This window comes from Paenibacillus sp. FSL R10-2748 (assembly GCF_038005565.1).
GTDB lineage: Bacteria > Bacillota > Bacilli > Paenibacillales > Paenibacillaceae > Paenibacillus > Paenibacillus polymyxa_B.
The window spans coordinates 115,344-173,014 of the sequence record NZ_JBBOTK010000005.1 but is presented as its reverse complement, the minus strand read 5'-3'; the positions used below and the strand labels follow the sequence as shown (position 1 = coordinate 173,014).

Below are 57,671 nucleotides of genomic sequence, written 5' to 3'. Positions count from 1 at the left end.
ACATTTTTTAATTCAGCTTATATAACGGGCGGATTAGGAGGTACGGTGGCAACAGCGGCGGCGCAATAATAGGCCATATCACCTGTTACCTTTTCACCGATTCGCGGCAGGACACCCGCAAAACGCCCCCCGATCACGAATATGCCTGTCAGCACATAGCCGTGAAATAGCCCTTCCTCGGTCTGTACCTCTGCGCTCTGCATCGGCCACAGCCGCTGATAAATCTTAGGCTGTCCCTCGTAATAAGCGGCAATATGTGCGGCTTCCTCCTGCTCAGGCGTTCGTGGACCATCAGCTTGGTGAAGCAGATCAGGGTTGTCAGTCTGCGCAGGTTCAACCTCTCCCAAAGCACCTTTCAGCATCTTTTCGGATTGAGGATGTTCAATCAAGTGCGTCCCTTTACCCTCCCGCCCCCATATACCTTTGGCCACATAAGGCTCTTTATTTTGCATAAACACCGAGGGTTCAAAATACGTAGGTAGCAGGTAGGTTCGTATCACCTCCAGCTCGCGATCGTCAAACAAACGAAAACCACAAAACTCTGGTGTCTGCTCATTGCGCTCATATAGCGACCACACGGTTGCGGTGAACCCTTTGCTCTGGGTAATGATATGCTGCGGCGGGTTGATTAATCCTATTTTCCCGTCTGCCACCATATCCATTAGCGCCTGCCCCACCTCAAGCCCCGTATCCTCCTCCCGGTCATCAATTAGATATTCCAGCGGATACAGGCGATAGAGAATGTGGATCTGCTCTCCCCGGTGATACAATCCTTCATTCGGGATAATCTCCAGTTCTTCCAAAGGCGCATAAACCACTTCAAACCCGGCTTGTTCACATAAATGCATGATATACTTGGTGTTCGTCTGATCCTCGATGTGCCAGTCATAGCAAGTGAAATACACCTTTATTCCTAATCCCTTATTGCTATAAAAATGAATGAACTCCGTCAAGGCAGACTGAATCGCCTCGTCCATTCCAGATGAGGGTCCATGTAATGCATTGTCATCCGCCGATATTCCATCCCTACTCAGCACCTCCAGCAGCTTTCCTTCGAGATAAGCCACCTCGGGAATCCCGGTTGGGGTATCGGTGTTATTCTCTATGCACTTGATACCCGCTTCCCCCACAATCCAGTCCTGGCGGGTTATCCCATCCGGCTCGGCCTCCATTCGTGCAGCACGCAGCAAGCCTGGATGAATCCCCAACCGTTCCACCAGGTATTCATCCGGCATATAGCGCTGGACGAATTGCTGAACCTTGCGATAAATACGATGTACCGCCTCAGAAGCAGTCTGAAGCTCTGCCAGCTCGCTTTCCCGATATACCGTTAAGGCTGGCACGCAATAGGATTTACCATACATGCGATGATACGGAATTCTACGGCTGATTTCACCCTTAAAAAGCTCATCATGTTCATAAGGCAATTGCCGAATCGTACGCATGCTCATCTTAACCCCCAGAGAAAAAGCCGCTGCGTGAGCCGCTGCTGCCAAAACCGCTGTGTGAGCTGGAAGATGAGGATGAGCTTTTGCGGTAAGAACTGGAAGATGAACGACTACTATGGTATGAGGAACCTCCACTATAATATGTCGATCCACCATAGTAATACCCGCTGCTGCCTGAATCCCGACACGCCGTTTGTTCCGATACAGGAAGCTCATCGCAGTCATAATACTCGTCGTCACCGCAACCCGTCAGAGCGGCCGGGACAGCCAACATCAGGGCAAAGGCCGCCATCCGTGTACGAGAGCCGGGCTTGGATTTCATTTTTTCCCAAGAATGCTCCATCACAGATCGACCTCCTTCACAAACAGATGTACCTTTTTCAGCTGAGGGTCCAGTACCGAATATATAAATTCATATGTTTTGCCACCCAGTACTGTATAGTGATCTAATAGTCGTTGGGCCAACTCCAAAGTAAATACTGAACCTTCCCGCTGATCCATACTACGGAATGCAGGTTCATGCCATATCCAGTACATTGCACTGAATGTGGAAGTGTAACCTCCCTCACTGGCAAGCACGAGGTCTGTGATGGAGGCACCGTAAGGCTTTGCACGTTCCCCTGTAAATTCAGTCACATAGACGGAATGATCCGTATGTTCCTCACTTTCATTCGATATATGCGACCATAGTTTGTCATGGAGACGCGTAGCGTCTACAAGCTTGCGTAGAAACAGCTCATCTCCCGATACGGATTCCCGTGTCAGGCTGCGCAGTTCCTTTTGAGTGTCTTCCGACCATTCGCGATACGTTAATGAATAATAAATGATGATTCCCTTCCCTTCCTGTACGCTTCTGTCATGAGGTTTGCAACAAATCAAAGCGCTTCTGTCGTCGTTCACTATACGAGATTCTACCTTGAAAAGGTTCAATTTGGAAGAAAAACACGACAAAAAGCCGCAATCCCTAGGATTACGGCTTGATTTTAGCTGCTACAGCTTGATATTGTTCTCGTCGAAATATTCCTCCAGCGTCATCCCCTGCTTGGCTACATCCTCCGCAATGTCTATTCCCACATAACGGATATGCCAAGGCTCGTACACATAGCCGGTTACATCTTCCTTACCCTTCATATAACGAATAATAAATCCGTATTCCGGTGCATGTTTTTCCAGCCATTCGCCTTCCTTGGAAGCTCCGAAGGATTGCTCCAGCACATTACCTACGCTTGGGCTGGATACATCAATGGACAATCCTGTCTGATGCTCACTCGTACCCGGTACAGCGCTAACTTTAGAGGCATATTCCTGCCCCTTTGTCTTTACATTGTTGTTGAAAATAGATACCTGACGCTTATAGGAACGGTATCCCGATACCGCACGCAGCTCAATGCCGGCTTTTTCCGCACCGTCGAACAGCTTCTCCAGTGCCTCTGCCGCTTCCTTACGCAAATGCCGCTTTTCATGCGGTCCCTCGAAGGAAAATGGCACCTGCGGCTCCACCAGGTCATCGGGGACATAGCCTACAGGCAAGCTGCGCTTTTTGTTCACAACGACTGTATCAGAAGTCGCATTAGTGACGATCGCGGTTCCATCCTCTTGCTTAACCGTGGCTTGCAGCGCACTCTGGCTCCGCAACGCCATCACAGGGTCGGCTTGTCCACTTTCTGTACCTGCAGAGGCTTGTCCAGCGCTAGTGCTGCCATTGCCCGTATCCGGCTGGGCGGAAGGCTGTACATTCTCCTGTACCGCTGTAGATGACTTCAACGGCTCGCTTTCCTGTCCACCTGATCCTCCCTGCTGGCAGGCTGCCAGTAATAGCCCTGGCAGGATCAGCCCTGGAATGAGTGCTTTGGTCCAGCGCTTAGATGCTCGCGTCTGTTGTATATGTCGTTTCATGCTGGTATCTCCTCCAATATTGCAATTGATGCATGACTTGCCGTCACTTTTCCGTTTCCCCATTGTAACTGAACTTTTGGCACTCTTCGAAGCCATTATCCCGTTCGATGAAGGCGAATAGACTCGAAAAAGGAAGTATATACCCGAATTGTTACGGAGTATGACGTTTTTGCGGGATTGCAGCTCGGGCCCGCTCAGCTACCCGTTCACGTATGAGTTTCAATGCCTCTTCCGCACGGGGTAAACCCGGCAGCAAAGCCGTAATATCCGCTTCCTTCTTAGGAGCAAGCTTCTGCGGCAGACGAATCTCAATCGCGTGAAAGCTCGCACCGGGACGATGCAATGCTCCTTCTGCCGCAGACTCTGCAATCCATTCGCTAATCGCTGCCGATCCGCTACGTCCGCCCTCTGGCCGTGAGGTAGACTCAAGCGCGGGGGATGTCCCCTGCACATGGGATAACTCTCCGGCCCAAGCACTAAATACGTACTCCAGCAGCTCTTCCCGCGACATTCCGATCAGTTCCAGACAGGTCTGCGGCTCGCTTTCCAGACCGGCTTGAAGAGCTTTCTTCACATCGTCGACTACACCCACGCCATCCTCCATGCTAGAAGTGGCTGTCTCAGCTGCTAGCTGAACGATCTCATCCAGCGATAGACAGGTTTCCCCTTGCAAAAAATGGTAGATATCCAAAGGATCTGCTTTTAGCTGCTCCAGCCATGCCTTCCTCTGTTCGGGGTTCAGTACAGGCGCTGGGCCAGTCCATTGGACAGCATGTGTGGAAGGTACACCCGTTGATTCGCCTTTCAACCCATTTCCGTCTAATTCCGCTATCCATTGACCGTCAGTTACTTTTAGCTTCACTTGCGGCCTCGTCATCGCCTTCATCCTTTCTCTGCTCACTCAATCCATACATCATTTTGCAACGCAATCAGACCGCGCAATTCATCATCAGACATTTCGGTGAGCCAATGTTCACCGGAGCCGACAACCTGCTCGGAAAGTGCCTTTTTGCTCTCAATCAGCTCGTCGATCCGCTCCTCCAGCGTACCTTGGCAAATTAGCTTGTGCACTTGTACATTGCGGCTTTGACCAATACGGAATACGCGGTCCGTCGCCTGGTTTTCCACTGCAGGATTCCACCAGCGGTCATAGTGAATGACATGGCTGGCGCGTGTCAGGTTCAGGCCCACGCCACCTGCACGCAGGGAAAGTACGAATATATTTGGTCCTTCTCCCTGCTGGAAGTTGTGAACAATTTCATCACGTCTGGTTTTCGCCAGTCCTCCGTGCAGAAAATACGGCTCTTCCCCGAAGATTTTGGCCAAACGAGAGACCAGCAATTCTCCCATCGACACATATTGGGTGAATATCAGCGCCGATTCGCCGTTCTCGCGAATCGTCTCTACCAATTCCAGCAGTCGCTCCATTTTGCCCGAGTTTTCAGTTTTACCACTATCAGCCCGGCCCGGAATGATCAGACCCGGATGGTCACAAATCTGCTTCAACTTGGTCAGCGAAGATAGAACAAGCCCTTTGCGAGCCATACCGATCTGCCCATCCAGTGTTCCCAATAATTGATCCACCACGCCCCGATACAATCCGGCCTGCTCTGGTGTCAGTACACAGTAGGATTTCAACTCCAGCTTCTCTGGCAAATCCTTGCGTATATCTGGGTCGCTTTTGAGACGACGCAGCATGAACGGGGAGACGAGGCGATGAAGCTCACGCAACGCGGACCCCCGCTCCTCTCCTGCCAGACTGTAACGCTGGCGGAATGAAGAAGCCGTACCGAGGTAACCTGGATTCAGAAATTGAAAAATAGACCACAGCTCGCTCAGCCGATTCTCTACCGGGGTACCCGTCATGGCGATCCGATGTGGAGCAGACAGCTTCATGACGCTTTGTGCTTGCTTTGTTCGTGCATTTTTTATATATTGCGCCTCATCCAACACGATGGACGACCAGTATACCGCAGATAAATCGCTGCCGTCCCGGCCCGCCAAATGATAGGTAGTGAGGACGATATCATACTCACGTACACTTTCCTGAAACAGCTCGCCGTGGAGTCGCTGGTTGCCATGGTGAATATACAGTGACAAATCCGGTGAAAAGCGCTTCAACTCGCGCTGCCAGTTGCCAAGCAAGGACGTCGGACAGATGATCAACGCCGGACGTTGATCATCTGCGCCGATGCCACCGTCGAGCAGGCAGGTGATGACTTGAATCGTTTTACCAAGTCCCATGTCGTCCGCAAGGCAGACGCCAAAGCCCAATCCACGCATCGCAGCCAGCCATTGAAAGCCGCGCTCTTGATAGGGCCGTAATGCGCCATGCAGCGTCTCCGGCACAGGCCGTGGCTCTACCGAACGGAGTACGCCGCCCTCAGCCAAGGACGCAAGCAATCCGGCGGATTCCGCGCCAAAGATGGACAAGCCCTTCCATGAGGCCTCGCCTGCACTTTCATTTTCTGCAGCTAGATGCATCCATTCGGACAAGCTCATCTCACCGTTTTCCCCGCGCTTGATAAAGCGCAGCACCTGACGGATTTCCTTGGGATCGACCTCGATCCATTCCCCTCCGAGACGTACATACGGCAAATTGGCCGCGACGATGCTTTCCAGTTCCTCCATCGTCAAAATCGTATCACCCAGCACAGCCTCGGCATCAAACGAAATCATGCGGTTAATGCCGACAGACGATGTATCGGCAATCACACCATCTGGCTTGGCACCCTGCTCTGTCGAACGCATTTTGAGCCGCAAGCCTGCACGTCTTCGGCCCTCCCGGCTCCAGCGTGAAGGCATTTGCACGGTGATACCGTTCTTTTGTAGTGCAGGAACGGCTTCCGTCAGGAAGCGGAAGAACAACTCTGGCTCCAGTGTCAGCCCCTCGGGATAAGGACGGTTCAACGCTTCCTGCAATATAGGTGCCGCTTCAGCCGCCTGTCCGAGCCTCATTAACAGTTGCGCCTGCACTTGACGATATACAATTCCGCCTCGAACCAGATCACGTTCAGGATGCGCCCACAGTGCCAGAGCAGGCAGTCGCAACCCCGGCTCAGCATCGCTTTCTGCCCAAAAGGTAATGCGCCATTCCTGCACACTCTCTTCCAGCGAAGGCTCCAAACGAAGGCACAACCGCAGTTGCCCTTCTATCGGCTCCTTGTCTTCCCGTTCCGTAACAGGCATTGCGCTTCCCTCAAGAGAGGACGCTTGAAGCACCAGCTCCTCCATCTCCGCGGGCGTTCCCTGAATCGCCACCGGGCGGGAACCTGTCAGCAGACTGTTCCACCACAGCTCTGCCAGCGGCGATCCTCCGCGCCGATACTCTGCGCGATATCGGCCCAGCTCACGGTCTGAGGCTGCCAGCACCGCGGTCGTTTCCGCATGGATGACCGCACACAAGAAGGAGTACAGCACGATTCCTGCTGCATCCTCACGTGTTTCAGGCTCCTTGCCCGCAAAAACAGCCGGAGCCGCCATACAAACAGCCGGCATTGCAGCAGCCAGCTCATAAAAGCGGCGTATGTCCTCCTCTTGACACAGTCGAGGAATCCACACCCCGATAGCCGCTTCCGGACCACGACGGCGCGGTCCCGATGGACGCGCCTCTGTAAGCGATGGCGCAATTTCGCCCCGCTGCATCAGCTCTAGCGCGAAATAAGCAGCTTTTTGCCAATATTGCATTTCCTCGCCCAGCGTAATGCCCGATGCCGCACAGCCCTTCTCGTCCATGCGGGTCAACAGTGCCATCGTCTCGCGCGGTTCCAGCGCCAAACCCTCCAATGTACGCCCCAGCATGGAACGTCTTTTGCCACCTCTGCCCGCGGTTTCCACACGAGCAGTGTTCGGTATCCGTACCTCAGCAAGACGCAACGCAGCCTGCCGAAACGGCCGAAGGTCTCCCTTTAGCGTCAGCCTGCGGATTACACTGCTCCACGCATCGATACGTGGTTCCGACGTCTCACCAGAAAAGCAAAAAAACACATCTCCGAGCCATATTCCATAAAGCGGTTGATTCATATCTGTCTCCCGTCCAGCCTTTTGAATTATTACTCTTCATCATATACGAAAACGGGCTCTTTTCAAAACTTTATCACAAAAATAAATGGAAAGTCATAAGTTAATAACCTTAAATATTCATGTGGTTAACTATAAATAAGAGAATCAATTTACAGGATTAATTGTCTTTTTCTTCATCATCCGCTTTTGCATCCTTCAGATAAGGGTTCAGGCTGTCTTGCAGCAATTCCTTGACCCTCATCCGCAGTTCTTTCGGATATATGACCTCGGCCTCTGGCCCGTATTTTAGCAAAAGTCGGGACACATATCTAAACTCTTCGACCGGAATATATCCCTGCCATTCCTGACCCTGCCCTTCTTGATGGGAGACACTTTGGAAGAGAGCATCTGATCCGGCCAGCCTGGCACCCAATGCGGTAAATTTTATTTTGGTTGGAATTCCTATACGGGAATCCTCCGAAGCCAACCATTCCTGAAGTGTGGGAAGGCTGTCCAAGGTTTCCTCCAGCATCGTTATTGTGATCACCCGATCTGAACGGTACAGAATGATGCGATCTCTGCTGTGCGCTGGCATATACCAATATCCGTGATCAAAATACAGTCCAATCGGATATACTTCGGTCCACTTTTCACCGGAAACCGAGCGGTAATGCATGTTCACCCGGCGCTTATTCAGCGCAGCCTCCAAAATGATTGAGGTGTAGGGTGACTCTGCGTGAGTCGGCAGCATACGAAAAGAAATGTACTCCTTTAATTGATCGATACTGTCCTGCACATCCTGTGGAAGCTCGGCATAATAATGCTCGGATAAATGTCCACGAACCGAGCCAAAAGGGATATCTGGAATGTTCTCCAACAGTTGCAGCATGAGGAAAAGACCCAGAGCCTCGTCGCGAGCAAGATGGAGGGGAGGAAGAAGCCGATTGGGGAGTGCCCGATACCCGCCATGAGGACCCATTTCGGTATAAAGGGGTAACCCGGTCTGCTGCAAATAGTCGAGATCTCTTTGTATCGTCCTGACGGAGACACCAAAACGTTCAGCCAGCTCACGCGCCGTATATTTTTTTCGGGAATCCAGTATCCTCATAAGAGCAATCCTGCGTTCGTTCATAAGGTACCCCTCGATTCAAAAATTAATTTAAAATGACCGTTTAACTACGACATAGGATGTCATAAATACATTGTAACATTAGGAAATAGAAAGGAGTGAATGAACTATGGAGGATTTGAAATCAAACGCAGTTGTGCTGTATATTGCCATGAGTCTCGACGGGTATATAGCTTTGCCGGACGGTTCGGTGGACTGGCTGTATGATGTTAAAGGGGATGGCGGGGACAATGGATATGCCGACTTTTACGACACCGTAGGTACAGTGCTGATGGGCAGGCTGACGTATGAGGAAGTGTTGAAGCTCTCAGATGATTTCCCTTATGCTGGCAAGCCATGCTATGTGCTCACACGAGCATTAACGGAGCAACAGCAAACGCCACATGTTACATTTACGGACGAAGCTCTGACTGAACTGGTTCCACGTCTACAAGAACAATCGGAAGGTGCGGTATGGCTAGTCGGTGGAGGCCAGTTAGTCCGGGCCTTCTTACAAGCTGGACTGCTGGAGAAGGCTATCATTGCGATCATTCCCAAAGTGCTTGGACAAGGAATACCGTTATTTCCAGAAGGATCGCTGCCAAGTACGTTTAAGCTTAAAGAAATAGAACGCCGCGGGGATATCGCTCTGCTCCATTACCATTTATAATTTTGTTTACAGAAAAGCCTTCATATTTCAGGATCATGCAATCTTCCTGAAATATGAAGGCTTTATCGCGTGCTTTTGTTCATTATTTGGTCTTCAAATTATCCCATGTTCTCTGGAAATCCTCGAATAGCTTCCCAGCATCCGATTTACCTGCCACATAGGCTTGCATCTGACTTCCGAATTCTTGCTGTGCTCCTTCAGGATAGCGGCTAAAGAACCAGCCCAACAGTTTGTTTTCCTTACTATATTTCACCACTTCCGCACCCAGTTGGCCCATATCAGCCTCTGCCCCTTCGATGCTCTTGAATGCTGGAATAAACTTGAATTCCTTGGTGATATACTTTTTACCCTGCTCGGATGTCACCATCCAGTTTAAGAACTCCTTCGCCTCGGGTTTGACAGTCGAATTTTTATTAACCACCCAGTTGTTGGCGACACCTACAAACAGCTTATCTCCGGCTGTTGCGTCTTCACCAATCGGCATAGGTAAAATACCCAGATTCAGCTTCGGATTAATACCGTCAATTTGGACCTGAGTCCAGTTCCCTTGCTGCATCATGGCAGCCTTTCCAGTGGCGAAGTTCGTTACCTGCGTGTTGTAATCGGTCGTGAGCGGCTTCGAATTGCCATACTTCATTGTCAGATCAAACAGCTTAACCCACTCGGCAAATACAGCGTTGCCCGGAATCTTTGCAGTTCCATCATTCAGTCCCTTAACGAAGGCCGAAGGGTCTGGCTGATTGGCAAATGCCACGTTCAGCAAATGATTGCCCAACACCCAAAACTCCTGATATCCATTAGAAAATGGAGTAATCCCTGCAGCTTGGAGCTTTTGCGCAGCTCCCTCCAGTTCGGACAATGTTTTAGGGGTCTCCGTAATCCCCGCCTTCTTGAACAAATCCTTGTTATAAATAAAGCCGTACCCCTCCAGATTCATCGGCTGGCCATACAGCTTGCCGTCTTTGGTCATCGGCTCTTTGGCGACATCCACCACATCGCCAACCCAAGGCTGGTCAGACAGGTCCTCCAAATATTCCAGCCACGTATCCAGCTCGCGGTAACCTCCTACGTTAAAAATATCCGGCTGCTCCCCGGAGGCGAACTTCGCCTTTAACGCCGCACCATAGTCACTGCCCCCGCCCACGGTCTGAATGTCGAGCTTGATCCCTGGATGAGACGCTTCATATTCCGCCTTCATGCGATTCAGCGCTTCTGCAATCTCTACCTTAAACTGAAAAATGTGAATTGTTTTTTCCTTCACTTCCTCTTTGCCTGCGTTTTGTCCGCCACTGCTGTTACAACCTGCCAAAACCAGGGCAAAGGCCGCGAGGAGCAAGATTAGTGCTTGAGCTTTCTTTTTAAAAGTATGCGTTTTCATTTTCATGTTCCTTTCTATTCTAAATTCATATCAGATGAACTCGAAAAATTCATGTAGAAACGGAGCAAACGGAAAACGGAATGGTGCTGAACAAGCGATAGCGCTCGCCTTTGTCTCTAGATTCCCACCTTTATTCGTTTATTCAGGGGAATCTGGAGGCAACAGCGATGGTAAGCACCATCCGTTTGCGGAGTGGCCACCGTGTACATTTTCAGCTCATCCCACACTCAACCTTTGACCGAACCAGCCATAATACCTTGTATAATATATTTTTGCATGGCCAGAAAGAATACGATGACAGGCAAGATGCCCAGCACCAGAGCAGGCAAAGCCAAATCCCACTGCTTCGTGTATTGTCCAAAAAAGGCATAGGTAGCAATCGGAATCGTGCGCAGTTCAGCCTTTTGCAGTACCAGAGAAGGAAGGAGATAATCATTCCAAATCCAGAGCGTATTTAAAATAATAACAGTTACCATCATCGGTAGCATCAACGGATACACAATTCGGAAAAACACTCCGTAAGGCGTACAGCCGTCCACCGTAGCTGCTTCTTCCACCTCGACTGGCACACCTTTGACGAATCCATGAAAGAGAAAGATCGACATTGGAGCTCCGAATCCCAGATAACAGATTACCAGACCACTTATACTGTTCATTAAATCCAATGTACTTACAACCTTGACCAAAGGAATCATCACCGATTGAAAAGGAATGACCATGGCAGCTACGAACAGGCTGAACAACACTCGATTATAACGCGTCGGACGCCGGACCATTCGGTAAGCTGCCATTGAGCTGATCAGTACGAGCAGCAGATTACTAACTACCGTAACCACGAGTGAATTCCATAAAGCTTCGGGAAAACGCGTGATGCTCCACGCTCTAGCATAGTTGCTCCATACAAAGGTTTGTGGCCAGGCCGCAGAATCGGTGAGCAGGTCACCAAAGCTTTTGACCGAATTCACGAATAAAAAGTAAAACGGGACGAGGAATAACAATGCGACGAGGATCATCACCATCTCGGTCGCCCATGTTCCAAAGCGGTAGCGCTTGCTTGTTTCCATTTACGCTTCCACCTCCCGACTTTTCGTCAGTCGTACCTGAAGGCTCGTAACCAGAGCAACAATGATAAAGAAAATGAGTGCTTTAGCTGTTCCCAGTCCATATCGATTATTCACAAACGCTTCATTGTAAATATTGAGTGCAACCGACTCTGTGGACCCGAAGGGACCGCCTTTGGTCAGTGACAAATTGAGATCGAACATTTTGAATGACCATGATATCGCCAGGAAAAGACAAACCGTAACGGCAGGCATGATCAAAGGAAGTATAATCGACCGCAAAATTTGCATCCGGCTTGCTCCGTCAATTTCGGCTGCTTCCAGCATATCGCGGGGCACATTGGTTAGGGAAGAGATATAAATAACCATCAAATACCCGGCAGTTTGCCAGATAAACACGATGACAATGCCCCAGAAGGCCGTGATCTCATCTCCCAACCAGGACAGGTTGAAGAAGGACCAGTTCGTGCTCTCTCCGATTGCTGCAAATCCCTTGACGAAAATAAACTGCCAGATAAAGCCCAGCAACAGACCTCCGATCACATTAGGCATAAAAAAGATGGTCCTCAGTACATTTTTTGTTTTCAGCGGTTTGGTTAGAAAGTACGCCAGCAGAAAGCCAAAAATATTCGCAGCCACCACTCCTACCACCGTAAAACGGACCGTAAACCAGAACGCTGTCCCAAATTTGTCATCATTCCATAAAATGTGACTGAAATTATCCAGCCCGACCCACTTTGCCTCATTGGCTACCCCATTCCACTCTGTAAAAGAATAGTACATTCCGAGCATAAAAGGGATTACAATAATGATAACGAAAAATAACGTCGACGGCCCTACAAAAATCCATTGCTGGAGCCATTGCGACGACTTGGCGCGATTCAATCCGATCCCCCCCTTTTGTTGTCTGTTGGTGTCTGGAACGCTCCCTTACGGCTTTCTTTCAGCAGCATAATGCTTGGTCCGTACGGATATGCGATTCACATGTTCATTATGTCGAATAAGCGCTCTGGAGAACACGTAGGATCGTGAACCATTAGGGGGGAAAATATTGACCTCTGGCTCGCCTTGAATTGTGAAAGGAGCTCACTGCATGAAATTTCACAGTATTCGTTCCCGCCTGATCTGGTTTTTGCTCATTGCGGTCACTCTGCCGCTGCTGCTGTCGATGACTATGACCTTTGTTCTCACCAAGCAATCCTTGCGGGAGCAGGCCACACAAGAAAATGAACGGCTTATTTTTCAGGGAATTACGAATCTGGATAACTATTTACAGGGACTGAATCGCGCGTCCATCGGAGTCTATAATGACCCTCATTTTCTGCGTAATCTGGCCAAAATCCCGGATGATTACCGGGCCGTCGCTGAAATTTACACCACGCTGCAAACGATGATGAATGCTTCGTCAGGCATTGACCAAGTGTATTTGCATTCTTTTGACGCGGGGCAATCCACGTTGATTACCAGTACAGTCCCGCTACGGGAATTCCGACTGGAGCCCTTTACCGGTTCTATTCATTACGGCCCTTCTGGACTATTCATACAGCCTTCGCACATGAAGCATTTGTACGGCTTTTCGGCGGTCTCCTATGCGGAGCACAGCACAGAGCGGCAGGTATTTACACTTCATCGGGCGATTCGGAACATTCCTGCCTCAGAGACGCTTGGGGTACTCGCTATAGATGTTGATCTGGAGCCGCTGCGCAGTATTTGCCGTCAATTGTATGATGCGGATACAGAGGAGCTGTTTTTGATCGATCGGAACGGAACGATCGTATATAGCGGAAAAGAAGCATCGATTGGAACACACTGGAAGGAATCTGGCCTGCTCAATCGAATTTCTAAAGAAGGCGAGCACGGAGTGATTGAGGATGATACAGCACTGCACGTGTACGGCAAGCTGGATGCCAATCTGTCAGGCTGGACGCTCGTCAAGAAAATTCCACATCGTACGCTGTATTTACGGGCTACCCGCCTGACTCAGATTAATGCGGTCATTACAGGCGCAGCGTTGCTACTTGTCATTGTTGCCACGTTATGGATTTCGATAAAAATCACGGAACCTATTAAGCGACTGACTCGCTACATAAACCAGATTCAGTCCGGTCAACTGGATGTAGACATTCGGGCCATGAGTAACGATGAGATCGGAGTACTGTCGCGCCGTTTCAGACAGATGATGGATACCATCAATAACCTCATTTTGCGGGAATACAAGCTGGAGCTGGCTAACAAGACACATCAATTGAAAGCGCTTCAAGCACAGATTAATCCTCACTTTTTATATAATACGCTACAGTCTATTGGAACCCTGGCCCTACAGCATGAGGTGCCGCGAATTTATTCTCTGCTCTCTTCCCTTGCCAAAATGCTGCGTTATAACATGCGGGACCATACGGTCGTTACACTCAAGGAAGAAGCCGAACATGTAAAACAATATCTTGATTTACAAAAGGAACGCTTCGGTGAGCAATTAGAGGTCACTTACCAGTGGGAAGATGAGGTGCTAAATGATCGGGTGCCAAAAATGATTCTCCAACCGTTGGTGGAAAACTACTTTAAACACGGTGCCGATCCCCGGCTGGGGCCCGGTGAAATTCGCATTACAGGCAGCCGAATCCGGGAAGGCATTGTGAAAATAACAGTGGAAAATAACGGAATTTCCATTCCACAGGCCGATTTGGAGCAGCTCCAGCATATGTTAAAACGTCCGCTGAAAGCCTACGAGGAGCCGGACACTAGTGAGCAGGACTCCATTGGCCTTCGTAATGTTCTATTGCGTATTCAGCTTCACTCGGAGGATGGTTCTAACACCCTGTGCGTAGACAATATTCTGCCTCATGGCGTCCGTTATACACTCGAAATTCGTACTGAAGTCCCTACGGAAATTCATATTAAGGGAGAGTGATCTGTCAATGAAAGTCCTGATTGTAGATGATGAGAAGCATGTACGCCATGCCATACGGATGCTCGTACATTGGGAAGCTTGCGGTGTGAGCGAGGTGATTGAGGCTGAGTCGGGCGATCAGGCGATTGAGGTCATTACCGCCCTTTCCCCACCTGTTGTACTCACGGATATGCGGATGCCCGGCAAGGATGGAGTAGCACTGATGGAGTGGATTCAAGTCAATTCCCCAGCAACCCGAGTCGTGGTGGTCAGTGGCTATGATGATTTTGACTTGGTTCGACAGGTCATCCGCCGGGGAGGCATGGACTATATTCTTAAGCCCGTGGATCCAGTGGAGATTAACGAGGCTCTAAATAAAGCCACTCAAGCCTGGCGGACGGCGGAGCAAGACCGGAACAGGCAGACAATGCAGGCCATGGAGGTCAATCGTATGAGGCCGCACTATGCTGATAAGCTCCTGACTGAAATCGTTTCCGGTATAGCGAATACCCCTCTATCCATTACGCCCTTACGTGAGGAGCTACGGCTTCCTGCAGCTATTCAGATATGTAATGCAGCTGTGATGAGTACCACTCAGCTGGATGCCGATATACTGGACAAATATAAAACGCGCCGTGCGCTTTTGAGCTTTTCCCTCATTAACATCTGTAACGAATTTCTCGGAACTTCTCAAACCGGAGTTGCATTCCGTCATCTGGAGCGTATGGACGAAATTATTCTGCTGTATTGGGGCGAGCCATCTCGTTGGCCGCTGCTCTTGCAGGATATTCACACAGGGATCAAAACAGCTTTGCGGTGTTACATGCACATCGGGGTTGGCTCTTTTGGCTCTTTTGGCGCTTTTCCCATAGCGGCAGCCACTGCCTACCAAGAGGCACGGCAAGCGTTGTGGAAACGGGATGTGTTGCAAACCGCCGACTGGATGCACCAGAGTTCCCAGACACGGCAGAGCATTCGTCTTCCCCAGTTGCCTGAGATGGAAGAGGAACTGCGGCTTAGTGCGCTCAGCTGTAATGCCAATCGTGTGTCGATAGCGGTAGGCCATTGGATAGCAGCCGTAGCCGAGCTGCCTTCGGTGACAGCAGAGCAGCTAGCCAGTTGGAATCAGGAGTTGGACTGGATGCTGGCCCGCTGGCTGAATGACAGACCTGGAGATATCGATGGCGAGGAACTGGCAGATGAGTCCGGCTCCATTCATGCATTGCCGGTCGACAACCGTGGCATGCTTTCCCTGCCCTTATGGCAAAGACAGGTTGAAAACCGACTGCTGGCAGCCGGTCAGGCGCTTACACCAAGCCATAGCCCAAACAACCCGACCATCCGTGATATTGCCCGCTATCTGGATGCACACTATAACGAGGACATTTCTCTACAGGATATGGCGAGCCGCTTTTATCTCAGTCGGGAATATATTTCTCGTAAATTCAAGCAGGAGTACGGGGTTAATCTGTCAGACTATTTGTGTCAGATCAGGATGAGCAAGGCAAAGCTATTGCTGCTAAATGACAAGCTGCGCCTTCATCATATTGCCGGTATGGTCGGGTATCAGGATGAAAAATATTTTGGCAAGGTGTTCAAAAAACTGGAGGGGGTCACGCCCGGCGAATTCAGAAAACGCCATTCTGCAAATCCTCAGCCGTGACCGCATACAGCACGTGATCTTCCCACACACCATTAATCTTCAAATAGTTGAGAGCCAGCCCTTCGCGGCGAAATCCTGCCTTTTCCATCACTCGATTGGAAGGCGCATTTCTTGGCATCACTCCTGCTTGAATACGGTGTAATTCCAACTCATTTAGGGCGTAGCGCACAATATCCTTCACAGCGGAAGTAGCATAGCCTTGTCCATGGTAAGCGGGATCTACAAAGTAGCCCAGATTGGCGTTTTGAAAGGGGCCTCTAGCGATACCCGACAGCTCCATTCTGCCAATCAGCTTATCATTTTCCGGCAAAAAAAGTCCAAACGTATATCCCTGTCCGGCTTGTGCCGCTTCCAAACCGTTGGAAATCAGACGCGCCTGTTCTTCCAGCGTAAAGTAAATTTCAGGTCGTTCTGGCTCGAACGGTTTGAAAAAATCAAAATTTTCACGTCTGATCTCTAATAAACGTGCTGCATCACTTACTTGTAACAATCGAATCTGTAGCCCCGGATGGGTGGACTTTATCAAAATGGCGCCATTAGCTTTATGTAACATTGTCATTTTCCTTCTTTCTCAGTTATTCCTATATTATTGTGTTCACGGTCACGAGACAGGAAAATACCCCAGGTGCATGAGAGCAGCCTAGGGTATCTCCATCATTCAAAATTTAGTCCGTAACAGGCATCCAGCCTGGAAGGGTCGTCAACGCACCCCACAAGTAGTCAGGAATGACTAGCTCCTGCTGGGCTTGCTTGGATAATGTCGTGCGAATGGTATCTTCTGTGCCGTTTTGCACCTTCTGAACCCATTGCGGCTCCATCAAAAGCGGACGTCCCAGCGATACAAGCGGTACACCTGTCTCCAGTGCTGCAAGCGCTTCGTCCGGTGTATTCAGCGACCCGACTCCCATAATCGGCACACGGTTACCTACCTTCTCATGGATGAGAACGGTACGTGACCGTTCGTCACTACGGTCGCGGAACGAACCACCAAAGAAATGATTCACGGAAATATGTAGGTAATCCAGCCCTTGATCCGCCAGACGGTCTACAAGCACCATCGTATCATCCAGCGAAATGCCTGGTGTGTGTCCTTCCTCAGGAGACAAGCGGTATCCAAAGATGAATGGCCGCTTTGCATGTTGTGCGATCACTTTCTTCACTTCGTGAACAACCGCCAGCGGAAAGGTCAATCGTTTTTCAAGACTTCCTCCCCATTCATCAGTACGAATGTTGGAATGCGGGGAGAAGAACTGCTGCACCAGGTAACCGTTCGCTCCGTGAAGCTCCACACCATCATAGCCTGCTTCAATCGCGCGGCGAGTCGCTTCGCCATAGGCACGAATGACGCGGTGGATATCGTCGGATGTCATTTCACGCGGCACAGGCGCGCCTTCTTTTTCCTCGGCTACTGCGCTTGCACTGATCGGCTGTCCATCTGGAATTTGATCTGGTGGACACAGGCGGCCACCATGATAAATTTGCAGGATCGCTTTCGCGCCCTCCTGATGAATCGTATCTGCCAGACGGCGCAGGCTAGGAATCATTTCATCCTTGTCCGCACCAAACTCATTAACAAATCCTTTACCATCTGGAGTTACATACACACAAGCGGTAATAACCGCGCCCACACCACCGGAGCGTTCACGGTAGTATGCCAGTTCCTCGTCACTGACTTCACCATTTTCGTGGGAAGCAAAGTTAGTCATAGGTGCCATGGTAATACGGTTCTTCAACGTAACACCGGATGGCAGGGTAAAAGCTTCAAATAGAGAATTATATTTTGGGTTCATTCGTTCTCTCTCCTTCAGTTTAAATCAGATCAGATAATATAAGGCTGTTAAGCATGAAGCCGAATATGAATTGGATGCAGTTTTCCTTCCATAACGAACTCAAACTACTGTTGCTTACTTAAATACAGTGGTTGTAACAACCACAGTATAATGATCCGCAACTATAAAGTCAAATCTATCCTTTCTGACCTTCCCCAAACTGTTCGAAAAAGCTGAACCGCAGCCACTTGTCACAAGCCACTGACAAAGCTTAATGGTTCCCGGATGTGCTGTTCTTCTCCTCCCGGCGGGAAAACCAGGTCGCGAGCAACGAGCCGGAAATATTATGCCACACGCTAAAAATCGCACTCGGTACAGCAGCAATCGGATTAAAATGAGCTGCTGCCAGCGCAGCGCCCAGTCCGGAATTCTGCATTCCCGTTTCCAGAGTAACAGCTTTACGCTTGGAAAGATTCATACCGAATAGCTTGGCAAACCAATATCCGAGCAGGAACCCGATACCGTTATGCAAAATAACCACACCAAAAATAATCGGACCTGTCTCCAAAATCTTGCCTTTGCTGCCTGCAATCACAATAGCCACGATGAGCATAATCACCAGTGTTGATATGAGCGGCAGCGCCTGGACACTGGCTTCTGCCTGTTTGCGAAATAGCGATTTGACGATAACACCCAACACAATGGGGACAATAACCACGATGAGAATATCCATGATCAGCGACTTCGCATCAATATTCATCCAACGTCCAGCAAGCAGGTTAATCATGGCCGGGGTAGCTAGTGGAGCAATCAGCGTCGATACTGAAGCAATCGACACGCCCAACGCCACATCGCCTTTGGATAAGAGCGTCATTACGTTGGACGCGGTTCCACTCGGGCAACAGCCTACCAAAATGACACCTACCGCAATATCCGGTGGCAGCTGCAATACTAATGCCAATCCAAAGGCCAGAAATGGCATAATCAGATAATGCCCGACCACACCAATAGCCACATCCACTGGACGCCGAAATACTTCACGAAAGTCAGCCGCAGATAAAGTCAGCCCCATCCCGAACATGACAATGCCCAAAAATAACTGTATGTATCCTTTCAACCCTGTAAACGCCGCAGGAAAGAAAAATCCCAAGCATGCAAATAAAAGTACCCAGATGGAAAAGGTTCCTCCTACAAATTTCCCTACTTTCTCCAAGCCATTCATTCCACTTATCTCCTTACTTCTATATAATTTGAATTTGAGGAAATTCAGCTTATATAGTGCTTAAAATTTTCACCATTGTACTACATATGACTGCATATACATACAACTTTTTATGATTTTACCGGGATCAAGAAACTTTTTCCGGTTAGGACATATTCGAAAGCAAAGTGGGTATATTCATAATAGAAGCTTGTGACCAGTCGGTCATTTTTGGATCATCATTCGTTGTGGAGGAGATATCCCTATGTCACGAAGCCATCCGTATAAATGGTGGAATATTATTGCATTTATCGCTGTCGTTCTCGTTAACGTTCTGGCTTCTACACTTCCTATCGGTGGCAGAAGCACTGCTGCTGTATCCAACATGTACCCAACCTTGATCACCCCAGCGGGTTACGCTTTTTCCATCTGGTCGGTCATCTACGTACTGCTCGCCTGCTTTGTCGTGTACCAAGCTACACCTACAGGGCAAGCCAAGACAAGCGTTCAGTCCATCGGTATTTTTTTTATTCTAAGCTGTCTCTTCAATATCATCTGGATTTTCCTCTGGCAGTATGTATACGTAGAGCTGTGCGTCATCGTCATTATTCTATACTTGCTTTCCTTGAGCGTCGTGTATGTACGTACCCGCACGCCGCAGCCAACCCGCGGAGAAATGTGGTTCGTCAAGCTACCGTTCAGCCTGAACCTCGGTTGGGTATCTGTTGCTACTATTATCAATATTGCAGTGGCACTGGAAAAGAATGAATGGAGTGGCTGGGGACTCAGCGATACGACATGGGCGATCATTATCCTGCTCATCGGCACCGTATTGGCCATCATGGTCAGCTTCCCTTATCGCGACAGCATTTATCCTCTCGTATTTGTATGGGCCTATGTCGCCATCGCCGTCGAGCATCCGAACAATGAAAATGTACGGCTGGCTTCATTGATCTTGGCGGCAATCATTCTGGTGTACGCGCTATGGCTATTCTTTGCCCGTAATCGAGAACGGGATTAAAGAAAACGAATATGATCTCCTAGCCAGAACAAGCGAGCTTGGGTCTGAATCATCTAGCCCAAGCTCGCTTGCTTTGTTTATTCATTTTAACCATGTGATTAGGTATAGACTTTAATCAAATCTATAAGCTTGCTTGTCGAGTGATCTGCATTCATTTTCTTCATATTGATAATATAATCCGACCTTTTTTCATACAAACCAAGAATCATGTCAACAAATCGTTCAGATTCCAACTCTTCTTCTTCTAAAAACTCACAAAAGCCTTGCGCTTTAAATGATTTGGCATTTAGAATTTGATCTCCCCGGCTGACTGCCTTTGAAAGAGGGATCAATAGCATAGGCTTCCGCAGCGTTAAGAATTCAAAAATGGAATTTGAACCCGCCCTAGAAACAACCATATCTGCCATCGCCATAACATCCGCCAGTTCATCGTTTATGTATTCAAACTGCTTGTAGCCATGCATATGAATGGAATGATTCACTTGGTCTTTACCACAAATATGGACGATTTGAAAATGAACGAGCAAAGCCTCTAAATTCATCCAGACCATCTCATTGATCTTCTTGGAACCTAAACTCCCACCCATGATCAGAATGATCGGCTTATTTCGAGTAAATCCGCAATAGGTCAAACCTTTGGCTGCCTCCCCATCTTTTAGTTCATCTCTCACAATAGCACCTACATACCGGGTATGCTTAGAGCGAAAGTACTGAGTGGTTTCAGGAAAGGTAGTACAAATTTCTGTAGCAAATATGCTGGAAATCTTATTAGCTAATCCAGGGGTAATATCTGATTCATGAATGATTACAGGGACTTTATTCAACCACCCAGCCAATACCACAGGAACCGAAACAAACCCGCCTTTTGAAAAAATAATATCCGGTTTTTCTTTTCTTATAATCCGGTACGCTTGAGAAATCCCCTTCAGCACTTTAAAAGGGTCCTTAAAATTATTCCAATCAAAATATCTGCGCAATTTCCCAGTTGAGATACTAAAATAACGCACATCTTCCAGTCCAGAAATCAATTTTCTTTCAATCCCTTGTTCAGAGCCTATGTATTGGACACTCCAATGTTGTTCCAGTAAGTGAGGAATCAAAGCTAGGTTTACTGCTACATGTCCTGAAGAGCCTCCACCAGTGAAAATTATTTTTTTAATCATCTCCACCTCCACTCTGTATTCAAAAAAAACAAAACACATTAAATTTGAGCAACCGGGTGCCTCTATTTAATAGGGACACCCGGTTGCCATACAAACTTTTTATTTTATGAACGGACCTTTCAGACTATTCGCCCTTCAATGCAATGACTTCAATCTCCACCAGTGCATCCTTAGGCAGACGAGCTACCTCCACCGCACTGCGTGCTGGATAGGGTTGTTCAAAGAAAGAACTGTACACCTCATTGACGCTGACAAAATCGTTCATGTCCTTCAGGAATACAGTCGCTTTCACAACCTGGTTCATGTTGCTGCCTGCCGCTTCCAGAATGGCTTGTACGTTGCTCAAGGACAGGCGTGCCTGCTCCTGTACATCCTTACCGAACTCACCTGTTGCCGGATTCAGTCCAAGCTGTCCCGAGGTGTAAATAAACCCGCCTGCCTCTACCGCTTGGCTATAAGGGCCGATAGCACCGGGTGCTTTTTCAGTAGCAATTGTTTTTTTCATATGGGTTGGATTCTCCTTCCTGATACTGGTTCACCGTATTATAGCATGTGAAGTCCAAAGCCACTATTCCGTGCGACGGATTAACGCACTTGATGAATTAGAGATTACGATAGATGTGCCGCAACATACAAACCACCAATAAAACACAAATAACGCCGCTGCTGCCCGAATCATCGGGCAGCAGCGGCGTTATTGTCATTTTAATCCTGCCGTGGTTTTACACGTTCTCATCAGGAGCCGTTCCTGTAACAGGCTCCTCAACATCGGATGTTAGCTCTGCACCAATGACCCGAATGATGTCGTTCGGATAAATATGTACGCCGCTCGCCTGCGCAAGAGCAATTCGTACCATGGCTCGTGCGATGACCGAGGCCGGGATAGCGCGGTAGGAAGCCAGCTTGCCCGTCATTAGACCGTCCAGCGCTTTCATGACAACAGCGGCAGCGGCTTCGCCCATACGTCGTTCAGGTCTCGCGCCCAAAATCAGCGACGGACGGAACAAATGCAGCGCAGGCAGCCCGATAGCGGCAAGCGCCTCTTCAGCCTCACCCTTGGTGCGGTTATAAAACACACGTGAATCTGGATCGGCCCCCATCGCTGAGATAGCTAGCATCTGTACAGCACCAGCCTCTTTGCCCAACTGGGCAGCCAGCACCGGATAGTCCAGATCCACCTGACGAAACTGCTCCTTGGTGCCAGCTTTTTTCATCGTTGTCCCAAGGCAGCAAAAAACATCATCCACCCCTTCGAAGGCGAACGCCGCTTTCTGTGGCTGTTCCCAATCGATGAGCGCCTGTTCCAGCTTGGGATGCTTGATGTCCAACGGACGTCTGCCCATAACCATGACGCGGTTGTATTCCTTTTGCACCAGCAGCTCTCGTACAACATAACCCCCGACAAGCCCTGTTGCACCCACAACGACCGCTTTACGTTCCATGATAGACCTCCTTTGTGCCATAGCGCTCCTGCTCCTACAATTGCGATTAGGTTAATTTAAAGGGTTGTTCGTCCGCCTCCTTGCTTACGGACGGACACATGGGTAGGTACAAGGAAAACGTACTTCCCTTACCCTCCTCACTTTCTAAACGGATAAACCCGCCCAACAAGCGGGAAAAATCACGGCTGATGGACAATCCCAACCCGGTTCCTCCATATTTACGATTAATGGAACCGTTCGCCTGCTGGAATGCCTCAAAAATAACGTGTTGCTGAAGCATGGAAATACCGATGCCCGTATCTTTTACAGCAAATACAACCCAATCTCCCTCCTGTCCCTTTCGATCCAGATGCTGTGTACTCATTTCTAGCAATACACGTCCTTCATGAGTGAACTTAAAGGCGTTGGATAACAGATTACGCAAAATTTGCTGTACACGTTTAGAATCGGACCGAATTTCATTCGGTATAGGCTCATGCTCCTTTAAGCTGAATTCCAGGTTTTTATCCTTCGCAGTGACTTCAAAATGCATCATCATCACCTGCGCAATCTCACGCACATTGACTGGTTCACTTACGATTTCCATGTGCCCAGCCTCGACCTTGGACAAGTCCAAAATGTCGTTAATCATTTGGAGCAAATCATGCCCCGAGGCATAGATGAGATCGCTGTATTGGTATAACTCGTCCTCATCCAATTCTTTTCCCTGCTCGTTGATAATCTGCGCCAGGTTAATGATGCTGTTAAGAGGTGTACGTAACTCATGCGACATCGTTGCCATAAAATCCGATTTATATTGGGAAGCCATCATCAGTTGCTTGGCACGTTCCTCTAGAATGACCTTTGCCTTCTGCAACTCATCTCGCTGCTCTGATAACAACTCATTCGCCTGCTTAATCTGATGATTCCGCTGTTGTTCCATCTGAAAGTCCCTTAAAATCAGAGCAAATAAAAAACTGAGGACGATGCCGATTGGCAGTGTAAGAGGAACAACCTCCGCTACATAATAGCGCCAGGGAATGACGCCCAGACAGGCAATATTTAACGTATTTACGATATTAACCGCTAAAATGGTCACCGATGCCTTAATAATCAAACGCCAGGTGGAACGGCGCATCCAGTAGTTCAATCCGGCGCACAGGACGCCCAGAATGCTCATATTCAAAAAGCCGACCCACGCCGCCATATGCAGACCGAAGGTAAATCTCGTTAGTCCGATTGCGACCCCAATAATAATAAGCGTATAGGAGCGGGGATACACCAATGCCGCGATAATCAGCGGTACGAAACGCAAATCAAAAATAACCGTTTCACTAAAGTTAAAACCAAAACAAGAACTGACCCATCCGCCAAATATCACTAGCAGCACCGAGCTGACATATTTGAACCGCGAAGAGGTACGACTCAAACCATATTTATAAATCACGTTCGCCACATAGGCAACGGCAATCAGCATCCCTAAATTCATTAAAAACATCATTGAAAATTGCATGGACTCACACTCCCATAGCGCAAAAAATTGGATGCCAGGCCTATGTTAACCGCGTTTGCCTTTCTTGTACATCATAACATGAAGCCCCATCTTTCGACATAAAAGATACTTACATTCCTATATAAAAAAGCGAACCTCAATGGCTCGCCCTGTTGTGCTGATATATACAGAGTCAGCTTGTGATGCCTTTGTTCCGGCGCCACTCCTTGACAAATAATTCGGCAAAATAAGGGTCCCATTGGGTTCCCTTTCCCTCTTCCAATATCATAACCGCCTTCTCTTCCTTCATACCTTGCCGATAGGGACGATCAGACGTCATCGCATCATAAGCATCCGCTACAGCAATGATTCGCCCAAATAAGGGGATATCTTCCCCAGCGAGCTGGTCAGGGTATCCCTTGCCATCATAACGTTCATGGTGCGATCGCACGCCGGGCAAATAAGGGGCCATAGCATAAGCTGGTTCAACTTGCCGGAGAATACTCTCTCCCATAACCGGGTGCATTTTAATCTGATCAAACTCCTCGTCCGTCAGCTTGCCGTCCTTGAGCAGAACAGCGTCAGCCACGCCGATTTTACCGATATCATGCAGCAAAGCTGTTTTGCGCAGCAAGTCGAGGTCTGTCTCATTCAAACCTCCCTTGCGCCCAATGAGTACGGAGTATTCAGCCACACGCAAAGAATGTCCTGCGGTATAGGCATCTCGCGCATCCAGCGCTGCCGCCAAGGTGGCGAAGTAACTGTCCAATAGCTGACCGTTCTTTTCTTCCCGTTCCTTCAGGCCCTCGATCATCATGTTAAAGCCTTCAACCAGCTCGGCAAATTCGTCGGAGTACAAGTCGCTGGCATTACTGTTCAGGCGGCCTTCCCTCACTGCATTCATTTTTTCCAGCAGGTGGTGGATCGGCTGTTCGATCTCACGGGTCAACAACCTTCCTCCCAGATAAGCAAAGGCTACACCAAAAATTAAAATCGTACCCGCCCATGCCCAATAGGAACTCGAATCCGTCGCCTCCAAACGTTCCAGGCGAATCTGTGTAGCTAGACAAAATAAAAACAGAGGAAAAGCACCAATGAGCGTCGCGCTTAACTGAAATTTATGCCGAAGCGATAGTAGGACTCGTCCTCGCAGGGACAGGTTTAATCCATATTGCTGATAGGTTCGATCACGGATTTCCTCCAGCAGCGGCTTGATTGCTCTCATTGTCAGGAAAAATTCAACCAGTGCGTGCATCGAAGCAACCAGACAAGCTCCTATACAGGCGATTCCTACATAATACAAGGGAAAGGTAAGTTGTCCAGTATGTATCATCCATAAGGCAATGACGGCTGCCGGGATAGAGAAACCCAACAAATGCGGTCCAACAATACGTAAAACTGACAAATTAGGCAGATGATGAACCCGGATATACACCGCTTCTACATCCTTGAGTGTTTCCTGATTGCCGTAAAAAAAACGATGAACCGGTCTCAAATGCATTCGAAACACTATGGTTTCACAAGCAATCATAATGACGCTGGAAAATGCAATAATTTTAACAAGACCCAGAATTTCATAGTGGGCTACATTTAACGTGGAAAATACAAAAATCATACCTACCAACAATACAGCGATAAACGAACCTATAATATAGTTCAGGATAACATGCTGAATAAAGCGCTTATAGGTCGGCAAATTGCTACCCCTCTTTTCATCCGCACACTCTAAAATATCTTGTGTATTCAATATCGGAGTCCAACCATCAAAAGTTTACCTTCTTGCTCGAGCATTTTACATAAATACGAGGATGGCTTTTAATCTGCAATTTATAGATGGGAAATCATCTTATTCTTAACTAAGAAACTCTCGAGGGAAGAGCATTTTAGCCAACATTTTTTCCAGTCTATAATCAAAAAGCCAAAAATGACTTGTGTTTTATAATCATTCTTGCTATACTATTGAAGTATGTATTAACCCCATAAGATTCCACGCAACAAGCTATTACTCCTAATCACCGTATGGAGCTTCTCCTAATTTTATGTATAACCCTAATGTAGAATTTTGAGCTTTTGCCGAAGATTTTCACATTCACACTGGCGCGGTCATCGGAGCCGCAAGGACGAAAGAGAGGTAGGGCTTTTGTCGTTTGGAAAATGAACAGTGGAATCACACTGCCCCTTATGAACATGCTGACCATATAATGCAAGGTAGCAGGGGTTGAATATATATTTTGCCATCAAACGATGAAGTTTGAGCAGGCCGTGCAGTATATGCAAACTGCACCATCCTCCGGATGATCCCCGGGGGATTTTTCATATACATAAGCGTATCTATGAACAAAAAAGTGGCCCTGCCGATACATCGGCAGGGCCTATAGCTTGATCAAAAAGGGGTTAATAGGGTCATTATAGTCTCGCTTTCTTAAAACTAAATGATATGCACCTTAAAAACTCATTAATTTTCCAGTTTTATATACCTTCTAATAATTCGTCCAATATTCTGTACCATCGGGCGGCATCGTTTGCGTAGTGGAACGTCTTGTTTCCGATTGGGTGCGCCTTTGGGTCGAGGGACGCTCCCACCCTTCCAGTAAAACAACATGCTGGGTACCCGAATTGTTTTCCCAAGTGATGTAGCGCTCCTGTTCCATATGTCGCAAGGCGACTGTAATTTCAGCATCTCGCTTGCCCGTTTTTACGGTCAATTCCGCCATTGTGGGCATGTGGCGATGCTGGGCGAAATAATTATACAAAATACGTAACAGCTTTCGTTCCAAATCTGGCAACATCGTCTTCACCCCCTGAAAAGAACATACGTTCCCATTATAACATATAAAAATGCACCCTCCTACTGGAAGATGCATTCGGGCTTGTATGCCCATGTTGAATTTAGTTTTTTTCCTTCTCCTGACGACCGACAGAGCGCAGCCACCAAGCGATTCCACCCACACTTCCAAGTGCCAGAACCGTTAAGAAAATAATATAGAACAAATGAAATGCACGATCACTCATGGCAATCGCCTCCTTACTTTATGTATACACTTTCCAGCTAAGCCTGTAAACCTCTTTTTAGTCCCACATTCTAAATTTCCCCAAAAACTCGACAATAGATACTTGCTTGAGATCCATCGGTGCATACTAACTAAAAGTGGTTAATACCAAATATGAGACAGACCAAGGAGGTTATCGAATATGAAATTCCTATTGATCGTGATCATCGTCGTGCTGATCGTTGTGTTGCTTATGAGAAGACGCAGATAAGCGGAGACATCCTGCATGGTTAAAAAGGAATACAAAAAGGGCTTTCGGTACATCACCGAAAGCCTTTATCCATCTGAGGTTAAGGCTAAATTACGCCTTGTTCTTCTTGTTATATTTAATAAAAGCAATTACAAGCGCTACAGCAAACAATATTCCGCTGACCACCCATGTTGTCAGAAATGCCATACCCAAACCGACATTAGACCCCATCGTCGGGTGATTCATGGCAGTAAACACTGATCCCTGCATCATAAATATGGTACAGAACAAAACAACGGGCGCTAAAATAATCGTGCTTGCTGTCTTCCGAGTACCAGATACTGCGATCACGCACAGAGCGGAAATCACCAAGATCACCCAATATATAACTGCTTCCCAAATCACTGAAGTGCCCACCTGCTCAACCTCTTTTCTATCCATTCGTATATGCCTCTTCTATTGTAACAGACGTCACACAGTGAACCAAGCCATAATTTGATCAGAAAAGGGGTAAACCCTGCGGATAACGTAAATAATGTACAGTAGCGATCCTACACCAAAGACATGAAAGGAAATGTTCACTCACGTTCAGCCATAACCGAATACGTCTTATAGCCACCATCAACGTTCCTCACCCGATAACCGTATTGAGTCAAAATTCGGGCAGCAATATAGCCTCGCAGACCGACTTGGCAGGATACCGCGATCTCTAGATCACTAGGGATTTCTGCCATCCGCTCTCTAATTTCGGCCAGAGGAATATGAATCGAACCTGGAATGGCCCCTGCCTGTAGCTCCACCGCATCCCTAACATCAATAATAAGACCACCATTGCGGTGAAAATCATCAACTTCATGCCACTGTATCGTTTGGACCAGCCCATCCATGATATTCGAAGCCACGTAACCCGCCATATTCACAGGGTCTTTTGCTGAAGAATAAGGAGGTGCATAAGCAAGTTCAATATCAGCCAGTTCACGGACGTTCAAATGGCCACGAATAGCCGTCGCAATGACATCAATCCTTTTGTCTGCTCCATCAGCTCCAACAGCCTGCGCCCCATAGATCATCCCGTTTTCGGGATTAAAGAGCAGCTTCATAGCAATGGGTGATGCGCCAGGGTAATAGCCGGCATGTGAACCAGGATGAATATGAACAGCCTGATAAGGAACGCCCAGCCGCTGTAATGTTTTTTCATTATTACCTGTAGAAGCTGAAGTCAATGCAAAGGTCTTAATTACGGATGTTCCAAGCGCCCCATCATAAGAAATTGCTTGACCGTTAATATGATCCGCTACCAAACGCCCCTGACGATTGGCTCCCCAGGCTAGCGATACCATCGTTGCAAACCCATGATTGCGGTCTTTGACCTGAATGGCATCCCCCACCGCATAAATGGCCGGATCGCTGGTTTGCAGTTGGGCGTTCACCTGAATAGCGCCGCGAAAACCAAGTTCCAATCCGCTTTGCTTGGCCAACTCATTTTCAGGAACAACACCGATCGCCAGAATAACCATGTCCGTCTGAAGCACACCCCCGGAGGTCAATCGAAGTTGTGTACCCTGCTCTTCAAAAGCTGTGACTCCTTCCTCTAAACGCACCTCCACCCCGTTCAGCCTCATATGCTGTTCTACCCATTTGGCCATTTCAGGGTCCAGCGGATTCAATAATTGTTGTCCCATATCAATAATGGTTACTGCAAGTCCACGCTCCCGCAAATTCTCGGCCATCTCCAGCCCAATAAATCCGGCCCCGATCACCGTGACATGCTTTGGATGCCTTTCATCTACATATGCCTTAATAACGTCCGTGTCATGAATGTTTCTTAATGTAAATAAATTCATAGCTTCATGTAATCCAGGAATGTCCGGTATCATCGGTTTGGCTCCCGGCGACAATACCACAATATCGTACGGTTGCTCATCTGTTTCCCCTGTAATCATATCGCGGAAATGGACGAGCTTCTGCTCACGGTCTATTTGTATCACTTCTTTCAGTACCCGTACATCTATATTAAAACGGTCTCTTATCCCTTGAGGTGTCTGGAGAAACAGCTTCTCCCGCGCATGGATTGCCCCGCCAATATAGTAGGGAAGGCCACAGTTTGCAAAAGAAACATGCTCTCCGCGTTCAAACAAAATAATCTCGTCTTCCTCATTCCATCTACGCAATCTCGCAGCAGCAGAAGCTCCACCTGCTACCCCGCCAATAATAACTATTTTCCTACCCATTTCTTCCCCTCCTCATATACCCTACGGGGTATAATATATACCTATGGGGGTATGTTGTCAATACGCAAAAAAAGACGGAGGTTGCCCCCCGCCTGATAAAATTGAACGAATACTGATCTGGGTCGAAAAATCACTTGCGAATGCTACACGAATGCTCTGTCACACCTAGTCTAAGAAGGGTCTACTGCTACTACTGCTGGCTGGCCGCGATCGCCTGCTCCAGATCGTACAATATATCGTCTATCGCTTCTGTCCCGACAGATAGGCGTAACAGCTCTGGTTTGACTCCGGCAGCAACCTGTTCTTCCACATTCAACTGCTGGTGCGTTGTGCTTGCCGGGTGAATAATCAAAGACTTGGAATCACCTACATTCGCCAAATGAGAAAATAGCTTTACATTCGCAATTAGCTTGCTTCCCGCCTGGCTTCCACCTTTAATACCAAAGGTCAGGATTGCTCCTTGTCCTTTCGGCAAATACTTTTGAGCTAATTCATAGGACGGATGGCTCGGCAACCCGGTGTAGCTGACCCACTCCACATCCTTGTGGCCTTCGAGATATTGCGCTACCTTCAAGGCATTTTGACTATGTCTTTCCAACCGCAGATGAAGTGTCTCCAAGCCCTGAAGCAGCAGCCATGAATTAAACGGAGAAATGGCCGCTCCCAAGTCCCGCAGCAATTGGACCCGTGCCTTGATAATATATGCGATAGGTCCCACCGCCTCGGTGTAAACAACTCCGTGGTAGCTCGGGTCCGGCTCAGTCAGTCCTGGGAAACGACCACTCGCTTTCCAGTCAAACTTGCCGCTGTCCACGATCACCCCACCAATAGACGTACCGTGTCCGCCAATAAACTTCGTTGCAGAATGCACGACAATGTCCGCTCCGTATTCAATAGGACGCAACAAGTAAGGACTTGGGAACGTGTTATCCACAATCAGCGGAATACCATATTCGTGCGCAATCGCCGCTACAGCTTCCACATCCAGCACATTGCCCTGTGGGTTGCCAATCGTTTCGGCAAATAATGCCTTCGTCTTATCCGTAATGGCATTACGGAAGTTCTCTGGATCATCCGAATCGACAAAATGTACTTTAATGCCCAATTTCGGCAGTGTTGTAGAAAATAGATTATATGTACCGCCATACAGACTGGAGGCCGACACAATTTCATCCCCAGCTCCCGCAATGTTCAGGATGGAGAAGGAAATCGCCGCCGCTCCCGAAGCCGTTGCCAACGCGCCAGCCCCGCCTTCCAACGCGGCGATCCGTTGCTCGAATACATCCGTGGTCGGATTCATCAGACGCGTATAAATGTTGCCGAATTCTTTCAGCGAGAACAAATCAGCCGCATGCTCCGCATCCCGAAATCCATATGAAGTGGTTTGATACAATGGAACGGCGCGGGCAAAGGTAGTAGGATCAATTTGTTGTCCGGCATGGACAGCGAGAGTTTCGAATGACAGCTTGCGTTCTTCTGACATGGTTATTTCCTCCCTTGTTATACGTGCTGTATGAATCGTCTCTTCCTGTATGCGTACTCATGGATGATTTTTCAATCATTCTCGCACAAAAAGAACGATTTGGGAAGATAATTCTCATTATTCAGGTAGGATATTATAATTTTATTGTAATATCAGGTTTCAGATCGGAAGGTTTTGCCCAAATACTCACCCAGGCCAAAATAATGACGGAAATTATAGATGAGTGGGCTCCACTTTGTCGGATCAATATGGTTCTCACCGAGGATGATATCCTGATGAACATGCACCTGTATGGCTTGAGTTTCGACGATCGCAAAATAAGGAGAATGGTTAGGGATTCTCACATCCTTCACCTTAGCTTCAATTTGAATAGGGCACTCCCTGATTCGGGCGGGCTTGACCCTATTCGACTCAATCGAAGTTAGTCCGCTGATCTCATACTTATCTTTATGGTACATAAATCCATGTTCCTTCTTTTCCGCTGGAACAGGATTCTTGCCTGTATAAGGGGCTAAACGTTCTACATTTTCCCACATTGAAGGCCCCGGGACGTTGATTACACATTCGGAATGCCGCTCCATATTTTCTAATGCTTTGCCACCTGTTCCAATGCCTAATACCACACAATCTCCTAATGCCCACGAAGAGGAAATGGGGCTAATATTGGTTGTTCCATCCTCATTCAGCGTATTGAGTAAAATCACAGGGGTTCCGTAATATAAAATGCTAGGATTAATCGTTTTAACGTCTGGACTATAATTCATCTCATTCATCTGATTTATTAGGTTCATTATCTCTTCTCCTTCTATTCAGATCTGCCTCCCTATTATAAAATATAAATATTTCAACCTTCATCGAAGTATGGATTACAAAGGGGGATAACCGTGCCATGAGCACCAAATCAAATGTAGCCATGATTGCTTCTCTTGTTAGCGAGCCTTCCCGTGCAGCTATACTCACCGCTTTATTAGACGGCAGGTTCCACACGGCAAGTGAATTGGCCCATATGGCAGGCATCAAACCGCAAACGGCCAGCTTCCATCTGGCTAAAATGACCGAGGCACAAGTCGTTACTGTGGAAAAACAGGGGCGGCACCGTTACTTTGGCATTCAAGACCCCGAAGTTGCCCGGGTGATGGAGTCACTTTTATCCATAGCTCCACCTGTTTCCATTCATTCATTCAAACATGCCTCCGAAAACGAGGCCCTACGGTTGGCAAGAACTTGCTACGATCATGTTGCGGGTCAATTAGGCGTGCAGCTCATGAGTTTTTTCATTCAAAAGGGGATTCTTTCCGAGGATCAGGATGGGCTTCATATCACGGAACCAGGAGAGACTTTCTTCACTGACTTTCAGATTGACCTTACACAAACAAGACACAAGCGCCGCTCCTTCTCACATAAATGCCTGGATTGGAGTGAACGACGCCATCACCTTGCAGGTGCTTTAGGAAATGCACTTCTGGACAGATTATTCGAATTAAATTGGATCGAGCGTCTGCCTACAACCCGAGCGATACGTGTTACAGCCGATGGTAAAAGAGGTTTTAAAGAGATATTTTCGATAGAGGTTGACTAGATCATCATAGTTCTAATCATTTCTTAATCCGCGTCGGATTTTATGATTGGAGACAAGGCCAGTTGTTTTCTCGTCATCGGACGGACATAGGCATAATTGTTTTTTGGAGCCTTTCCTTTTGTCACACCTGCTTTATATCTTCCAGCTCCAGCCGGGACGGCGACCAAGGTTCCGTACGTTCTCATCGCACGTTCAATCGGGAAAGATACGGAACGCGTTCCGTCGGTAGATCCGGCAAAATGGACCGCGGCCGCATAGTTATTCAACCGATCGTTACTGTCATTCAGCCATACGGAACCCGAATCTCCAGGCCCAGTTCGTCCCTGGGTAAAACGAATGACGGTTTGATCACGGAAAATCTTGATTCCCGAATCGCCTCTCACCCTTTGTTCCACACCAATCGCCTCCACGACTCCTCTGGCGAAGCCGTTGGTTTTTGCCATTCTTTTAAACGTCATTCCCAGACGGTAGCTTAATAAGTGCCCGGGTACGGTAATGAGGCCACCACTTTGGTTAATCAGATACCTTGGGTTAAGCAGACTGTTTGAATTGGCAATAGCGATGGCGGAGTCCTGAAAGTTAACCCCTGTCGTAGTAAGCGGGACAAATTGAAAAGCTCTCCCGATCTGATCCGCCGTTCTGCCCCCATCTGCCGGAGAAGGCTGAATGGTATTGTGAAATTGGTTTGTATTCGTCGGGACTAGAACATGGGCATTACTCAAAATAAACAGTGTATTATTCTTAATGACAATGAGCCCACTGGTCCCTCCGGAAGTGGTGGGAACCGTCGTTCCTACACTGACCGCACCGGGCACAGGGCGCCATCTTTGGCGAGGGTTCGTTTGGGTAGGAGCCGCCGCTTCCCTTTTGAAGGAACCCACACCTAAAATTCGGATAGGTACCGCAGAAGCTCGACTTATATCTTTTGTTACTGCTTGCAATTTGGTTTGCGTCACAGCCGAAAGACTTCTCAAGGTATATAACACAATCGCCGCGCCCTTTGCCGGTCTATTGGGATCAGCATAACCTACGCCAATCCCTGTTACTCCGTTCCGCTTTAGCATCGTTCGCCAAATCCGACTCTTCAACTTGAAAGCTTGATAAAAGGTAGCCACAGCCACATACATCTCCTTTTCATAGTCAATGATGTATATACATATGACTAATCCGCACATCATGACTGTGCATTTCCCCACAACAATAAAAAAGGTGTGGGCTAGATGAACTGTTCATTGATCAACCTTCCTTGAAGAACTCTACCATTTCTTTAAATGATTGCTGAGCTGAGTGTACGTTATATCGGGGAGAGTACGGGTCACTGAATCCGTGCTGTCCACTGAATTTATGTACCCGGATATTACGGTTGTCTAAAATTGAAATGAGCTCATCCACATTAAATGATGATTCTTCCTGTGGGAAAAAAAGCAATGTTGGACAATGTGGAGCTATTTCTAAATAATTTCGAATACGAGAGCCATAGTATCCTACGATTCCATCAACATACTTTTCTTTACTACACAGCCAGGCAATCGTTGCCCCTATGCTAAAGCCGACGATAAATACCTTTTTATAACGAGCTCGAATACTTAATAATAAACTTTCGATATGATAGAAAGCGCGGTCAAATCCTATATTATCCATAAAATTGGTGTAGGCAGTTTCCTCTTGCGAATAGTCATAAGGTGTTTCCTTGCCTAGTAAATTTGGACAAATGACGTCATAACCCTGATCCGATAATAGGCTGCAAAAATTTTGTATATGCTGGTTAATCCCATAAATCTCATGCAGCACAACAATTAGGGTGTCCGACTTTTTATCTATGCTTATCATATTGTCCCCCTAACCAGGCTTGAATATGGGAAAATAATTCATTCGGATGCGCGTATTTATACTTAGCTGCTACTTCCGAGGATAACCGTTTGAACAACTCCAAGGATACGATCAGTGCTTCCCAACTATGATTGGGGTCGTATTCCCCAAAAGATTTTTTCAAATCAGCAACGACATCTTGATCAGCCCATTCATTTATGAATTTCCCTGCATGCCAAGTATCATATTCCGATCCATGTACAGCTTTTGCATGCCACTCTATCATTTGCAGCAATAATTGTTTACAGTCCGTATCTCTTTGCTTAGCTACCCACAGATCATTGCGCAAAATTTGTTTAGCTACATATAGAGAGGCGAAGCAATACATATTAACAACCTGTAGATAAGCACCTTCAGATATCGGAGGAGTACCCGGGATCGTAGTGGTTTGAGGGATGATTTGGTTTCCATTTCCCATCTTATCGAACAGCATCCTAACCCCCCGCTGAAACCCTTCAGGAATACGCCCATTTTTGATTATATGATCCAGATCGGATGTATGACGGAATAGAAAATCAACCTCAGCCCCTTGGTCAAAGAGAACGAGTTTTTCCGGATCTCCTTTTGCCGTTCGAAACATAAAGCTGGTCCAAACCTTGCCGATGTTTAGTAACCATTGATCATTTTGAAGATAGTAATCTGGATTCGTTGAAAAGACGACTACATCCAAGTCAGAAAACTCATCAAAAGGTTTGTCCTCTCTTGCCCGGGACCCAACGATATAAACCGCAATAATTTCTTCATTAGAGATTCCCCATTCGGATATACGCTCCTCAAGCACTTCGTAAGCATTATTCATACGATATCCTCCTTTTTTAGAAAACATTATATCTAATCCAATAATTACGGTATATATTTTTTAGTTAACATTGATATACACCATTCATCAAATCAATTTCCCAATCTTCAGCCTGTGATATAATTCTTTCAATATTACAGTTTGGAAGGATGGTGCAGATGTCGGAGCAGCGAGTATACATCCGGTTCTCTGAGGAGACGGACGCCGCAGAATTGACAGCAATGTACAAGCGCAATCGGGAATTCTTTGAGGAGTTTTCGCCAAACACCCAAGAGAAGTACTATACGGAGGAGCACCAGCTCCAGACGATTATTAAGAGCAAGGCCGACATGATGGAGGACCGGAAATATTTCTTCGTGGTATGTCACAAGGAGAACGACCGGATTATAGGCAGCATAAATTTATCTTTTGTGGTGAGGGGGCCGCTTCAAAGCTGTATGATCGGATACAGCCTAGACCAAGCATATAACGGCAAGGGCTATACGACGGAGGCGGTCAAGCAGGTGGTTCGCTATGCTTTCGATGAGCTAAAGTTTCACCGAATCTTCGGGGAAGCCTCTCCTCGGAATCCAGGATCCATCCGTGTGCTTGAGAAGGCTGGCTTTCACAAAGAAGGTATCTCTCGAAGTAACGTAAAGATCAACGGAAAGTGGGAGGATCACCAGGTACTGGCGATTATAAATCCGTCTGAGGATATCTAGTTTAAAAGGAGGGTATTATGAAGTATCAATCAATCAAACTGAATGAAAAGTTATCTAAGTTTAGTGATCATTGGTCTCCGAAAGTTATTGGTGAAATGAATGACTATCAATTTAAATTGGTGAAAATAGTTGGGGATTTTGTATGGCACGATCATCAAGATACCGACGAGGTCTTTATTGTACTTGAAGGCGAGATGTTCATTGATTTTAGAGATGGACGGGTACAGGTTTCTCAGGGAGAGATGTTTATTGTACCTAAGGGGGTCGAACACAAGCCATTCGCACATCAGGAGTGCCATATCATGCTAGTAGAGCCGAGAGGTGTAGTAAATACTGGAGGAGCAGAGTCAGAATTAACGGCAGTCAATGATATTTGGATTTAAAATGCAATAATGACGAGCTTTAATACAGAATAAACATACGTATTTTGTGCTAATTCGAGAAAGGAAAGGTATGGTGGATGATAAGAAACGCAGAATTTAAGAATAGTTATGCAGGATGGCGAGAAGTAGAAATAAAGGATTCCTCCCTAGGCATTACATTTCCCATGATGGTAATGTATCCAGCGGACGAACCCGAACAAATAGAGCGATTGGGTCCATACCAGTTAGAGTTGGCGAGAGAGGCAGATCTATCAGAAGGAAGATTCCCTTTGGTTATCATCTCTCACGGTACTGGCAGTACGCCGCTTGTGTATCGGATTTTGGCGCAGCATTTAGCACGCAATGGTTTTATTGTCGGCATTCCAGAGCATCCATTTAACAATCGAAATGACAATAGTTTGGAAGGAACAGCACAGAATCTTACCTATAGACCTAGACACCTTAATATGGTCACCAACTGGTTTTTCGATAGTATGCTGTTCAAGGACAAATTAATACAGAATGCTGTGTCTCTCATCGGACATTCCATGGGCGGTTACACGGCATTAACGGCGGCGGGTGGCGTGCCGACTTCTTTGCCTCACGAGACCTCGGACGGAAAGCCCCAGCTTATAGAGGTTACACCAAATTACCGAGTAAAATGTCTCGTTTTACTAGCGCCAGCGTCGGTCTGGTTTCGAGCTGAAGGTAGCTTGCGTGCAGTTAATCTACCTATCTTAATGGTGGATGCAGAGAAGGATCAGTACACTCCTTCTTTACACGCTCGTTTAATATTGGATGGCGTGCCAGATCCTAAGAAGGTACAATACAAAACAGTAAAAAACGCCGGGCATTTCTCCTTTCTGAGTCCTTTCCCGGAATCGATGAGGACTCCGGCCTTTCTCCCATCGCAAGACCCTCCCGGCTTTGATCGCGAACATTTCCATAGGATGCTTAATGCTGACATATTGGATTTTCTATGTACTCATACACGTTAGTTGGATGACAACAGCGGCTGTCTAAGAACTTTATTTTTCAAGTCTTGGTCTGCCGCTGTTTGATTTTTGTTCGGTCTAAAGCTTTATTTCCACTGGATATTTTACAGAAGCTGTATTCTTTTTGCAGGGCTCTCTCAGTGCATAATTTCTTTCTTATTTACCTTAACACCTGATAAGGATTGATCAAACATATCGAGAATAAAAAGGAACCTCTCCGCTTCGCGAAATACATGATCGGCTAATAAAGGATGGATAATGCTTTTTATTCGGCACTCGTCGATTAAATCACGCGCTGTTTTCTTAAAATCACGCAAGGACTTCACAGAGACACGGTTTTCATCAACAAATTGACTCAGGAGTGGAACGGTTTGTGACTGTGGCCGCATATGACTTAAATCAATCGCTTGAAACATCAGCGTATCAAAATCATTACTAAACTCCCTAGCTTGTTCAACCAGTTTACGTTCGGATGGATCAAGTAAATGGCCTATAAATTTTGCGTGATCGGCCATAATTTTTAAGAAAAATACATTTTCATCAATAATTGCATCGGGTAATGGTTCGAGCTTTCCTGAATTGAGTTCCCCTAAACGATTTCTGAAATAATTGGCTTCCCGGCTTATGTGATCTACCAGTAAAGGAAAGTTGGTTTGTCCAGGAAGCTTGCATTGTAATATAAGGCCCAATACCATTCTCTTAAATGCCCAAATATTTGTTGCTGCATTCTGAACCTCCGTATTAAACTCTTTGATTGTATAAGGATCTGTCTCGATATTAAATTCATGCGACCTTTTCTCGATATCCTCAAAAATAGTGTAAAACTGATTGGCTTCTGTTTTAAGTTGAGTATCTTCCGCTCTAAAACCTAACCCCAAAAAAAAGGAATGCTCCTTCATGATCCTGGACCAAAATCGTATTTCATCTAATGAGCGTGAAACGAATGCATCCAATCATATCCCTCCTCTATGTGAGCAAAAAAGCACTTACTTAGTCATATGGAATAAGCCCTGTCATTATGAATATTGATTCTTACGCCTCATACTAATCTAATTCCGAAGTTGAGCTATTGAGACTCGTAACTCTGTTACCTTATTTATGTACGTGAAATATTTCTCTGTACTAGCTATTGACCGTCGGAGTTATTAGTCATTTCAAAACCTCCAATCTAATGACTAGTGCCTTTATACTTTCGACGACCTACGTTCCCTTAAGAAAATTAAATTCCATAATAATACTCATATTTGAATATATATCATTTAATGTTTGGACAATTCTCCCAATCTAGTTCTATAATTCACTTGTTATTACATATATTTAGGAGGAAGTCATGAACAATATTATATTCAAAAAACTAGGAACAATAGTGCTAGCACTTCTCATTGGAGCTTCGGTGTTCTCATTGTTCCCTACCGTTACAAAAGCAGAGACTACAAATGTGACCTGGTCAGATGGATCTCTAACAAAAACAATTCCTCAATGGAATCAAACCGATATTGCTAATGTAGGTAAAAGCTCAGGGAAATGGTATTGGGAAATAAAGCTTGATGGTGGATATGGTGAAGTTGGATTATTCAGTCCAGGTAAACCACCAATTAGGTATGAAGGATATAACGGGTTAAATTATGGGCCTTCAAATGACTCTATTAAAGCTGGAAGTTATAGTTACGGATCCACTTACACAGTAAATGATGTTATATCTGTTGCTTTAGATCTAGAAAAAGACACACTAACTTTTTATAAGAATGGTATTTCACAAGGGGTCTCAAAATATACTCCTTCTTCACTAGGAAAGACTGTATATCCTTATATAAGAAATCCTCAAGATCCACCTGCTAAATACACTGCTAATTTCGGAGCTAGTGAGTTTAAATATCCTATTCCTGAAGGATTTTTGCCTTATCAAGATTCGGGTACATCTACAACGCCTGATCCATCTACTACACCGGATCCGTCTACAAAGCCTGATCCTTCTACTACACCGGATCCGTCTACAAAGCCTGATCCTTCTACTACACCAGATCCGTCTACTAAGCCTGATCCTTCTACAACACCGGATCCGTCAGATACCGATGGGGCCTCCCAACCAACTGGTGACCGCGCTATTCTGACTGTAACGATGGACAATGGATTTGATAAAGAATTCGATCTGAGTAAAAAAGAGCTGAATGCCTTCATCGCTTGGTATGACGCTAAAGATGCTGGTAGAGGTGCTTCTTTCTTTGCCATTGACAAGCACAATAACAACAAAGGTCCATTCAGCAATCGCAAAGACTACGTAATCTTCAACAAAATTCTCACATTTGAAGTAAGCGAATATTCAACTAAATAAACATGACGAAGGACTTCATATCGGCTAATATGCCAATGAAGTCCTTTTTTACCGTTACCCTAATCTCGAAATCACGCCTACATTGCTATACTGGATGATACATTTTTCCTAGACTAAAGCTTTGCAACCCTACACTTGGCCCCCGACCTTGTTTGTACTTAGATCAATATTTTTAGTGTACACTTTGTTATTAATAAGACTAATGATGCTGTTAACTACAATTGAAGTAAGTACCGTTAACAACGTTAGCCACAACAAGATCAAGATAGATACCTTGGGAAAGAAAACAATACTCTGAAAATAATAATAACAAAAAAAGGTGTGAGTTAACCAAATATTCATTGAATTTTTACCTAAGTAAGCGAAAGGTCTGGCTAGTTTTAATTTATTCATTAAATGAATACTAACGAGGATAAGTACAGGAGCTATTATCATATCAATCGTTGTCTTCTCAAATAATTGACTCGTGGTACGAAAGTGAAATAGCACTATAATTATTATAATATCAAAAAGTATGTTATTAAATATGATGGAATTATAAATCTTACTCATCCATGAATACAAATTATATTTAGCAAAGAACAACCCTATCATAAACGGCAACTGCCAATACATAATACTGTAATAATTTCCTTGTGAATATGAATTATAAAAAACAAGGCCGGAAATGAGTAGAGTTACCCATGCATTACGTTGAAAGGCTTGGAAGGTGACCGGAAAAATTAATAGCAGCAGAATATAATCATATAAAAACCACCACTCACCATTATATGAACTGGATAGGGCTATAAAATTCCGCAAAAAATCCATTATTGAATTATTTTGAAATCTATCAGAATTTCCAAAGAAGTATAGACCAGCTGGAATAAAAAGCAAAAAAACAACCCAGTAATTTATCATTATTTTGCTTAATCTTGTAAAGCTTTTTTGCATTAAATGATGTGGATTTTGAACATTGCTCTTATATAAACCATAACCACTTAGAAACAAAAAAATGGATATTGCTATTTGTCCAAAATGCCCTACATAAAATTCCCCTCTTTCATGAAATAAACTAAATAATGAAACATAGTCGTACTTTAATCTGTCAGGAAAAGCAAAAAGATGATGAATCAAAAGGAGTATTACAGCAATACCTTTTGCAATATTTGTTTCTTCAAGTTTTAATTCCTTATCATTGTGCACACAATATCCTCATTTCTAGTTGTACTTGAATAGAGATATATTAGCACAAACAAAAAATATAGAATATTTATTTTTTTTAATACCCTTACACCCTCCATTTTTATACAAAAAAAAGCGGTCTCCAAAAGCCTAGGAACCACGCTGTGCCTGAGTTTGTAAGTTATTGGTGAAGGGATAACCCCCCGCCTTTGCGACATTGCCTAATTTGATAGAATGAGTAATTTATACAATTTTTATCAATTCAGTGCGTCCGATATCACATATTAATGAAAAGCCTCTAGAATAGAAAAAGCCACTGTTTATTATCCTTGTTGTTAAAACTTAAAAGTATTATGTATTCAACATTAATATTCGATAATAAAGGTAACAAGATAAAATGAGCAACTACCTCAACCGATGAGGATACTCACAGGAGAATTCGTCATGTTAAAAAAAGTTCTATTCATTGCTCTACTTTCTGTAGCTCTAACAGCTTGTGGAAGCAATTTTAAAGAAACAACGACAAGGTCTGGGTCTTCAAGCACGTCCTTTGCTACTGAACAAACAGTAAGCAATGAAAATACTGCTCAGCAAGCTTCTACAAATGAGGTCACAGATAAACAATATTTATTTGCTGAATTCTTGAAAGATGGAACACCCGTGTTAACAGAAGATCAAGCTTCTATGGAACAAACCTCTTATGACTTCATTGCTAAAAACAGTGACTTATTTCCTTCCACAGATAAAAGCAAAGTCATTAATCTAGTAGACAAATCCGTAACAACAAAACACTTAAATAAAAATTTGAACTTATACTTAAGCAAATTTGTAAAAATAAGCGGGGATGTAATAGATATAGAAGAAGATAACATTCCTATAGGGACAACGGCTATCGTTTATATTAGTGATGAAAATGATAATACAGTAATGGCAGTTTATCCGGGAGCAAGTGGAGAAATTTTTGAAGGAGACGTTGCTACAGTTATTGGAGTTCCTATCGCTAATTTTTCATATGAAAATGTTTCAGGTGGCTATACGAATACTACACTGTTAGCAGCTTCTTTTCTCGCGAAAGAAAATCAATAAATGTTAATCATGTAAGCCCTTCGGGGCTTTTTCTTTTAAGCAAAAACAGAATTAAACTGTTACGTTTCATTGTTAAAAAGTTATTATTTTACTTATTATTTAATATATGCATTAAAATGTTTAGACGATACATATTGAAACTGCTAAACTCGCATAAATAATACATAAATAAGGAGAGATTATTTTGAAACGAGTTATTTCGTCATTATTGCTACTGGGATTTATTACTCTAATATGTTTTAGTTCCTCGACATACGCTGCTACAAAAAACGTAGTGTGGGAAAAGAGCCAGTCTGTTTCGGCCACCGTAGATTCAAGTGGAACTAAAGCAAGTGTGGGAAAAACCAAAGGAAAATGGTATTGGGAAGTCACAGTAACAGCTCAAGCAAGTACCACAACTGGCATTGGTATCGTCGGTGAAGGTAAGCAATACAATGGACCAGGTGCAGGAGCTCTTCAGAACTGGATGTATTATGCTGCAAACGGAAACACTTTTCCGGGGATCGTTTCTTCTGGAAAGACCTACACATTAAAGGACGTTATTGGTGTGGCTTTGAATATGGATGATGACAAGATAAGCTGGTATAAGAATGGTGTATTCGTTTATACAAGTACCTTTAAACCAAGCGATCTTCCAGGAGAGATTGTGACTCCTTCGATCACAGGTGGTTCAGCTGGCAGCTTTTCGTTTGACACAAATTTTGGTGCGACTCCATTCACGCACAGTATTCCCGAAGGGTTCCTCCCCTACCAACAACCTGAAAATTCATTAACTCTTAATGCAACAGGGAATGAAGAAAATATTCAATTGCAGTGGAATGAAATAACAGGAGTCACTACTTATAAAATTGAAAGAGCACTAGCCCCTGGGGGTCCGTATGAAGAAATTGCCTCAGATATTTCTGGTACTTCTTATACTGATAATAAAGTTGAAGAAAACACTACCTATTATTACGTAGTTTCTGCGAATATCTCCATGGATCAAGTTGTATCCAATGAAGCAAATGCTATTGTAAAGAAATCCACGCCCGATCCGTCTGATCCAACCGAACCAGAACAACCTAGTGGTGACCGTGCCATCTTGATTGTAACGATGGACAATGGATTGGATAAGGAATTCGATCTGAGTAAAAAAGAACTGAATGCCTTTGTCGCTTGGTATGATGCTAAAGATGCCGGTAGAGGTGCTTCTTTCTTTGCCATTGATAAGCATAATAATAACAAAGGTCCATTCAGTAACCGTAAGGACTACGTAATATTCAATAAAATCCTTACATTTGAAGTAAGCGAGTATTCAACGAAATAAACAACAAGAGAGGTAGACTGTCCACTGTGCAGGACTCAAGATGCCTCGCGGCTTAAGTGGATCAGAAACCCACGCAAGGTTGCTTACAATAAGGTGTACAATCGCAGCATGTTTGATATATTTAAAGTGATTAGGAAATTGTTCAAAAGAAAAAAGCTCTGCCGACCCATAAGGTTAGCAGAGCTTTTTATCTAATCTAATTTCGGGTAGGTTATGAAAGAAAGAAGTCGTTGAATTTGATTGATGGGTCATTATCATACAATTCTTTTCACAAAATTAAACCCAACATGATTTAAGGATGATAACCAAGAGGATATAGAGCACCAAAATGGCCGCTGTAGAAGTCCACACACCGCAAACAGCTGCACCTGCACATCCGCTCATAGCTTTAGCCCTCCTTTATTTTGTCGTCATTTTAATATATGTGTAAATATGTTTTATGACCGGGCATTCAGGTAAACATAAAACACCCCATTTACGTATGCCCGCGGAATATTAGGATACTTTCCAATCGCTTGCTGATATCTTTGTTAATATGGGAGATGGGATATACACCGTGAAAAAGCCATGCTTAATAGTTCCTGATTGTAAATCTGATACTTACAGTTTTGATCCAACACCCAATTCGCAAATCCTACAGCTTTAGTGTAGCAATTATAATCATAGGGATTAATTTTAAACTCAAGAATATCCAGCATAATCTGATTCTCTTCATCTGATAATTCCAAACCCAACTGGCTAAACTGTCTTTGTCGAATTCTCCGAGCAGTGGCGTCTTGTATTGCTTTGTGTTGATTGGACACTTGTCCTTTATGTTGACGATAATACAATAAGTTTATGGGGAGGTTCGCTATTTGTACCTGTGAAGCTAATCGGTTCCACATTTCGTAGTCTTCGGCATGAGGATAATTACTATCATATTGAATGTTTAGCCGATGTATCATGCTATTGCGTATTATTGTGACAGGATGGCAGATACAGCAATGAAATAACAACCATGTTTTAATTTCTTCATGACTGGCCGGATTCACCTTAAGTACTCCTCCACTAGAAGTAGTAAAAGCAGCACCGCATACATCAATTAAGGGATTTTGATCCATAAATGATATTTGCACATCCAATCGATCTGGCGTAGAAATATCATCGCTATCCATACGAACGATATATTCACCAGTTGCCCTATTGAATCCCTCGTTTAAAGTAGCGACCAAACCTTGATTGGTACTATGAAAGATTTTAACCACTCTAGGATCTGTTATCTGTGAAATAAGAAAAGCAGATCCATCTGTTGAGCCATCATCAATAATAATTAATTCAAAATCGGAATAGGTTTGAACTAAAATACTGTGGATTGCTTCCCAAACAAAAGCCACAGTATTATAAACTGGCAGTATAACTGAAGCTCGTGGCACAAGAAGTTCCCTCCATTCTACATTTTAAATTAAGAAAATATTATTTTACATAAAAGCAACTTCCCTATTTTTCTCGAAAACTAGTTCTTCATATATTCATGTTCTAAGTATATGTATTGGAATACGTTTCGAGGCGGCTTCTTGGTAAAAAAGGTCCTAATAAAGTGAAATCTTCAAACTCTTACTCTGGTTTGATTTATCGTTTAATAATCCTTACTCGAACAAAAAAGCGCGGTCCCCAAAAGCTTGGAAGCCGCGCTGTGCTTGAGTTTCATAGTATGCTGGTGAAGGAAATTCAACCCCCGGCCTACACATTACGAGTGCTTCGTAATAGATTCAATAGAACTGAGCTTGTGGAAGAACGTATTTCGGTTCGACATACCGACTGTATTCATAGTTGTATTAACGATTCATTAAACCGATAAAAAAGCTTTCTATACCACCCTTTGGGGGGATTATAGAAAGCTAATCTGCTTTGCAGCTATAGCGCTCACTTAAAATTTTCCAGGGAACTGTTTGACAATGCCTTCTGTCAGGATGTCCGCTAAATGAATGATATGGATCTCGTTTTTATCGGTTGATGCAATACCCGCTTTCCAATCTCCTTTGATATAGTCAAGGACTAATTCCGTAATCAACTGAAGGTGCGTATACAGCATATCTTGTAGTGTTTTAAACTGCCAGTTCGGATTCGCTGCACTTAAAAATTTGGCGATATCATCGGCGTTTGTACGCCAATCCGCCTCTAGCTTTTTCACATCCGCCTGATTACCCGCTTTGGCAGCCGCTACAATTTTTCCTGCGATTAGAATATGCTCCCTCAGAAGATCAGCCAGCTTATTACCAGCGGCTTCCCCATAATAAGGCTTGATCACATTGCCTATATCTTGCTGGTTCCGTAAAAGCCGGTCCAATACGTCCTTCTGATCTTGAAGATTAGATATGGCGCTGACAATATAGTTCCTCGTCCATATCGTATGGTCGATCCATACCTTCTGCATATCGCCTTTCAGTTGCACCATTTTGGAACTTAGGCAAGTAGAATCCTTCTCCTCCCCTACCTTCGCTTGCGCGACTACTAACGGAGTCATGCTAAAAACGAGCGCCAAGGTTAACGGCAATGCCAACAGCCATTTGTTTTTCAATTCATCTGCTCCTCTGTACTTTTGGAATAAAACAGGCTGTCTTATTATGGTTGAAATATCCGTTTTTAATTCAAAACACAAAAAAAGCCTGCCGGTGATTAGCCAGCAGAGCGACTTTATATACGCTTCAAAACATGAAATCATTAATGCAACAACAACCATTATCTTCATTTTTTTCAACATACGTATTTAGCATGCCCAGTAGAACTTATTTCATATACACACATTAATTCTTCACTACTGGGGATCATAAATTTGTACATCATTAAAATAAATAAGGAGTGGTTTTTATAATGGGTATCCTAAGCGGGAATCCAAAAGACGAGCCCATGCATTACGGAGAAATTTATAGTGTGTGGCAGTTGTCAGCGTTAGCGAAAGGCAGCGTTTCATTTTACCAAGCATGTTTAAACCACGCAGGAGACAAGGAACTCAAAAAAATACTGGATGATCTTATTGATCAAGCTAAACTGGAAATCCAAGAATGCGACGCAATGCTTACTGATAATGGTATTGCCCCAGCTCCTATTTTGCCTGAAAGACCCCCTGTGAAACTTGAGGATATCCCGGTTGGTGCAAGGTTTACTGATCCCGAAATTGCAGCTAAAATCGCATTAGATACCTCTGTGGGATTGACATCTTGCAGCCAAGCTATGGGTCAATCCATTAGAGAAGACATCGGGGCTTTATTTGCGAAATATCATCTAACTAAGACTGCTTTGGGAGTCCGTATTCTAAAAATGAACAAAGAAAAGGGTTGGCTAATACCTCCTCCTCTTCAATTAAAAAGACCTGAACCAGTTAAAGCCTAAATTTCCTGTACGATTCTTCAACACACCGTTCCTTAGATTGTTTAACAAAAATCCCCGCCGACCAGTTAAGGTTTGCGGGGATTTAATCTTATTTAGAGTATTTACTTAACTTCACCGTTTGATATTTTGAGCAGATGTCTCCTTTGTAAGATATAAGGAGATAACAATCCTAAAGTTAAGGGCGCATGCAATTGTAGTTATAATATGAATTGATTGGGAGAAGAATGCTCCCTCCAACAAAAAAGCACGTCCTCCAAAAAGCTTGGAAGCCATGCTGTGCTTGAGTTTCATTGAATGCTGGTGAAGGGAATTGAACCCCCGGCCTACGCATTACGAGTGCGTTCCGGTACAGTTCAGGATAGATTAATGAATATCTAGAGGATGCCGTGATAAGTGGCATCCTTTTGTTCGCTAAAGGACAGTTAGGCCATAGCTAGTGCTACAATCGGCATGAGAGAAATTTCTCGAATAAATAAAAGCATCTTTTAGAAGGATTTTTCAATAGATAGATTAACTCAATTACTAAGGCTTGAACCAACAAAATCCATAGAGTGGTGACAAGGATGGCAGTCGGTCTTAGCTATAAAAAGGAAAAGCATTCACATCCTTGACTTTCCCCTGCACGGGAAACTGTATACTCACATTATGTTATAGATTGGAGATGATATTTTGTTCAAAATCAGTGCATTTTCCAGGCTAAGCAAGGTCTCCTTAAAAACACTGCGTTATTACGACCAGATTGGCATACTTAAGCCGAGAAAAGTGGATTACGATACGGGCTACCGTTACTATTCCGCAGATCAGCTTCTTGAGCTCAACCGAATCTTAATCTATAAGGAATTGGGTTTTACATTGCCCCAAATTAAACAGCTGCTTCAGGAAGATATTTCATTGGAGAATATTCAAGGCATGTTTAAGCTGAAAAGAAGCGAAATCCAGCATATCATCGATACGGAACAAGCCAAACTCGTCAGGATTGAGGAGCGTATGCAGCTTATAGAAAAAGAGGGGCAATTCGAAACGGGTCAAGAAATCAGAGTCAAGGCAGATGGTGCTCAATCGTTTTTTTATCAGAAAACATGCGGGAAAGAAGAGGACATTCCGGATTTGTTTCGTCAATTTGATCAGTTATTAACAACGGAAATTCGCCAGCTGATCCAAGGCCCTCAGGTTGTTTTGTGGAAAGACATCGACGGAAAAGAGGATGAGTTTGAGTTTGAAGTCGGTTATTTTTTAACCTGTGAGCTGCGGTCATTTCCAGAACCGTTTCGGCTACGGACTCTTCCTCCTGAACCGATGATGGCTACAATGGCTTTTCATTCAAATTCAAAATTTGATGGTGCGGCCTGTGTTCATTTAGCTAAATGGATTGAGAAAAATAACTATCAGATCAAGGAAAACGAATTAGGTAGGGAACTATACTTACCGTTAACTCCAGAACGAGATGCACAATTCATAGAAATACAAATTCCCATTATAAATAGATAACTGAAGAAGGTGGAGTGGGGTAAATTGAAAAATAAACGGATCATCTATGTCCTGGCACTGGCTGTTTTTCTGATTGGAACCATTGAATATATTATTACGGGAGTCATTAAGATGATCGCTGTGGACTTGGGAGTATCTACTTCAGAAGCTGGGTTATTGGTGACTGTGTTTGCTCTCGCCGCGGCCATTGTCGCTCCGATTTTGATTGCATTAACGATCAATGCAGATCGCAAGAAACTACTAATGACCACCCTTGGTGTGTTTATTGCCAGCAACGGACTTATGTTTGTAGATCTTGCTTATGAAACAGTACTATGGATACGAATTATCCAAGGGGCTAGCGGAGGAATCGCTACCGTTGTAGCCATGGCAGTAGCGACACGACTCGTTGAAAAAGAAAAAAGGGGCAATGCCATCGGTATTATTTTGATGGGGCTTAGCAGTTCGCTCGTGCTCGGTGTTCCCATGGGCACATTTTTTAGTGAGATGTTTGGATGGAGAGTGCTATTTGTTTTAATCGGATTATTAAGTGTTCTTCCATTACTTATCATCTATAAAAAGGTTCCGGCAATCAAAGAAGAAGAAAAGGTTACCCTCAGAATGCAGCTCTCTATTTTAAGAAATCCAACCATTCTGATGGCCTTGGTTATTACGTTATTTTATGTCGGCGGCTATTCTACACTGTTTACTTATATTACGCCTTTCTTGCAAGCCACGTCCTCTCTTTCCATGACAGAAATTAGCGGTGTTCTGTTCCTGGCGGGCATTTGCAGCTTTGTCGGATCAAGAGTGGGCGGACAATTGGCAGATGCAAAGGGATCGAAATTTACCATTTGTCTCGGGCTCATCTTACAAGGGGCGACTCTTCTTTTATTCGCTCTAGCCGGAGTCAATCTCTTGGTATTAATCTTGGTTTTAATGATTTTTATGTTAGCAACTTGGAGTATTTCCCCGGCCCAGCAACTTTATCTGGTTACTCTGGCGCCTCGAAATCCGGACATTGCTCTTAGCGTAAATACTTCGTTCATCCAATTTGGTTTTGCACTGGGATCTGGATTAGGTGGGCTAGTCATCAGTCGTACATCTGTCCTATATTTGAATTGGCTGGGTTTTGCCGCTGTAAGCATAGCTTTACTTCTTGCCATCTTACTATTTAAAAAAATGAGCAGTGGGACTGGAACCCCTATTGTTACTAAATAAGAAATGGACTGGACACCCACATCCAGTGCAATTTCAAAGATGGTATATATCGTCTTAAAATACAGATCCTAGCTTAATGTAGCTGCAAACAGTTCTATATCCGATTTTGACACTTTATATGTATGATTCATGCTGATCACCTTGATAATTCATTCGGTGAACGATGTAGTAATTCCTTCAACAAAAATCCCCGCCGACCAGTTAAGGTTAGCGGGGATTTGCTTTGCTTACGTTTAAGCACCTCCAATGGTAACGTAAGGCTGAATACTATTGTGGTGGTTAAGGGCTTGATCCGGCACAGTAACAATAAACAAAAAGCTAGCCGCGATGATCAGCAGTACCATTTTTTTTAACATTGGTCATCCACACCTTTTCAATGAAATTTAAAAATGCTGCTTTAGTTTCTGAAACTGCATAATCCCGAAAATGTAAAAACAAACCCATACAGTTTATAAAATTAGTCTCATTATTTAATGTATGATAACTTACCATTGCATACATCAAATGTTTAAAACCATCAATGTAAGAGCCTCGATGTAAATAATAATAAGCTAACTCGTAACCAAACCACGCGATATAATCCGGTATCACCTGTTGGGTATACATATCATCTGATGATGGTTGCTGTTGTGCAAAAGCGTTTATTTCGGCTTCAAATTGTTGAAGTATACCTTCCACATCTATGTTATATTGGTTTGCTGAAATTATAACATTCAACAGTTTTGAGATTTTCTCATTCTCGTTAGTGGCTGATGTCACTGCAATATATTCAACATAATCTTGAAGCACACTTATATCTCCTGACAACAGTTTATATACGTAAGTATTACCTTCTGCCCAACTTTTAAACAAGCTAACCCAGTGTTGAGTGTCGTCGTCAGTCTCTTTGACCCAATCTAGATTAGCGTAGGTGTATGTATAATCTAGAGCTTGTTGATAGTCGCCTTGGGCTTCACAGACACTTGCACACAATAAATCGGCATATGAAATATATACAAACAACGGGCGACTTAGCTTCTTGGCAGACTCATCACGCTCTCGACTCTCTTGTTGATGTTTTAACGAATATTGAGCTTTCGCTTTCTGCTTCATTTTTTTCGCCGCTTCATCTACCTTGTTCCATTTACGCAAAGACCTGTACACATTAGCCAAGTCCTTCAATGCATCAAGCTGGTCTATTTCATCTAGGCGTTCAACAAAAGCTTCAAATATCGTAGCTGCACTGAGATTGCGACTTTGATCGTCTCCAACTTGAATCGTGAATATACGATATTGACAGATGGCTAAACGTTCAGAATGTTGGTACTTCTCCGCTTCAGCTACGCCCTCATAGAGCAGCAATGCAGCCTCATGTCGTCCCTGTGCTAATAGTACTTCTGCTATATCAAATAGTTTAGGCGAATAGAGTACGTTGTCCATAATGCTTCCCACCACTCGACGGATCGCATCCAGCTTGTCCAACTCCGCACAGCGAAACAAAAACGGCTCGATTCGTCTCATATTCGGGGGAGTGTCGATGATGTAGTTTTCTATAAATAAGTCGTAAAAGTAGCCCTCCGGTAAATCCATAGCTTCAGTAATTAGGTCAAGCTGGTTAACAGACATAGACTTATTCCCCGTCACAATAGCACTTACTATTCCCCTATTCATGCCTGCTATATGCCCGAATTGCGTTAGACTCATGCTCTCTTGTTTTAAGTATCTGTCTAATTCTGCTCGTATCGTAGGTGTATGCTTCATGCCATAGCCACCCTTCGCATAAACTTTCCATAATTTTTAAAAACATACTTCATTTTTCACCAAAATTAACCACCTGTCAATATACTATGCAACTAATGTAAGAATTCGATTTTTAGCATGAAACAAAACAAAGAACTAATTATATATAGCATAATAATCCTACTAAAAAGACCTCAGCGTAGAAGATTGTCCAAAACCACAAAAAAGCGCGCCCTCCAAAAGCTTGGAAGCCGCGCTGTGCTTGAGTTTATAGCTATGCTGGTGAAGGGAATTGAACCCCCGGCCTACGCATTACGAGTGCGTTGCTCTACCCCTGAGCTACACCAGCAGGTCAGTGTAACTGACAACAAAAACTATTATACTCTTAGTTACATAAAAATCAATCACTTACATCAACTTTTTCAACTAGGATTTGGATTTAGTTCGGTAACATTTCCTGTCGCGGTGCCCGATAGTTTCTCTGCGACGGAACGGAGCTTTTGGTGGCTGGAGGAAGGCTTGTCACGGCGATCATCAATTTTGACCGAGGTGGAAACACGCTTAGCTCCAGACAGGAATGGCGCTTCGTGCAGCGCAGCAATGGCGGTGAACACATCGTCCAACGAACCTTCAATAATCGTACTCATGGAGGTAAGCTCATAGGTAATTCCTTTTTGCGTCTTCAACACTTTTTGCATCTGGGCAACGTAGTCGCTCAGGCTTGTACTCCCCGTTCCAATCGGGATCACTGTCACTTCTGCAATAGCCATCGCCAAGTTCCTCCTTTTAATTTAAAATCGTCACTTCTTTAAAAATCTAAAACCTCAGTCCGATAGAACGAGCAACCTTATTTCACAAAAAAAGTTCATATGTATGCTGCTTGTTTCTGTAGGAAACATCTTTATCATTCATTGTACCGTTCAAACTGCCTCAATTCAAATACAGCCCGCGACTTCTCTGCATATTTTGATTTTCCATTCCTTTTCCTTTACGTATGGCTTCGAATGTTGCTATAATACTCCTTGCACTTATTTGAAATTTTAAGTTTATACACACAATATGTTGGGTTAAATATTCATAACACGTCTAAATATAGTGATGTAGCCGATAAATCGTACGGGAACCATCTTTTCCCCCTTCATTGGCAGGTGCATCGCTATTTCTATGTTATTGGATTACATACAGCCCCCAAATGCTGTCTGACCATCGCTTTTTTCGCCATTATCTTCTCATCATGATCATTTTCATGCTATTCCCAAGTATGATTCCAAATCAGGAAAGCGAGGAATTAATCCTATGCCACAACTCGTAACCAAACCAAACAATCGCCAGTTGGCTTTTGATGAAATACGCATTTCCGTATATGCCGACCGTGTACTCAGCGGGCTGGACAAGCTGGATAAAGATCGTCTCATTCGCGGTGTAACTAGCAAGCTGCGCCGGGACGAAGTCACGGGGGATGACATCAGCAACGCGTTTGCGATGGCTGCCCTTGAATTGGTTAGTAAGGAAGAACCGGACTGGAAATTTGCCGCTGCACGTGCTTTGCTCACTTCCTTGTATAAAAAAGCTGCTACTCACCGACGTTACAAATCCTATGCGGACGAGCCTTACGGCGCTTTTTATCCGCTGATTACCGATTTGGTCCAAAAAGGAATTTACCGTCAAGAACTGCTCGACTACTATACCAAGGAGCAGATTGATGAGCTGGGCGATTCCATATTGCCGAAAAATGACCTGCTGTTCGATTATATCGGGCTATTAACGCTGTCTGAGCGCTATTTGGCCAATGATTTTGATGGACGCGTAATGGAACTGCCGCAAGAACGCTACATGATCATCGCGATGTACCTGATGCACCAAGAGCCTGCCGACAAGCGTATGGAGCTGGTCAAAGAAGCGTACTGGGCGATGAGCAACATGTACATGACAGCAGCTACACCAACCATGTCCAATGCCGGAAAAAAGGTGGCCGGACAGCTCTCCAGCTGCTTTATAGACACCGTAGACGACTCGTTGGAAGGTATTTTCGACTCCAATACGGATGTAGCCCGTCTTAGCAAAATGGGCGGCGGCATCGGCGTGTACCTCGGTAAAGTACGGGCGCGCGGGTCCGATATCCGTGGACATAAAAATACAAGTTCTGGCGTCATTCCGTGGATTCGTCAGCTGAACAATACAGCTGTTAGCGTAGACCAATTGGGTACTCGCAAAGGTGCAATTGCCGTATATCTGGACGTATTCCATAAGGATATCCTCGCGTTCCTTGACCTGAAGCTGAACAACGGTGACGAGCGGATGCGTGCACATGACGTGTTCCACGGCGTATGTCTGCCCGATCTGTTCATGGAGCGGGTCGAAGCACGTGGTGAATGGAATCTGTTCTGTCCGCATGAAGTGAAGAAGGTGATGGGCTGGAAAGATGACAACGGTCGTCCACTGGGTCTGGAAGATTTTTATGATGAAACCTTCGGTTCAGGTACCTTCCGCGAAAAGTATGAGGAGGCGTCACAGCATCCCATTCTCTCTCGTATTACAGTGCCTGCCATCGACATCATGAAGCGCCTGATGAAATCACAACTGGAAACAGGTACACCGTACATGTTCTATCGTGATACGGTAAACCGGGCCAACCCGAACCGCGCCCATGGTATGGTATATTCCTCCAACCTGTGTACGGAAATTATGCAAAACCAATCTGCAACTGTAGTGGAAAAAGAAGAACTGGTCACCAAGGACGGACAAACACGCATTGTTATTTCCAAAATTCCTGGCGACTTTGTTGTTTGCAACCTGAACTCCATCCATCTGGCTCGTGCGGTTCCGGCAGGTGTGCTGGATCGCCTCGTACCGATTCAGGTACGTATGCTGGATAATGTTATTGATATCAACAACATTGAAGTGCTGCAAGCACAATATACGAACAGCCAATATCGCGCTGTCGGTCTGGGTACATTTGGACTGCATCATCTACTTGCACTGGAAGGTATCCGTTGGGAATCCGATGAAGCGGTAACCTATAACGATCATTTGTATGAAAAGATTAACTACCTGGCAGTCAAATCCAGCATGGAGCTAGCGAAAGAAAAAGGCCGTTATGCGAAATTCGAGGGTTCTGACTGGTCTACCGGGCATTATTTCACTTCCCGTGGCTATACGGACGGTACACTCGAAGGGAAATTTGTCACAACGTCCGAGTGGATCGAGCTTGCAGAAGAAGTCAAACAAAACGGTGTCCGCAACGCATGGCTGTTCGCCATCGCGCCTAACGGGTCCACGTCTATTATTGCAGGCTCTACCGCCAGCATTGACCCATTGTATGAGTTGCTTTCCTATGAAGAGAAAACAACTTACAAGATCGCTAACCCAGCACCGGACTTGAACGAGAAAACCATCTGGTACTACAAGACAGCTTTCTTGCTGGATCAACACGCTTCGATCAACATGGCTTCTGCACGTCAGCGTCATATTGACCAAGGCCAAAGCTTTAACCTGTATGTACGGCCTGATATTAAAGCAACTGAATTTTTAGAGCTGCACATCCATGCCTGGAAATCAGGTATGAAATCGACCTATTATGTACGCAGCCGCGCACTGACGATTGAAGAATGTGATAGCTGCGCATCCTAAACTAAAGGAGAGAAGCTCTCATGCAGTTACAGAAGATTTTTAACACGGAAGCGCCAAATCGCTCTACCCGTATTATTGAAGGCGAAAGCTCCGGTATTTTGAATTGGAACGATATTCGGATGCCGCATATGTACAAACTGTATAAAGTACTGCTGCTGAACCACTGGATTCCAGATGAAATTCCGATGTCCAAGGACGCGTCCCAGTTCCCTGTGCTGGATGCCGAAGAACAGCGCACCTTTAAAATTAACATCGGCCTGCTGGCTGTGCTGGATTCCATGCAAACGATGTTTGTCGGGGATGTAAAACGCTATTTTACCGATTCCTCGCTGGAAGCTATTTCGGCGATTATCGGGCAGCAGGAAGTGGTCCATAACCAGTCCTACTCCTACGTTCTGTCTTCTTTGGTGTCAGATCAGGAACAGAAGGAAATTTTTGAATACTGGAAAAACGATCCTGTCCTGCTGGAGCGTAACACATTCATCTCGGATATTTACCAGGAGTTCCGCGATGAGCAGAACCCGCAAACCTTTTTCCAAGCGATGGTAGCCGATTTGATTTTGGAGGGCATTTTCTTTTACAGCACATTTGCTTTCTTCTACAATTTGGCCCGTGATCAGAAAATGATGGCAACCAGCCAAATGATCTCGTATATTCAGCGTGATGAAAATCAGCATTGCTACTTCTTTGCCGAAGTGTTCAAGCAGCTATTGTCCGATTTCCCTGAGCTGAACACCAAGGAAAATACGGACTATGTCTATCGTATGATTAACCGCGCTGTGGAGCTGGAAACGAATTGGGCGCATTATACGCTCAAAGAGGTTCGCGGCATCGACTTGAACGAGCTGAGCGATTATATCAAATACATGGCAAATATGCGCCTGAGATTGCTTGGTATGGACAAAGCATACGAAGGCGTAGATGTAAACTGTATGCCTTGGATTAAACCATTCTCAGACGAAGCGCTGAATGCGACAAAAACGGACTTTTTTGAAGCAAAATCACGCAATTATGGCAAGGTCGGAGATGACAACGGATTTGACGATTTGTAAGTCATAAGATACAGCCTTAACTCGGTACTTACCGGGCTAAGGCTTTTTTCATGAGAATTTACGCAAATACGCAAAAAAATCATGAAACATCTGAATTACTATTCATATTTTCCTATTTGTACACGATATATATGAAGGTGAAAAAAATATAGTAAGGAGCATATTATGAAAAGCAGCGTTAAAAAAAGAATGGGATTACAATCCAAACTCTACTTCATCTTGCTCATTCCTTTAATAGTGATTGGCGTCATTGTTCTGTGGACGACCAATCAATCTATCCAAAATGCTTCTCTATCAACCATGCAGCTAAACAATGAAACGCTGGCAAAGAACACGGCCCAGTTACTGGACAAGTCCGCAGTCAAGAGCTTAAACACTAATTCATCTGAGCAAAGCAGCGAGTATAAGCAGCTTCGGAACGAGTTAAATACGCTCAGGTTGCAAACTGGAATCCTGTACATCTATATGTACAACCGGGTTGGAAATGAGTGGAAAATTACAGTGGATGGAGCCGCATGGGACGACAAAGACTACAGTCCATTCGGAACTCCTGTAAGTTTTACCCTTAAAGAAACGGAAGAGAAATTAAAACAAGGGGAAACGGTAACTACAGATATTACAACGGACCCTGAGTGGGGGACGATGTTTTCCTCCTTTACTCCCATTAAGGATACCGATGGAACCATCATTGGATATTTGGGAATCGACAGATCCCTGTCCTCTGTGACTGAAGTATACGAACATACCTTGCCTGAGGCCTACCGATTAGTTATCCCTGTTATCTCCATCATTCTGATCATCTCAATTGCGGCTATGATGCTGGTAACCCGACGGATACTGCGTCAGGTGAGATTTATTAAAAATACACTGGAGCAAGTAGCCGACGGCAACCTTACGGTTACATCGTCGCAAGTAACATATGATCAGTTAGGCGAAATCAGCAAATTGACGAACAAAATGGTGGAAGCCATGTCGAATATGATTGTGGATATTCAAAGCAGTTCAAGCACACTCCAGCACGCATCGGAGAATATCGTCGTGACAACGGAAGGAACACTCCACCAGACTGAGGAACTGTCCCGTACACTCCAGCAAATTGCCGATGTCTCTATTAACCAAGCGGATCAAGCGGTGGAATCGGTTCAACAATCTGATCGATTAGGACAAACGCTGGATGAAGTCGGAAGCCATGTGCAACAATTTACGGATACGGCCCATCATCTCAATGAGGTTCGTAATCAGGTAGCTAGTGAGCATGAACTGTTATTAGAGAAAGGACGAGAAAGCGCCTTGCGTATCAAGCAGATGCAGCGCATGTCACACGCGTTAACCGAAAAATCCCGCGAGGCGGCTAACATCGGTCAGCAGGTACAGGGCATCGTAAAGCAGACGCAGATTTTGTCCTTTAATGCCTCTATTGAAGCCTCACGTGCAGGCGAAGCTGGCAAGGGTTTTTCTGTGGTCGCTCATGAAATGGGACAACTTGCCCAGCAATCCGCCATATCGATTCGTGAAATCGATGAAATCTTAAGAAGCTTTGTTGAGCAAATTGAGCAAATGGGTGATCAATTTGATGAAAACATAAAGACCGTCAATGAACAAGAAGTACAAATTTCGGTATGTCTACAGTCTGTTGACAAAGTCACCCAGGTTTCACAGGAAGTTCAGGAGTTAGCTGCACATCTGGCTCAATTGACGGCAGAGATGCAAGAGGTACGTCACAGCGTAGATCAACATTTAAATCACACAGCCAGCGCGGCACAGCAGACTGCCGGAATGACAGAAGATGTATCAGCAAGCGCTCAGAAGCAGGCACTAGCGGTAAAAGAACTATCCGAAGTAGCCCGCAATCTGACCACACTATCAAACAATCTGCAGCGACATGC

The 57,671-nt window shown here is 45.1% G+C and carries 51 protein-coding genes and 2 tRNA genes (1 of these 53 only partly in view); 17 read left to right on the top strand and 36 right to left on the bottom strand.

Going from position 1 to position 57,671, the window contains the following annotated elements:
* Positions 1-17: 17 nt before the first annotated feature.
* The 7 genes from NSS66_RS16870 to NSS66_RS16840 all read right to left on the bottom strand — a co-directional run bounded on the left by NSS66_RS16870 (position 18) and on the right by NSS66_RS16840 (position 8,478).
* Positions 18-1,451: a glutathionylspermidine synthase family protein gene (locus NSS66_RS16870; RefSeq protein WP_340959422.1), complete on the bottom strand. Its 1,434-nt coding sequence runs from the start codon at positions 1,449-1,451 to the stop codon at positions 18-20.
* Position 1,452: 1 nt separating this feature from the next.
* Positions 1,453-1,791, bottom strand: coding sequence for a hypothetical protein (locus tag NSS66_RS16865; RefSeq protein ID WP_023986799.1), 339 nt, complete (start codon positions 1,789-1,791; stop codon positions 1,453-1,455).
* On the bottom strand, positions 1,791-2,348 hold the full coding sequence (locus tag NSS66_RS16860) for a hypothetical protein (protein WP_226887799.1): 558 nt from the start codon (positions 2,346-2,348) through the stop codon (positions 1,791-1,793). The genes NSS66_RS16865 and NSS66_RS16860 overlap by 1 nt, the downstream gene beginning before the upstream one ends.
* A gap of 90 nt (positions 2,349-2,438) precedes the next feature.
* A complete protein-coding gene (locus tag NSS66_RS16855; protein ID WP_076158757.1) occupies positions 2,439-3,344 on the bottom strand; it encodes a M15 family metallopeptidase in 906 nt (301 codons plus the stop codon).
* A 151-nt stretch (positions 3,345-3,495) separates the two neighbouring features.
* Positions 3,496-4,221, bottom strand: a complete 726-nt coding sequence (locus NSS66_RS16850) for a phosphoribosylglycinamide synthetase (RefSeq protein ID WP_076158760.1) — start codon at positions 4,219-4,221, stop codon at positions 3,496-3,498.
* Positions 4,222-4,241: 20 nt separating this feature from the next.
* A complete protein-coding gene (locus tag NSS66_RS16845; protein ID WP_340959421.1) occupies positions 4,242-7,367 on the bottom strand; it encodes a DEAD/DEAH box helicase in 3,126 nt (1,041 codons plus the stop codon).
* 157 nt (positions 7,368-7,524) lie between these two features.
* Positions 7,525-8,478 carry a helix-turn-helix transcriptional regulator gene (locus NSS66_RS16840; protein ID WP_076158766.1) on the bottom strand — a complete coding sequence of 318 codons (954 nt, stop codon included), beginning with the start codon at positions 8,476-8,478 and terminating at the stop codon, positions 7,525-7,527.
* Between the two features lie 106 nt (positions 8,479-8,584).
* On the opposite strand from NSS66_RS16840, the gene NSS66_RS16835 reads away from it, so the two are divergent.
* A complete protein-coding gene (locus NSS66_RS16835; RefSeq protein ID WP_076158769.1) occupies positions 8,585-9,124 on the top strand; it encodes a dihydrofolate reductase family protein in 540 nt (179 codons plus the stop codon).
* An 82-nt stretch (positions 9,125-9,206) separates the two neighbouring features.
* On the opposite strand, the gene NSS66_RS16830 is transcribed toward NSS66_RS16835, so the two are convergent.
* The 3 genes from NSS66_RS16830 to NSS66_RS16820 all read right to left on the bottom strand — a co-directional run bounded on the left by NSS66_RS16830 (position 9,207) and on the right by NSS66_RS16820 (position 12,448).
* A complete protein-coding gene (locus NSS66_RS16830; RefSeq protein WP_023986792.1) occupies positions 9,207-10,502 on the bottom strand; it encodes an ABC transporter substrate-binding protein in 1,296 nt (431 codons plus the stop codon).
* A gap of 227 nt (positions 10,503-10,729) precedes the next feature.
* Positions 10,730-11,566, bottom strand: a complete 837-nt coding sequence (locus NSS66_RS16825; RefSeq protein ID WP_025721894.1) for a carbohydrate ABC transporter permease — start codon at positions 11,564-11,566, stop codon at positions 10,730-10,732.
* Positions 11,567-12,448 carry a carbohydrate ABC transporter permease gene (locus tag NSS66_RS16820; RefSeq protein WP_023986790.1) on the bottom strand — a complete coding sequence of 294 codons (882 nt, stop codon included), beginning with the start codon at positions 12,446-12,448 and terminating at the stop codon, positions 11,567-11,569. It abuts the gene before it with no gap.
* A gap of 208 nt (positions 12,449-12,656) precedes the next feature.
* Between NSS66_RS16820 and NSS66_RS16815 the strand changes: the two genes are divergently transcribed.
* Both NSS66_RS16815 and NSS66_RS16810 read left to right on the top strand, forming a co-directional pair.
* The gene (locus NSS66_RS16815) at positions 12,657-14,471 is read left to right on the top strand and encodes a sensor histidine kinase (protein WP_076158772.1); all 1,815 of its coding nucleotides are present in this window, start codon (positions 12,657-12,659) and stop codon (positions 14,469-14,471) included.
* A 7-nt stretch (positions 14,472-14,478) separates the two neighbouring features.
* Positions 14,479-16,113 (top strand): response regulator transcription factor, encoded by a 1,635-nt coding sequence (locus NSS66_RS16810; protein WP_068941225.1) that lies wholly within the window; start codon positions 14,479-14,481, stop codon positions 16,111-16,113.
* Here the strand turns inward: NSS66_RS16810 and NSS66_RS16805 are convergent.
* The 3 genes from NSS66_RS16805 to NSS66_RS16795 form a co-directional block, all read right to left on the bottom strand.
* Positions 16,079-16,666, bottom strand: a complete 588-nt coding sequence (locus NSS66_RS16805) for a GNAT family N-acetyltransferase (protein ID WP_076158775.1) — start codon at positions 16,664-16,666, stop codon at positions 16,079-16,081. The two genes, NSS66_RS16810 and NSS66_RS16805, sit on opposite strands and share 35 nt — an antisense overlap.
* Positions 16,667-16,778: 112 nt before the next feature.
* Positions 16,779-17,903 carry an NADH-dependent flavin oxidoreductase gene (locus NSS66_RS16800; RefSeq protein WP_053324526.1) on the bottom strand — a complete coding sequence of 375 codons (1,125 nt, stop codon included), beginning with the start codon at positions 17,901-17,903 and terminating at the stop codon, positions 16,779-16,781.
* Between the two features lie 250 nt (positions 17,904-18,153).
* Complete coding sequence (locus tag NSS66_RS16795; protein WP_023986785.1) at positions 18,154-19,104, bottom strand: bile acid:sodium symporter family protein; 951 nt, start codon at positions 19,102-19,104, stop codon at positions 18,154-18,156.
* Positions 19,105-19,348: 244 nt separating this feature from the next.
* Between NSS66_RS16795 and NSS66_RS16790 the strand changes: the two genes are divergently transcribed.
* Positions 19,349-20,104, top strand: coding sequence for a tryptophan-rich sensory protein (locus NSS66_RS16790; protein WP_028541150.1), 756 nt, complete (start codon positions 19,349-19,351; stop codon positions 20,102-20,104).
* Between the two features lie 98 nt (positions 20,105-20,202).
* On the opposite strand, the gene NSS66_RS16785 is transcribed toward NSS66_RS16790, so the two are convergent.
* From NSS66_RS16785 to NSS66_RS16735, 11 genes are all read right to left on the bottom strand, one after another.
* Positions 20,203-21,267: an undecaprenyldiphospho-muramoylpentapeptide beta-N-acetylglucosaminyltransferase gene (locus tag NSS66_RS16785; protein ID WP_023986783.1), complete on the bottom strand. Its 1,065-nt coding sequence runs from the start codon at positions 21,265-21,267 to the stop codon at positions 20,203-20,205.
* 124 nt (positions 21,268-21,391) lie between these two features.
* Positions 21,392-21,772, bottom strand: a complete 381-nt coding sequence (locus NSS66_RS16780) for a RidA family protein (protein ID WP_013308546.1) — start codon at positions 21,770-21,772, stop codon at positions 21,392-21,394.
* A gap of 217 nt (positions 21,773-21,989) precedes the next feature.
* Positions 21,990-22,709 carry an NAD(P)H-binding protein gene (locus NSS66_RS16775; RefSeq protein ID WP_076158780.1) on the bottom strand — a complete coding sequence of 240 codons (720 nt, stop codon included), beginning with the start codon at positions 22,707-22,709 and terminating at the stop codon, positions 21,990-21,992.
* Positions 22,710-22,755: 46 nt separating this feature from the next.
* Complete coding sequence (locus NSS66_RS16770; protein ID WP_023986781.1) at positions 22,756-24,201, bottom strand: ATP-binding protein; 1,446 nt, start codon at positions 24,199-24,201, stop codon at positions 22,756-22,758.
* Between the two features lie 172 nt (positions 24,202-24,373).
* Positions 24,374-25,876, bottom strand: coding sequence for an HD-GYP domain-containing protein (locus NSS66_RS16765; RefSeq protein WP_023986780.1), 1,503 nt, complete (start codon positions 25,874-25,876; stop codon positions 24,374-24,376).
* 784 nt (positions 25,877-26,660) lie between these two features.
* Entirely contained in the window at positions 26,661-26,969 is a 309-nt protein-coding gene (locus NSS66_RS16760; protein ID WP_340959417.1) for a hypothetical protein, read from the bottom strand.
* 100 nt (positions 26,970-27,069) lie between these two features.
* Positions 27,070-27,192 carry a hypothetical protein gene (locus tag NSS66_RS16755; protein ID WP_023986778.1) on the bottom strand — a complete coding sequence of 41 codons (123 nt, stop codon included), beginning with the start codon at positions 27,190-27,192 and terminating at the stop codon, positions 27,070-27,072.
* Positions 27,193-27,531: 339 nt separating this feature from the next.
* A complete protein-coding gene (locus NSS66_RS16750) occupies positions 27,532-27,861 on the bottom strand; it encodes a hypothetical protein (RefSeq protein ID WP_023986776.1) in 330 nt (109 codons plus the stop codon).
* A 137-nt stretch (positions 27,862-27,998) separates the two neighbouring features.
* Positions 27,999-29,651, bottom strand: coding sequence for a CoA-disulfide reductase (locus NSS66_RS16745; RefSeq protein ID WP_034094966.1), 1,653 nt, complete (start codon positions 29,649-29,651; stop codon positions 27,999-28,001).
* Between the two features lie 190 nt (positions 29,652-29,841).
* Positions 29,842-31,134, bottom strand: coding sequence for a homocysteine synthase (locus NSS66_RS16740; RefSeq protein WP_013308539.1), 1,293 nt, complete (start codon positions 31,132-31,134; stop codon positions 29,842-29,844).
* Positions 31,135-31,286: 152 nt separating this feature from the next.
* Positions 31,287-31,925: a flavin reductase family protein gene (locus NSS66_RS16735; RefSeq protein ID WP_340959415.1), complete on the bottom strand. Its 639-nt coding sequence runs from the start codon at positions 31,923-31,925 to the stop codon at positions 31,287-31,289.
* A 98-nt stretch (positions 31,926-32,023) separates the two neighbouring features.
* Between NSS66_RS16735 and NSS66_RS16730 the strand changes: the two genes are divergently transcribed.
* Positions 32,024-32,713, top strand: a complete 690-nt coding sequence (locus NSS66_RS16730; protein ID WP_340959414.1) for an ArsR/SmtB family transcription factor — start codon at positions 32,024-32,026, stop codon at positions 32,711-32,713.
* Positions 32,714-32,736: 23 nt separating this feature from the next.
* Here the strand turns inward: NSS66_RS16730 and NSS66_RS16725 are convergent, their stop codons facing one another.
* From NSS66_RS16725 to NSS66_RS16715, 3 genes are all read right to left on the bottom strand, one after another.
* On the bottom strand, positions 32,737-33,840 hold the full coding sequence (locus tag NSS66_RS16725) for a hypothetical protein (RefSeq protein ID WP_340959504.1): 1,104 nt from the start codon (positions 33,838-33,840) through the stop codon (positions 32,737-32,739).
* 109 nt (positions 33,841-33,949) lie between these two features.
* Complete coding sequence (locus NSS66_RS16720) at positions 33,950-34,543, bottom strand: dienelactone hydrolase family protein (RefSeq protein ID WP_279835069.1); 594 nt, start codon at positions 34,541-34,543, stop codon at positions 33,950-33,952.
* Complete coding sequence (locus tag NSS66_RS16715; RefSeq protein ID WP_340959413.1) at positions 34,527-35,381, bottom strand: aminoglycoside 6-adenylyltransferase; 855 nt, start codon at positions 35,379-35,381, stop codon at positions 34,527-34,529. Before NSS66_RS16715 ends, NSS66_RS16720 begins: the two co-directional genes overlap by 17 nt.
* Before the next feature lie 158 nt (positions 35,382-35,539).
* On the opposite strand from NSS66_RS16715, the gene NSS66_RS16710 reads away from it, so the two are divergent.
* The 3 genes from NSS66_RS16710 to NSS66_RS16700 all read left to right on the top strand — a co-directional run bounded on the left by NSS66_RS16710 (position 35,540) and on the right by NSS66_RS16700 (position 37,442).
* Positions 35,540-36,082 (top strand): GNAT family N-acetyltransferase, encoded by a 543-nt coding sequence (locus NSS66_RS16710; RefSeq protein ID WP_340859039.1) that lies wholly within the window; start codon positions 35,540-35,542, stop codon positions 36,080-36,082.
* 17 nt (positions 36,083-36,099) lie between these two features.
* The gene (locus NSS66_RS16705; protein ID WP_025721907.1) at positions 36,100-36,465 is read left to right on the top strand and encodes a cupin domain-containing protein; all 366 of its coding nucleotides are present in this window, start codon (positions 36,100-36,102) and stop codon (positions 36,463-36,465) included.
* Positions 36,466-36,542: 77 nt separating this feature from the next.
* Entirely contained in the window at positions 36,543-37,442 is a 900-nt protein-coding gene (locus tag NSS66_RS16700; protein ID WP_340959412.1) for an alpha/beta hydrolase family protein, read from the top strand.
* Positions 37,443-37,576: 134 nt separating this feature from the next.
* On the opposite strand, the gene NSS66_RS16695 is transcribed toward NSS66_RS16700, so the two are convergent.
* Positions 37,577-38,392 carry a DUF2935 domain-containing protein gene (locus tag NSS66_RS16695; RefSeq protein WP_028541173.1) on the bottom strand — a complete coding sequence of 272 codons (816 nt, stop codon included), beginning with the start codon at positions 38,390-38,392 and terminating at the stop codon, positions 37,577-37,579.
* Between the two features lie 377 nt (positions 38,393-38,769).
* On the opposite strand from NSS66_RS16695, the gene NSS66_RS16690 reads away from it, so the two are divergent.
* Positions 38,770-39,771: an SPRY domain-containing protein gene (locus tag NSS66_RS16690; RefSeq protein ID WP_279835071.1), complete on the top strand. Its 1,002-nt coding sequence runs from the start codon at positions 38,770-38,772 to the stop codon at positions 39,769-39,771.
* 129 nt (positions 39,772-39,900) lie between these two features.
* Here the strand turns inward: NSS66_RS16690 and NSS66_RS16685 are convergent, their stop codons facing one another.
* Positions 39,901-40,956: an acyltransferase family protein gene (locus tag NSS66_RS16685; protein WP_076295424.1), complete on the bottom strand. Its 1,056-nt coding sequence runs from the start codon at positions 40,954-40,956 to the stop codon at positions 39,901-39,903.
* Between the two features lie 423 nt (positions 40,957-41,379).
* Here NSS66_RS16685 and NSS66_RS16680 point away from each other — a divergent pair, with 423 nt between their 5' ends.
* Both NSS66_RS16680 and NSS66_RS16675 read left to right on the top strand, forming a co-directional pair.
* A complete protein-coding gene (locus NSS66_RS16680; protein WP_076158838.1) occupies positions 41,380-42,021 on the top strand; it encodes a hypothetical protein in 642 nt (213 codons plus the stop codon).
* Positions 42,022-42,205: 184 nt separating this feature from the next.
* Positions 42,206-43,327: an SPRY domain-containing protein gene (locus NSS66_RS16675; RefSeq protein ID WP_053324515.1), complete on the top strand. Its 1,122-nt coding sequence runs from the start codon at positions 42,206-42,208 to the stop codon at positions 43,325-43,327.
* Positions 43,328-43,603: 276 nt separating this feature from the next.
* Here NSS66_RS16675 and NSS66_RS16670 read toward each other — a convergent pair whose 3' ends face one another.
* The 3 genes from NSS66_RS16670 to NSS66_RS16660 all read right to left on the bottom strand — a co-directional run bounded on the left by NSS66_RS16670 (position 43,604) and on the right by NSS66_RS16660 (position 45,884).
* On the bottom strand, positions 43,604-43,711 hold the full coding sequence (locus NSS66_RS16670; protein ID WP_023986758.1) for a hypothetical protein: 108 nt from the start codon (positions 43,709-43,711) through the stop codon (positions 43,604-43,606).
* A gap of 146 nt (positions 43,712-43,857) precedes the next feature.
* A complete protein-coding gene (locus NSS66_RS16665; RefSeq protein WP_028541178.1) occupies positions 43,858-44,739 on the bottom strand; it encodes a glycosyltransferase family 2 protein in 882 nt (293 codons plus the stop codon).
* 494 nt (positions 44,740-45,233) lie between these two features.
* Positions 45,234-45,884, bottom strand: a complete 651-nt coding sequence (locus NSS66_RS16660; protein WP_023986756.1) for a hypothetical protein — start codon at positions 45,882-45,884, stop codon at positions 45,234-45,236.
* Between the two features lie 293 nt (positions 45,885-46,177).
* On the opposite strand from NSS66_RS16660, the gene NSS66_RS16655 reads away from it, so the two are divergent.
* The gene (locus NSS66_RS16655) at positions 46,178-46,696 is read left to right on the top strand and encodes a DUF3231 family protein (RefSeq protein ID WP_023986755.1); all 519 of its coding nucleotides are present in this window, start codon (positions 46,178-46,180) and stop codon (positions 46,694-46,696) included.
* Positions 46,697-46,994: 298 nt separating this feature from the next.
* Here the strand turns inward: NSS66_RS16655 and NSS66_RS16650 are convergent.
* Positions 46,995-47,055 (bottom strand) — tRNA-Thr (locus NSS66_RS16650).
* Between the two features lie 310 nt (positions 47,056-47,365).
* On the opposite strand from NSS66_RS16650, the gene NSS66_RS16645 reads away from it, so the two are divergent.
* Positions 47,366-48,184, top strand: a complete 819-nt coding sequence (locus NSS66_RS16645) for a MerR family transcriptional regulator (RefSeq protein ID WP_023986754.1) — start codon at positions 47,366-47,368, stop codon at positions 48,182-48,184.
* A gap of 24 nt (positions 48,185-48,208) precedes the next feature.
* Complete coding sequence (locus tag NSS66_RS16640) at positions 48,209-49,384, top strand: MFS transporter (protein ID WP_340959409.1); 1,176 nt, start codon at positions 48,209-48,211, stop codon at positions 49,382-49,384.
* A gap of 318 nt (positions 49,385-49,702) precedes the next feature.
* Here NSS66_RS16640 and NSS66_RS16635 read toward each other — a convergent pair whose 3' ends face one another.
* From NSS66_RS16635 to NSS66_RS16625, 3 genes are all read right to left on the bottom strand, one after another.
* Positions 49,703-51,124, bottom strand: a complete 1,422-nt coding sequence (locus tag NSS66_RS16635) for a transcriptional regulator (RefSeq protein ID WP_340959408.1) — start codon at positions 51,122-51,124, stop codon at positions 49,703-49,705.
* Positions 51,125-51,380: 256 nt separating this feature from the next.
* Positions 51,381-51,452: transfer RNA gene (locus NSS66_RS16630), tRNA-Thr, on the bottom strand.
* 73 nt (positions 51,453-51,525) lie between these two features.
* Positions 51,526-51,873, bottom strand: a complete 348-nt coding sequence (locus NSS66_RS16625; protein ID WP_013308518.1) for an MTH1187 family thiamine-binding protein — start codon at positions 51,871-51,873, stop codon at positions 51,526-51,528.
* 526 nt (positions 51,874-52,399) lie between these two features.
* Here NSS66_RS16625 and NSS66_RS16620 point away from each other — a divergent pair.
* The 3 genes from NSS66_RS16620 to NSS66_RS16610 form a co-directional block, all read left to right on the top strand.
* On the top strand, positions 52,400-54,733 hold the full coding sequence (locus NSS66_RS16620) for a ribonucleoside-diphosphate reductase subunit alpha (RefSeq protein WP_340959407.1): 2,334 nt from the start codon (positions 52,400-52,402) through the stop codon (positions 54,731-54,733).
* A 20-nt stretch (positions 54,734-54,753) separates the two neighbouring features.
* Positions 54,754-55,785: a ribonucleotide-diphosphate reductase subunit beta gene (locus tag NSS66_RS16615; protein WP_023986750.1), complete on the top strand. Its 1,032-nt coding sequence runs from the start codon at positions 54,754-54,756 to the stop codon at positions 55,783-55,785.
* A 165-nt stretch (positions 55,786-55,950) separates the two neighbouring features.
* On the top strand, positions 55,951-57,671 hold the 5' portion of the coding sequence (locus tag NSS66_RS16610) for a methyl-accepting chemotaxis protein (RefSeq protein ID WP_023986749.1). 31 nt of this gene lie beyond the right edge of the window; 1,721 of the gene's 1,752 nt are visible here — the first part of the coding sequence; it begins with the start codon at positions 55,951-55,953; the stop codon falls past the right edge of the window.

Bases quoted from the DNA above. Each gene is read 5' to 3' on its own strand.
- NSS66_RS16870 (WP_340959422.1), bottom strand. From the start codon at position 1,451: ATGAGCATGCGTACGATTCGGCAATTGCCTTATGAACATGATGAGCTT.
- NSS66_RS16865 (WP_023986799.1), bottom strand. From the start codon at position 1,791: ATGGAGCATTCTTGGGAAAAAATGAAATCCAAGCCCGGCTCTCGTACA.
- NSS66_RS16855 (WP_076158757.1), bottom strand. From the start codon at position 3,344: ATGAAACGACATATACAACAGACGCGAGCATCTAAGCGCTGGACCAAA.
- NSS66_RS16850 (WP_076158760.1), bottom strand. From the start codon at position 4,221: ATGACGAGGCCGCAAGTGAAGCTAAAAGTAACTGACGGTCAATGGATA.
- NSS66_RS16845 (WP_340959421.1), bottom strand. From the start codon at position 7,367: ATGAATCAACCGCTTTATGGAATATGGCTCGGAGATGTGTTTTTTTGC.
- NSS66_RS16840 (WP_076158766.1), bottom strand. From the start codon at position 8,478: ATGAACGAACGCAGGATTGCTCTTATGAGGATACTGGATTCCCGAAAA.
- NSS66_RS16835 (WP_076158769.1), top strand. From the start codon at position 8,585: ATGGAGGATTTGAAATCAAACGCAGTTGTGCTGTATATTGCCATGAGT.
- NSS66_RS16830 (WP_023986792.1), bottom strand. From the start codon at position 10,502: ATGAAAACGCATACTTTTAAAAAGAAAGCTCAAGCACTAATCTTGCTC.
- NSS66_RS16825 (WP_025721894.1), bottom strand. From the start codon at position 11,566: ATGGAAACAAGCAAGCGCTACCGCTTTGGAACATGGGCGACCGAGATG.
- NSS66_RS16815 (WP_076158772.1), top strand. From the start codon at position 12,657: ATGAAATTTCACAGTATTCGTTCCCGCCTGATCTGGTTTTTGCTCATT.
- NSS66_RS16810 (WP_068941225.1), top strand. From the start codon at position 14,479: ATGAAAGTCCTGATTGTAGATGATGAGAAGCATGTACGCCATGCCATA.
- NSS66_RS16805 (WP_076158775.1), bottom strand. From the start codon at position 16,666: ATGTTACATAAAGCTAATGGCGCCATTTTGATAAAGTCCACCCATCCG.
- NSS66_RS16800 (WP_053324526.1), bottom strand. From the start codon at position 17,903: ATGAACCCAAAATATAATTCTCTATTTGAAGCTTTTACCCTGCCATCC.
- NSS66_RS16795 (WP_023986785.1), bottom strand. From the start codon at position 19,104: ATGAATGGCTTGGAGAAAGTAGGGAAATTTGTAGGAGGAACCTTTTCC.
- NSS66_RS16790 (WP_028541150.1), top strand. From the start codon at position 19,349: ATGTCACGAAGCCATCCGTATAAATGGTGGAATATTATTGCATTTATC.
- NSS66_RS16785 (WP_023986783.1), bottom strand. From the start codon at position 21,267: ATGATTAAAAAAATAATTTTCACTGGTGGAGGCTCTTCAGGACATGTA.
- NSS66_RS16780 (WP_013308546.1), bottom strand. From the start codon at position 21,772: ATGAAAAAAACAATTGCTACTGAAAAAGCACCCGGTGCTATCGGCCCT.
- NSS66_RS16775 (WP_076158780.1), bottom strand. From the start codon at position 22,709: ATGGAACGTAAAGCGGTCGTTGTGGGTGCAACAGGGCTTGTCGGGGGT.
- NSS66_RS16770 (WP_023986781.1), bottom strand. From the start codon at position 24,201: ATGCAATTTTCAATGATGTTTTTAATGAATTTAGGGATGCTGATTGCC.
- NSS66_RS16760 (WP_340959417.1), bottom strand. From the start codon at position 26,969: ATGTTGCCAGATTTGGAACGAAAGCTGTTACGTATTTTGTATAATTAT.
- NSS66_RS16755 (WP_023986778.1), bottom strand. From the start codon at position 27,192: ATGAGTGATCGTGCATTTCATTTGTTCTATATTATTTTCTTAACGGTT.
- NSS66_RS16750 (WP_023986776.1), bottom strand. From the start codon at position 27,861: ATGGATAGAAAAGAGGTTGAGCAGGTGGGCACTTCAGTGATTTGGGAA.
- NSS66_RS16745 (WP_034094966.1), bottom strand. From the start codon at position 29,651: ATGGGTAGGAAAATAGTTATTATTGGCGGGGTAGCAGGTGGAGCTTCT.
- NSS66_RS16740 (WP_013308539.1), bottom strand. From the start codon at position 31,134: ATGTCAGAAGAACGCAAGCTGTCATTCGAAACTCTCGCTGTCCATGCC.
- NSS66_RS16735 (WP_340959415.1), bottom strand. From the start codon at position 31,925: ATGAACCTAATAAATCAGATGAATGAGATGAATTATAGTCCAGACGTT.
- NSS66_RS16730 (WP_340959414.1), top strand. From the start codon at position 32,024: ATGAGCACCAAATCAAATGTAGCCATGATTGCTTCTCTTGTTAGCGAG.
- NSS66_RS16725 (WP_340959504.1), bottom strand. From the start codon at position 33,840: ATGTATGTGGCTGTGGCTACCTTTTATCAAGCTTTCAAGTTGAAGAGT.
- NSS66_RS16720 (WP_279835069.1), bottom strand. From the start codon at position 34,543: ATGATAAGCATAGATAAAAAGTCGGACACCCTAATTGTTGTGCTGCAT.
- NSS66_RS16715 (WP_340959413.1), bottom strand. From the start codon at position 35,381: ATGAATAATGCTTACGAAGTGCTTGAGGAGCGTATATCCGAATGGGGA.
- NSS66_RS16710 (WP_340859039.1), top strand. From the start codon at position 35,540: ATGTCGGAGCAGCGAGTATACATCCGGTTCTCTGAGGAGACGGACGCC.
- NSS66_RS16705 (WP_025721907.1), top strand. From the start codon at position 36,100: ATGAAGTATCAATCAATCAAACTGAATGAAAAGTTATCTAAGTTTAGT.
- NSS66_RS16700 (WP_340959412.1), top strand. From the start codon at position 36,543: ATGATAAGAAACGCAGAATTTAAGAATAGTTATGCAGGATGGCGAGAA.
- NSS66_RS16690 (WP_279835071.1), top strand. From the start codon at position 38,770: ATGAACAATATTATATTCAAAAAACTAGGAACAATAGTGCTAGCACTT.
- NSS66_RS16680 (WP_076158838.1), top strand. From the start codon at position 41,380: ATGTTAAAAAAAGTTCTATTCATTGCTCTACTTTCTGTAGCTCTAACA.
- NSS66_RS16670 (WP_023986758.1), bottom strand. From the start codon at position 43,711: ATGAGCGGATGTGCAGGTGCAGCTGTTTGCGGTGTGTGGACTTCTACA.
- NSS66_RS16655 (WP_023986755.1), top strand. From the start codon at position 46,178: ATGGGTATCCTAAGCGGGAATCCAAAAGACGAGCCCATGCATTACGGA.
- NSS66_RS16635 (WP_340959408.1), bottom strand. From the start codon at position 51,124: ATGAAGCATACACCTACGATACGAGCAGAATTAGACAGATACTTAAAA.
- NSS66_RS16625 (WP_013308518.1), bottom strand. From the start codon at position 51,873: ATGGCTATTGCAGAAGTGACAGTGATCCCGATTGGAACGGGGAGTACA.
- NSS66_RS16620 (WP_340959407.1), top strand. From the start codon at position 52,400: ATGCCACAACTCGTAACCAAACCAAACAATCGCCAGTTGGCTTTTGAT.
- NSS66_RS16615 (WP_023986750.1), top strand. From the start codon at position 54,754: ATGCAGTTACAGAAGATTTTTAACACGGAAGCGCCAAATCGCTCTACC.